The 49,690-nt window shown below is 57.8% G+C and carries 47 protein-coding genes and 1 riboswitch; of the genes, 16 read left to right on the top strand and 31 right to left on the bottom strand.

Annotated elements, in window-relative coordinates; all coding sequences use genetic code 11:
• Positions 1 to 180: 180 nt before the first annotated feature.
• From H9C73_RS13690 to H9C73_RS13700, 3 genes are all read right to left on the bottom strand, one after another.
• Positions 181 to 624 carry a universal stress protein gene (locus H9C73_RS13690; RefSeq protein WP_209288465.1) on the bottom strand — a complete coding sequence of 148 codons (444 nt, stop codon included), beginning with the start codon at positions 622 to 624 and terminating at the stop codon, positions 181 to 183.
• A gap of 9 nt (positions 625 to 633) precedes the next feature.
• Positions 634 to 3,225: a TRAP transporter permease gene (locus H9C73_RS13695; RefSeq protein WP_209288466.1), complete on the bottom strand. Its 2,592-nt coding sequence runs from the start codon at positions 3,223 to 3,225 to the stop codon at positions 634 to 636.
• 65 nt (positions 3,226 to 3,290) lie between these two features.
• A complete protein-coding gene (locus tag H9C73_RS13700) occupies positions 3,291 to 4,271 on the bottom strand; it encodes a TAXI family TRAP transporter solute-binding subunit (RefSeq protein ID WP_209288467.1) in 981 nt (326 codons plus the stop codon).
• A gap of 218 nt (positions 4,272 to 4,489) precedes the next feature.
• Here H9C73_RS13700 and pfkA point away from each other — a divergent pair, with 218 nt between their 5' ends.
• Entirely contained in the window at positions 4,490 to 5,494 is a 1,005-nt protein-coding gene (gene pfkA / locus H9C73_RS13705; RefSeq protein ID WP_209288468.1) for a 6-phosphofructokinase, read from the top strand.
• Positions 5,495 to 5,591: 97 nt separating this feature from the next.
• Here pfkA and H9C73_RS13710 read toward each other — a convergent pair whose 3' ends face one another.
• The 4 genes from H9C73_RS13710 to H9C73_RS13725 form a co-directional block, all read right to left on the bottom strand.
• Positions 5,592 to 6,233 (bottom strand): MBL fold metallo-hydrolase, encoded by a 642-nt coding sequence (locus H9C73_RS13710; protein ID WP_209288469.1) that lies wholly within the window; start codon positions 6,231 to 6,233, stop codon positions 5,592 to 5,594.
• 54 nt (positions 6,234 to 6,287) lie between these two features.
• Positions 6,288 to 7,916: a methyl-accepting chemotaxis protein gene (locus H9C73_RS13715; RefSeq protein WP_209288470.1), complete on the bottom strand. Its 1,629-nt coding sequence runs from the start codon at positions 7,914 to 7,916 to the stop codon at positions 6,288 to 6,290.
• Positions 7,917 to 8,022: 106 nt separating this feature from the next.
• Positions 8,023 to 8,910, bottom strand: coding sequence for a CHAD domain-containing protein (locus H9C73_RS13720; RefSeq protein ID WP_209288471.1), 888 nt, complete (start codon positions 8,908 to 8,910; stop codon positions 8,023 to 8,025).
• Positions 8,911 to 8,914: 4 nt separating this feature from the next.
• A complete protein-coding gene (locus H9C73_RS13725; RefSeq protein ID WP_209288472.1) occupies positions 8,915 to 9,106 on the bottom strand; it encodes a CPXCG motif-containing cysteine-rich protein in 192 nt (63 codons plus the stop codon).
• Between the two features lie 95 nt (positions 9,107 to 9,201).
• A riboswitch (TPP riboswitch) is annotated at positions 9,202 to 9,297 on the top strand.
• Between the two features lie 57 nt (positions 9,298 to 9,354).
• Here H9C73_RS13725 and thiD point away from each other — a divergent pair.
• The 6 genes from thiD to thiC are packed head-to-tail and all read left to right on the top strand — an operon-like array spanning position 9,355 to position 15,186.
• Complete coding sequence (gene thiD, locus H9C73_RS13730) at positions 9,355 to 10,173, top strand: bifunctional hydroxymethylpyrimidine kinase/phosphomethylpyrimidine kinase (protein ID WP_209288473.1); 819 nt, start codon at positions 9,355 to 9,357, stop codon at positions 10,171 to 10,173.
• 3 nt (positions 10,174 to 10,176) lie between these two features.
• Entirely contained in the window at positions 10,177 to 10,911 is a 735-nt protein-coding gene (locus tag H9C73_RS13735) for an ABC transporter ATP-binding protein (RefSeq protein WP_209288474.1), read from the top strand.
• Entirely contained in the window at positions 10,908 to 11,681 is a 774-nt protein-coding gene (locus H9C73_RS13740) for an ABC transporter permease (RefSeq protein ID WP_407944014.1), read from the top strand. Before H9C73_RS13735 ends, H9C73_RS13740 begins: the two co-directional genes overlap by 4 nt.
• Positions 11,678 to 12,610, top strand: coding sequence for an ABC transporter substrate-binding protein (locus H9C73_RS13745; RefSeq protein ID WP_209288475.1), 933 nt, complete (start codon positions 11,678 to 11,680; stop codon positions 12,608 to 12,610). Before H9C73_RS13740 ends, H9C73_RS13745 begins: the two co-directional genes overlap by 4 nt.
• Positions 12,611 to 12,620: 10 nt before the next feature.
• Positions 12,621 to 13,283 (top strand): thiaminase II, encoded by a 663-nt coding sequence (gene tenA, locus H9C73_RS13750; protein WP_209288476.1) that lies wholly within the window; start codon positions 12,621 to 12,623, stop codon positions 13,281 to 13,283.
• A gap of 28 nt (positions 13,284 to 13,311) precedes the next feature.
• Positions 13,312 to 15,186, top strand: a complete 1,875-nt coding sequence (gene thiC, locus H9C73_RS13755; RefSeq protein ID WP_236014289.1) for a phosphomethylpyrimidine synthase ThiC — start codon at positions 13,312 to 13,314, stop codon at positions 15,184 to 15,186.
• Positions 15,187 to 15,243: 57 nt separating this feature from the next.
• On the opposite strand, the gene H9C73_RS13760 is transcribed toward thiC, so the two are convergent.
• Together H9C73_RS13760 and H9C73_RS13765 are read right to left on the bottom strand one after the other, a co-directional pair.
• Positions 15,244 to 15,945, bottom strand: coding sequence for a class I SAM-dependent methyltransferase (locus tag H9C73_RS13760; protein WP_209288477.1), 702 nt, complete (start codon positions 15,943 to 15,945; stop codon positions 15,244 to 15,246).
• Between the two features lie 60 nt (positions 15,946 to 16,005).
• On the bottom strand, positions 16,006 to 17,085 hold the full coding sequence (locus H9C73_RS13765) for a TRAP transporter substrate-binding protein (protein ID WP_209288478.1): 1,080 nt from the start codon (positions 17,083 to 17,085) through the stop codon (positions 16,006 to 16,008).
• 177 nt (positions 17,086 to 17,262) lie between these two features.
• On the opposite strand from H9C73_RS13765, the gene H9C73_RS13770 reads away from it, so the two are divergent.
• Both H9C73_RS13770 and H9C73_RS13775 read left to right on the top strand, forming a co-directional pair.
• Entirely contained in the window at positions 17,263 to 18,165 is a 903-nt protein-coding gene (locus H9C73_RS13770; protein WP_209288479.1) for an SIS domain-containing protein, read from the top strand.
• Between the two features lie 170 nt (positions 18,166 to 18,335).
• A complete protein-coding gene (locus tag H9C73_RS13775; RefSeq protein ID WP_209288480.1) occupies positions 18,336 to 18,545 on the top strand; it encodes a PA3496 family putative envelope integrity protein in 210 nt (69 codons plus the stop codon).
• Between the two features lie 46 nt (positions 18,546 to 18,591).
• Here H9C73_RS13775 and H9C73_RS13780 read toward each other — a convergent pair whose 3' ends face one another.
• The gene (locus tag H9C73_RS13780; protein WP_209288481.1) at positions 18,592 to 20,082 is read right to left on the bottom strand and encodes an FMN-binding glutamate synthase family protein; all 1,491 of its coding nucleotides are present in this window, start codon (positions 20,080 to 20,082) and stop codon (positions 18,592 to 18,594) included.
• 131 nt (positions 20,083 to 20,213) lie between these two features.
• On the opposite strand from H9C73_RS13780, the gene H9C73_RS13785 reads away from it, so the two are divergent.
• Together H9C73_RS13785 and H9C73_RS13790 are read left to right on the top strand one after the other, a co-directional pair.
• Positions 20,214 to 20,822, top strand: coding sequence for a PGAP1-like alpha/beta domain-containing protein (locus H9C73_RS13785; protein WP_209288482.1), 609 nt, complete (start codon positions 20,214 to 20,216; stop codon positions 20,820 to 20,822).
• 90 nt (positions 20,823 to 20,912) lie between these two features.
• Positions 20,913 to 21,359, top strand: coding sequence for a YbaN family protein (locus H9C73_RS13790; RefSeq protein WP_209288483.1), 447 nt, complete (start codon positions 20,913 to 20,915; stop codon positions 21,357 to 21,359).
• Between the two features lie 27 nt (positions 21,360 to 21,386).
• On the opposite strand, the gene glmS is transcribed toward H9C73_RS13790, so the two are convergent.
• Positions 21,387 to 23,213 carry a glutamine--fructose-6-phosphate transaminase (isomerizing) gene (gene glmS / locus H9C73_RS13795; RefSeq protein ID WP_209288484.1) on the bottom strand — a complete coding sequence of 609 codons (1,827 nt, stop codon included), beginning with the start codon at positions 23,211 to 23,213 and terminating at the stop codon, positions 21,387 to 21,389.
• Between the two features lie 2 nt (positions 23,214 to 23,215).
• The gene (gene glmU / locus H9C73_RS13800) at positions 23,216 to 24,583 is read right to left on the bottom strand and encodes a bifunctional UDP-N-acetylglucosamine diphosphorylase/glucosamine-1-phosphate N-acetyltransferase GlmU (protein ID WP_209288485.1); all 1,368 of its coding nucleotides are present in this window, start codon (positions 24,581 to 24,583) and stop codon (positions 23,216 to 23,218) included.
• A 119-nt stretch (positions 24,584 to 24,702) separates the two neighbouring features.
• On the opposite strand from glmU, the gene H9C73_RS13805 reads away from it, so the two are divergent.
• Positions 24,703 to 25,443, top strand: coding sequence for a TrmB family transcriptional regulator (locus tag H9C73_RS13805; protein WP_209288486.1), 741 nt, complete (start codon positions 24,703 to 24,705; stop codon positions 25,441 to 25,443).
• 70 nt (positions 25,444 to 25,513) lie between these two features.
• On the opposite strand, the gene H9C73_RS13810 is transcribed toward H9C73_RS13805, so the two are convergent.
• The 19 genes from H9C73_RS13810 to rpmH form a co-directional block, all read right to left on the bottom strand.
• Positions 25,514 to 25,936 carry a F0F1 ATP synthase subunit epsilon gene (locus H9C73_RS13810; RefSeq protein WP_209288487.1) on the bottom strand — a complete coding sequence of 141 codons (423 nt, stop codon included), beginning with the start codon at positions 25,934 to 25,936 and terminating at the stop codon, positions 25,514 to 25,516.
• Positions 25,937 to 25,971: 35 nt separating this feature from the next.
• The gene (gene atpD / locus H9C73_RS13815; protein WP_209288488.1) at positions 25,972 to 27,369 is read right to left on the bottom strand and encodes a F0F1 ATP synthase subunit beta; all 1,398 of its coding nucleotides are present in this window, start codon (positions 27,367 to 27,369) and stop codon (positions 25,972 to 25,974) included.
• A 37-nt stretch (positions 27,370 to 27,406) separates the two neighbouring features.
• Complete coding sequence (atpG, locus tag H9C73_RS13820) at positions 27,407 to 28,270, bottom strand: F0F1 ATP synthase subunit gamma (RefSeq protein ID WP_209288489.1); 864 nt, start codon at positions 28,268 to 28,270, stop codon at positions 27,407 to 27,409.
• Positions 28,271 to 28,346: 76 nt separating this feature from the next.
• Entirely contained in the window at positions 28,347 to 29,891 is a 1,545-nt protein-coding gene (atpA, locus tag H9C73_RS13825; RefSeq protein WP_209288490.1) for a F0F1 ATP synthase subunit alpha, read from the bottom strand.
• A gap of 15 nt (positions 29,892 to 29,906) precedes the next feature.
• Positions 29,907 to 30,443 carry a F0F1 ATP synthase subunit delta gene (locus H9C73_RS13830; protein WP_209288491.1) on the bottom strand — a complete coding sequence of 179 codons (537 nt, stop codon included), beginning with the start codon at positions 30,441 to 30,443 and terminating at the stop codon, positions 29,907 to 29,909.
• Between the two features lie 12 nt (positions 30,444 to 30,455).
• Positions 30,456 to 30,926 (bottom strand): F0F1 ATP synthase subunit B, encoded by a 471-nt coding sequence (locus tag H9C73_RS13835; RefSeq protein WP_209288492.1) that lies wholly within the window; start codon positions 30,924 to 30,926, stop codon positions 30,456 to 30,458.
• Between the two features lie 70 nt (positions 30,927 to 30,996).
• Positions 30,997 to 31,224: a F0F1 ATP synthase subunit C gene (gene atpE, locus H9C73_RS13840; RefSeq protein ID WP_010324484.1), complete on the bottom strand. Its 228-nt coding sequence runs from the start codon at positions 31,222 to 31,224 to the stop codon at positions 30,997 to 30,999.
• An 80-nt stretch (positions 31,225 to 31,304) separates the two neighbouring features.
• The gene (gene atpB, locus H9C73_RS13845; RefSeq protein WP_209288493.1) at positions 31,305 to 32,147 is read right to left on the bottom strand and encodes a F0F1 ATP synthase subunit A; all 843 of its coding nucleotides are present in this window, start codon (positions 32,145 to 32,147) and stop codon (positions 31,305 to 31,307) included.
• A gap of 26 nt (positions 32,148 to 32,173) precedes the next feature.
• The gene (locus H9C73_RS13850; RefSeq protein WP_209288494.1) at positions 32,174 to 32,692 is read right to left on the bottom strand and encodes an ATP synthase subunit I; all 519 of its coding nucleotides are present in this window, start codon (positions 32,690 to 32,692) and stop codon (positions 32,174 to 32,176) included.
• Between the two features lie 47 nt (positions 32,693 to 32,739).
• Positions 32,740 to 33,633, bottom strand: coding sequence for a ParB/RepB/Spo0J family partition protein (locus H9C73_RS13855; protein ID WP_209288495.1), 894 nt, complete (start codon positions 33,631 to 33,633; stop codon positions 32,740 to 32,742).
• Entirely contained in the window at positions 33,633 to 34,451 is an 819-nt protein-coding gene (locus H9C73_RS13860; protein ID WP_209288496.1) for a ParA family protein, read from the bottom strand. Before H9C73_RS13860 ends, H9C73_RS13855 begins: the two co-directional genes overlap by 1 nt.
• A 2-nt stretch (positions 34,452 to 34,453) precedes the next feature.
• On the bottom strand, positions 34,454 to 35,077 hold the full coding sequence (rsmG, locus tag H9C73_RS13865) for a 16S rRNA (guanine(527)-N(7))-methyltransferase RsmG (protein ID WP_209288497.1): 624 nt from the start codon (positions 35,075 to 35,077) through the stop codon (positions 34,454 to 34,456).
• Positions 35,077 to 36,984 (bottom strand): tRNA uridine-5-carboxymethylaminomethyl(34) synthesis enzyme MnmG, encoded by a 1,908-nt coding sequence (gene mnmG / locus H9C73_RS13870; RefSeq protein WP_209288498.1) that lies wholly within the window; start codon positions 36,982 to 36,984, stop codon positions 35,077 to 35,079. Before mnmG ends, rsmG begins: the two co-directional genes overlap by 1 nt.
• An 819-nt stretch (positions 36,985 to 37,803) precedes the next feature.
• Positions 37,804 to 38,382, bottom strand: a complete 579-nt coding sequence (locus H9C73_RS13875) for a YceI family protein (protein ID WP_209288499.1) — start codon at positions 38,380 to 38,382, stop codon at positions 37,804 to 37,806.
• 1 nt (position 38,383) lies between these two features.
• The gene (locus H9C73_RS13880; protein ID WP_209288500.1) at positions 38,384 to 38,953 is read right to left on the bottom strand and encodes a cytochrome b; all 570 of its coding nucleotides are present in this window, start codon (positions 38,951 to 38,953) and stop codon (positions 38,384 to 38,386) included.
• Between the two features lie 97 nt (positions 38,954 to 39,050).
• Positions 39,051 to 40,418 (bottom strand): tRNA uridine-5-carboxymethylaminomethyl(34) synthesis GTPase MnmE, encoded by a 1,368-nt coding sequence (mnmE, locus tag H9C73_RS13885; protein ID WP_209288501.1) that lies wholly within the window; start codon positions 40,416 to 40,418, stop codon positions 39,051 to 39,053.
• Between the two features lie 66 nt (positions 40,419 to 40,484).
• On the bottom strand, positions 40,485 to 42,152 hold the full coding sequence (gene yidC / locus H9C73_RS13890; protein ID WP_209288502.1) for a membrane protein insertase YidC: 1,668 nt from the start codon (positions 42,150 to 42,152) through the stop codon (positions 40,485 to 40,487).
• 18 nt (positions 42,153 to 42,170) lie between these two features.
• Positions 42,171 to 42,539 carry a ribonuclease P protein component gene (gene rnpA, locus H9C73_RS13895; RefSeq protein WP_209288503.1) on the bottom strand — a complete coding sequence of 123 codons (369 nt, stop codon included), beginning with the start codon at positions 42,537 to 42,539 and terminating at the stop codon, positions 42,171 to 42,173.
• A 30-nt stretch (positions 42,540 to 42,569) separates the two neighbouring features.
• Entirely contained in the window at positions 42,570 to 42,704 is a 135-nt protein-coding gene (gene rpmH, locus H9C73_RS13900; protein ID WP_209288504.1) for a 50S ribosomal protein L34, read from the bottom strand.
• 440 nt (positions 42,705 to 43,144) lie between these two features.
• On the opposite strand from rpmH, the gene dnaA reads away from it, so the two are divergent.
• From dnaA to gyrB, 4 genes are read left to right on the top strand one after another with little or no spacing between them, the layout of a single operon-like run.
• The gene (gene dnaA, locus H9C73_RS13905; protein ID WP_209288505.1) at positions 43,145 to 44,806 is read left to right on the top strand and encodes a chromosomal replication initiator protein DnaA; all 1,662 of its coding nucleotides are present in this window, start codon (positions 43,145 to 43,147) and stop codon (positions 44,804 to 44,806) included.
• A 29-nt stretch (positions 44,807 to 44,835) separates the two neighbouring features.
• Positions 44,836 to 45,942, top strand: coding sequence for a DNA polymerase III subunit beta (gene dnaN / locus H9C73_RS13910; RefSeq protein ID WP_209288506.1), 1,107 nt, complete (start codon positions 44,836 to 44,838; stop codon positions 45,940 to 45,942).
• 50 nt (positions 45,943 to 45,992) lie between these two features.
• On the top strand, positions 45,993 to 47,102 hold the full coding sequence (gene recF, locus H9C73_RS13915) for a DNA replication/repair protein RecF (RefSeq protein WP_209288507.1): 1,110 nt from the start codon (positions 45,993 to 45,995) through the stop codon (positions 47,100 to 47,102).
• Complete coding sequence (gene gyrB, locus H9C73_RS13920; RefSeq protein WP_209288508.1) at positions 47,099 to 49,519, top strand: DNA topoisomerase (ATP-hydrolyzing) subunit B; 2,421 nt, start codon at positions 47,099 to 47,101, stop codon at positions 49,517 to 49,519. The genes recF and gyrB overlap by 4 nt, the downstream gene beginning before the upstream one ends.
• Positions 49,520 to 49,690: the final 171 nt, after the last annotated feature.

The raw sequence follows: 49,690 nt of genomic DNA on the forward strand, positions 1-49,690 counted from the left end.
CTGCCGTTCGGCAGAACCTGTTGTCTCAAGCGAGGCGCGTATCTTACCGCAACCCCGTTCAGTGTCAACCGTTTTTTGACTGTTTTCATCAGCTTAGCTGATGAAACGTCGCTGCGGTCAGCGCTGAAGTGGGGCGTATTCTACAGCGATCCGGATCGCTGTCAACGCCCTTTTTGAATTTTATTTTTCCGGCAGGTTACGCAACACCATTACGCTGCAATGCGCCCGCTCAACAACCCGGGAGGTGACCGAACCGATGAGCAGGTTTTCCACGCGTGAATGGTTGTGGCTTGGCATGACGATGAGGTCAACCTTCAGCTTTTCAGCCAGCGTTACGATCTCTCGTGCCGCATTGCCTTCTGCAATATGTACCTGACAATGCTCGCGCCCCGGCAATACGTCCTGAATCAGCTCAACCACTTCCTGTTGCAGTGCCCTGAGTGCCTTTTCAACCGCATCGTCCGGAAAGTAAGCCGCTACAACCGGCATACTCAGACCTGGCAGTACTGCCATTACGTGCAGCTCGGATGCTTCGCTTTGCAGGTAATGGCTGGCCTCTTGCAGCGACTGCTTCGCTGTCGCCTTATCCTGCATGTCGACCGGTAACAGTACCTTGTTAAACATTCTAACCTCCTAGGACGCAGCCAGAGCCTGTTGTTTGCGACGGCGCAGCTGCAATGCCGCCAGTCCGGCCAGCAGCAGGATGGCCGGCAGCATCATCCACTGTTTGTCCGGGCGCTCATTCTCAACCTGAATGCCCTGGATTTCCCAGTCAAAGTCCAGCCCCGCTTCCTGAGCCGGGCTCGCAAACCCGACCATATCAACGACGACTTTCTCATCACCGATATTCAGCATCAGGCCGGTATTGGCCAAACGCTCGGCACCGGTATCGCCATCCTCCAGCGGCAGGCGCACCAGTTTGCTGACCATGTCGCCATCAATGGTCATCCCTTCAGCCTTCAGCATCAGGTGTCCACCGGCGGGCACATCAGCCGCCAGCTGTTCGATTTTGGTCGGCGACTCCAGCGTGACCGGCGGATAGATCTCGTCCCACCAGAAGCCTGGACGGAACAGCGTAAAGGCGATCAGCAGCAACAGCGCGGTTTCATACCAGCGGCTCTTGACCAGCCAGTACCCCTGAGTAGCGGCGGCAAAAATCAGCATGGCCACAACAGCTGCCGCAATGGTAACCAGCAGGTGCGGGATACTTTCTATACCGATCAGCAGCAGCTCCGTGTTGAAAATGAACATGAAAGGCAACACGGCGGTACGAATATCATAGGTAAAGCCCTGCACACCGGTGCGTATCGGGTCAGACTTGGCAATTGCCGCAGCAGCAAAGGCCGCAAGCCCTACCGGCGGCGTGTCATCCGCCAGAATGCCAAAATAGAACACGAACAGGTGCACGGCAATCAGGGGCACGATCAAACCCTGCTCTGCCCCCAGAGTTACGATGACCGGAGCCATCAGTGTAGATACCACGATGTAGTTGGCGGTTGTCGGCAGCCCCATGCCCAGCAGCAGGCTGATCATGGCGGTGAACAGCAGCATCAACATGATGTTGCCCGCAGAAATGAACTCCACGAACTCGGTCATCACCAGTCCGATACCGGTCAGCGTTACCGTGCCAACCACGATACCCGCTGCAGCCGTGGCCACGCCGATACCGATCATGTTGCGTGAGCCGGTTACAAACCCGTCCAGCATGTCGGCAAACCCTTCCCGCACGCCTGCAGAAAAGTCACCCTCAGAGCGGAACATCGCTTTCAGCGGCTTGTGGGTCAGCACGATCGCGATCATGAAGACGGTCGCCCAGAACGCGGACAGGCCTGGCGAGAAGCGCTCGACTGTCAGGCACCACACCAGCACGAACACCGGCAGCAGGAAGTAGAGGCCGGATTTTACAGTCGGCCCTGTTTCCGGCAGGGAGACCACTTCAGAGTTAGGGTCATCCATCTGCAGATCGGGATAGGTTGCGGCAAAACGCACCAGCCAGAGATAGGCTGCCATCACGATGGCACCCATGATCCAGTAACTGGCGTTGCCAATATAGGCCTTGGTCCAGCCAAAGCCATAGTAAAGCCCCAGGGAAAGCAGGCAGATGCCCACCACAATGCCCAGCCAGGTCGCCAGCTTCTGAGCCAGCGAGCGAGAGTCCGGGTTACGCGGTAACCCTTCCATGCCGGCCTTCATGGCTTCCAGGTGAACAATGTAGATCAGTGCGATATAGGAGATCAGGGCAGGCAGAATCGCGTGCTGGATCACCTCGATATAGGAAATGCCAACATATTCGACCATCAGGAATGCCGCTGCACCCATGATTGGCGGTGTCAGCTGGCCGTTGGTGGATGCAGCCACTTCAACCGCACCCGCCTTGTAACCCGGAAATCCGACCCGCTTCATCAACGGGATCGTGAAGGTACCGGTCGTCACCACGTTGGCGATGGAGGAACCGGAAATGAGACCGCTCAGGCCTGAGGATACAACGGCTGCCTTCGCAGGGCCGCCTCGCATGTGACCGAGCAGTGAAAAGGAAACCTTGGTGAAATAGTTACCGGCGCCCGCTTTTTCAAGCAATGCACCGAACAGCACGAACAGGAATACAAAACTGGTCGAAACACCCAGTGCCACACCGAACACACCTTCGGTGGTCAACCACTGGTGTGACATGGCCTTGTTCAGGCTGGCACCCTTGTGTGCGATCACATCCGGCATGTAAGGGCCGGCAAAGGTGTAGGTCAGGAATACGGCAGCCACCACCATCAGTGGCGGTCCCAGCGCACGTCGAGTCGCTTCCAGCAACAGAATCATGCCGATGACGGCAACGACAATATCCATGGTGATGGGCGCACCGGCACGTCCTGCCAGTTCCGCTTCAAAAATCACCAGATAGGACGCCGCAAATGCCCCGGCCAGGGCAAACACCCAGTCCTGAAGGGGTATATAGAATCGCGGTGAGCGCTTGAGCGCCGGGTAGGCGGTGTACGCAAGGAAAATGGCAAACGCCAGATGAATCGCGCGCGCCTTGGAATCATTGATCACGCCAAAGTCGAGCAGGAACGGCAACGGCGAGGCATACCAAAGCTGGAACAGTGCCCATGCGAGTGCAACACCCCACAGCAGTTTCCCCGGAAAGCCACGCGGTGAGCGTGAGCCACTATCAGACTGGGCAACCAGCTCCTGAATATCGTCGTTCGATGTCTTGACTTGATCTTCTTGCGACACGGCGAACACCCTTCTTCCATAACGAAACAAAAAGGGGGCTCTCAGCCCCCTTGGCAGTCAGGTGCTTACAGCAGCCCGACTTCCTTGTAGTACTTCTCGGCACCCGGATGCAGAGGAGCAGTCAGAGAATCGCTGACCATCTCTTCTTTCTTCAGGTTTGCGAATGCCGGATGCAGCTTACGGAAAGTATCGAAATTTTCAAATACTGCCTTAACGACGTGATAGACCACATCTTCCGGAACTGCAGCGGAGCTTACGATGGTTGCACCTACACCGAAGGTCACAACATCGTCAGGGTTGCCACGGTACATTCCGCCCGGAATGGTTGCCTTGCGGTAATAGCTGTTCTCGTCAACCAGCATATCAACGGTGGCGTCATTAACCTCGACCACATTGCTGTCACACGAAGTGGTTGCTTCCTTGATCGCACCACTCGGGTGGCCTACGACATAGACCATGGCGTCGATCTTGTTGTCGCAAAGCGCACTGGCCTGCTCGGATGCTTTCAGCTCAGATGCCAGCGCAAAGTCATCGGTTGACCAGCCCTTGGCTTCCATCAGCACTTCCATGGTACCGCGCTGACCGGAACCCGGGTTACCGATGTTGACACGCTTGCCTTTCAGGTCGTTGTAGGTCTTGATGCCGGCATCAGCACGTGCCACAACGGTGAAGGGCTCCGGGTGCATTGAAAAGAGGGCACGCAGATCCTTGTTCGGACCCTGCTCTTCAAACTTGGAGGTGCCATTATAGGCATGGTACTGCCAGTCGGACTGAGCAACACCGATATCCAGTTCACCCGCACGCACGGTGTTCAGGTTGTACACGGAACCACCGGTACTTTCCACGGAGCAGCGGATGCCATGTTCAGAACGGTCCTTGTTGACCAGACGGCAGATCGCGCCACCTGTCGGGTAGTAAACCCCGGTTACACCACCAGTACCGATGGTGATGAAGCTCTCCGCACTTGCGACCGTGGAGGCACCCAGCCCCCCCATTGCGACTGCCGCGGTCATTGCTGCCGAGATCAGTGTTTTCTTCAGTGCCATAATCGAACTCTCCTGTTTCGGATCGGAATGGTTTCTGTCATCGATTTGCCAGAAACCGGCTTCAGAATCTGAGTATTAGTCACCATTGCTCCATCTTCAAGATTTCACAGTGTTTTTTACTGTACGATTTCAGAACGAAACGGTTTACAGGGTATGAGGTCATATCCGTTACAGCCTTTCCGCTATAGTGAAGTGGTACACATGTGACAGGAGTCGAGATGTATACGCTGCCCGAACTGGAGCCCTTGAGAGATTTTGAAGCCATCGCCGTACTCACCAGCGGCGGGGACTCACCCGGCATGAACCCGGCTGTACGTGGTGTCGTTCGCGCGGCCCTGAATCAGGGTATTCAGGTGTTCGGTATTCAGAAAGGCTACAGCGGCCTTTTGGCAGGCGACCTTCGCGTCATGACATCGGCCTCGGTGCGCAACATCGTGCAGCGTGGCGGGACCATTCTCAAGAGTGATCGCTGCGAGGCCTTCAAACAGCCGGAAGCACGCGCTCAAGCCATTCAGATACTGAAAGACAACGGCATTCAGGGGCTGGTTGTGATCGGTGGCGATGGTTCTCTCACCGGAGCCCACTGCCTGGCGGAAGAAAGTGACCTGGCGGTCATCGGACTGCCCGGTACCATCGATAACGATATTTTCGGCACCGAAGACACGATCGGCTTCGATACCGCCGTGAACACGGCACTGGATGCGATCGATAAGATTCGTGATACCGCCTCATCACATGAGCGTCATTTCCTGGTCGAAGTCATGGGACGCAACTCGGGCTTTCTGGCCACCCATGTGGGCATTGCGGCCGGTGCCGAAATGGTGGTGGTGCCAGAGTATGAAGTGCATATCGAACAACTGGGGCAGCAGCTGTCGGAGAGCCGCCGCAGCGGCAAGGGATCAAGCGGCATTATTGTGGTCGCCGAAGGGCGCGACCCGGGGCTGACCTACCGCCTTGCCGAACAACTGAAGCAGCAGGGTGAAGACCCGCGCGTGTGCATTCTGGGGCATATCCAGCGTGGCGGGCAGCCCAGTGGACATGACCGCGTCCTCGCCTCCAGCCTGGGGGCCATGGCGGTCAGCTACATGCTGGCAGGTTACAATGACATCATGGTAGGCGTTGCCGACGGCGCGGTCGTGGATATTCCGCTCGACAGCGTGATCCGCTACCGCAAGGGGTTGGATCCAAAACTGTTCGAGCTGGCTCTGTTGCTGCACAAATAGAGAGGTTGCTACTCCAGCGGAGGCTCTACTCCGCTTCCGCTGGGGTATCAGCCGGGTGTGGGACCGAGCGAACGTGACTCAAACACCCGCAAGGTAGTTAACCGTAGCGGCCAGCAATGAACGGATTGGACAGGCGCTCCTGTCCAAAGCTGGACATGGGGCCATGCCCCGGAATGAAGTCCACCTCATCGCCCAACGGCAACAGCTTTTCCTTAATGGAGCGGATCAGAGTGGCGTGGTCCCCGCGGGGAAAGTCGGTGCGGCCGATGGAGCCCTGAAACAGCACATCCCCGACCAGCGCCAGCGCCGAGGGCGCGTGGTAAAACACCACGTGACCGGGCGTATGACCCGGACAGTGCACCACATCGAGGGTTACGTCACCAAAGCTGACCTGATCCCCGTCTTCGAGCCAACGGTCCGGCGAGAAAATTTCCACATCGGGAAAGCCGAACATCTGGCTTTGCTGGGGCAACCCTTCGATCCAGAAAGCGTCCTCCTGCCCGGGCCCCTCAATCTGAAGCCCCAGATCTCGCGCCAGCACGGCCGTTCCACCTGCGTGGTCAATATGGGCATGGGTCAGAAGGATTTTTTCAACCGTTACACCCTCTTCGCGAATCGCGGCCTTGATGCGGTCAAGGTCGCCACCCGGGTCCACAACGGCACCCTTGCCTGTATGCTCACACCACAGCAGGGTGCAGTTCTGCTGAAACGGCGTAACCGGAATGATTCGATACTTCATGTGACTCCGAATACTCTTGAGTTTGCCTCAGTATATCGGCCTCAGGGCCTGAAATCAGGTCTTGAAGCGGTTGATCTGCTCCTGCAGCGCATGTGACAACTGCTGCAGCTCTTCCCCACTGGATGCCACGGAGTTCGCGGCTGCCACGGTGCTCTCGGAGGCCTGCGTAATGCGCAGCAGGTTGGAGTTCATCTCTTCAGACACCTGGCTCTGTTCCTCTGCAGCCGCCGCCACCTGCACGCCCATGTCACGGATACGGGCCATCTGCTCGACAATGCGCAGCAGCTCGCTGCCCGCATGCTGGGCTGTCTGTACGCTGTCATCCGCACGCTGGCGTGAGCGATCCATTACTTCAACCGCTTTCTGCGCGGCGCTGCGCAGACGGTCGTTCATGCTGCGAATCTCTTCGGTAGAGCCCTGAGTGCGCTGTGCCAGCTGGCGCACTTCATCGGCAACAACCGCGAAACCACGCCCGGACTCACCGGCGCGAGCAGCCTCGATTGCCGCGTTCAATGCCAGCAGGTTGGTTTGTTCGGAAATAGCCTGAATCTCTTCCAGCACCTGACCAATCTGTACCGTATCGCCTTCCAGTGCCTGAATCACCTCGGCCGCCTGCTCTACTTCCTGCGCCAGTGCCTGAATGCGGTGAACCGTGTCGTCCACATCATGGTTGCCTTCATCTGCCTCATGGTCAGCCATTTCAATGGCGGAAGAGGTTTCACCGGCACTGCGGGCCACTTCATGCACACTGGCAGCCATTTCGTTCATGGCTGTCGACAGCAGCTCCGCTTCCTGAGCCTGGGCATCCAGCGCTGCGCTGGTTTCTTCGGCGCTGCGGGCCAGCCCTTCTGCGCTGGAGGAAACCTGAGTGGCGGAGCTGGCAATCTGGTGTACCAGATCCTGGAAGGTGCCCAGCGTTTCGTCGATACGGCGTCCTACCTTGCCCAGCTCATCCTTGCTGTTGAGCTCGGTACGAATGCGCAGATCACCTGCCGCCACCTGCTTCATGACATCGGAGATACGCTCCAGCGGGCCTGTGATGGAGCGGCCAATGGGAATGGCCAAGGCAGCCAGAATCACCAGCGCACCCGCCAGCAGCGCACCCATGTAGATCACATCCTGGCGGAATGCAGAGTTCAGATCGGTCACGTATACCCCGGTGCCGACGACCCAGCCCCAGTCTTCAAACGGTTTGGCCAGCGTGATCTTGGTCTCCGCTTCGCCTGTCACCGGGTGTGGCCAGCGGTAGCGCAGCTCTGCCACATCGGTTCCGGAGCCCAGCAGGGCGGCCATATCGGCAAAAATGGCTTGTCCGTCTGCAGTTGTACGGTTTTTCAGCGACTTGCCCGCCAGTTCGGGGCTGGCTCCATGAGCGACTACACGCGCCTTGCTATCCAGTACGAAGAAGTAGTCGTTGTCGTTGTAGCGCATGGTTTCGAGCATTTTGCGGGCCTCGGCCTGGGCCTTTTCAAGGCTCAGTTCACCCGATTCCACTCGCGCCTGCTCAGCCTCCAAAAGCCCCTCTGTCGCATCCAGCAACGCGTGCAATTGATCTTTTCGTTCCGCCTGCAAGGAGTCGCGCATATCCAGCAGCGAAAGCGATGTAAGAACGACCAGCATAAAGCCGGCAATCAGCACCAGCGTCCAGAGCTTGGCACGGACAGAGAGGTTACGTAAGGACATGGGGGCATACTCCCGCTTATCTGATAGGGTCTGGTAATCGCTACAGATTAGCACAGTAATGGCACAGAGAAAGGCCTTTTAATTCACCGGGATATATTGCGGGATACTAATCTTTTGACCAGGCGCAAAAGACCTTTTTGACGCGCTTTTTGGCGGGTTTGGCATAGATAACGGTCGCCTCGGTCGTGACCTGCCCAAGCAACCGGTTGCGCTCCTGCTGAATGGCGTATTGCAGGGCGTTCAGAGTGTCGAGCGATTCCGGCTGATCCAGCTGCTGCAGAATCCCGTCCAGTACATCCAGGTCATGAATCCGCCCCAGCGCACTGCCCAGTGGCTTGAGACGCTCACTCCAAACGAAGTCGGTACCGGGCACCAGCCACAGATGCTGATACATCCAGACCTTGACCCATTTGCGCCAGCGGTGGAGCGCCTCCTGATCAGCCCGTTGGAGCGCCTTGCGTGACAGCTTCTCCCCCTTTGTTGCCACTTTCAGAAAACCCGTTTTCAGGTGGCATTGACGCAGCCCTTCAAAGTCAGCATCCATCACCTTGCATTCAAGTGCGTATAGCAGCGGCGATACCTCTGCCAGCGGCTGCTCCGGGTGGGCAGCCGGCCGGGTATGGTCGAGCAGTCCTGCATCCAGCTGTTTCTGAAATGCATCCGGCAGATCAACAGGCAGGCTCTGGCAGGTCGTCTGCATCACGGCATGGTCACGCTGACCGGACAGTGCCTTGGCGATCCGGCGGGTCGCATCGTGGAGCATCTGTTTTTCTTTCAACCCCGGCTCTGCCAGGTACCAGAGCGCACGCAGGCGCTTCATATCAACCCGCGTCTGGTGCACGATTTCATCCTGATCGATATCCGGCCGTGCCAGCCCCGACTCCAGGCGTTCACGGGTTTGCTGCAGCAGGTCCAGTGCACTGGATCTGACTTCAGCGCCACTGGTGTCTGCATTCAAGGGACGCTGTTCGCCCTTACACACTCCGGTGGACATACGGCTAACCTCCTTCGCGTTCGACCCTCACTTCCGGTGCTCCCTGGTCCCCGACTTCCACGTGCACGGTCATCGGACTGCAGCAGACCGCACAATCCTCACTGTAATCCTGTTCAGGTTCAGTCACATCAACCGTCAGGCTGATCGGCTCACTGCACCAGGGGCACATCAGCTCAACCACTTCCAAAGGATTCATGGACTATCCTCCATCATCTGGCCCGCCTGCCCTGCTTGGCATTCGGTCTGGTTAAAGCATAGACACTCACGCCTCAAGTGCCTAAACTAGCCCCTGATTCTTGGTCGGGGTGCCCGCTTTGACGGGCTGAGATGAGACCCGCTGAACCTGATCCGGTTGGTACCGGCGTAGGAAATCGAGATGACCGACACTCACACTCCATGCATGCGCGTGGCCGGTGCGGTTTTCTCCCGTACTGGAGCGTTCACATGACACAAACACCTGCCTCTGTCGCACTGACCATTGCCGGCTCCGATACTGGTGGTGGTGCCGGCATTCAAGCTGACCTGAAGGCCTTTTCCGCTCTGGGTGTGTTTGGCACCTCCGTCATCACGGCCCTGACCGCTCAGAACACCCGTGAAGTGCGTGCAATTCACGATGTGCCCGCAGCCTTTATTGCGGACCAGCTCAATACACTGCTGGATGATATTCGGGTGGATGCGGTCAAGATCGGCATGCTCAGCCGCCCCGAAACCATTCGGACTGTCGCCAGCGTGCTGAAACGGCGCGGGCTGGGCAATATCGTGCTCGACCCGGTCATGGTCGCAAAGAGCGGTGACAAGCTGCTGGCGCATGATTCGGTTGATGCACTGCGGCGCGAGCTGCTGCCTCTGGCCAGCCTGATTACGCCCAACCTGCCGGAAGCGGCTGTATTACTGGACACGCACGAGGCCCGAACCCCCGATGAAATGCAGGCGCAGGCAGAGCAGCTGCTGGCACTGGGCCCGCAAGCGGTCCTGATCAAGGGCGGCCACCTGGCGGACTCCGCCAGCGACGAAAGTGCCGACCTGCTGATGACCTCAGACACTCGCCTCTGGCTACCGGCCAGGCGCATCCGGACCGAGAACACACACGGGACCGGCTGCACCCTCTCCTCCGCCATTGCCGCGGGCCTGGCCAAGGGGCTGGATGTTTCAACCGCCGTGCACGAGGCCAAGGCCTACATCACCCGCGCCATTGAGGCGGCAGACCGACTGCAGGTTGGCAGCGGCCATGGCCCTACTCACCATTTTCACGCCTGGTGGTAAGCCTTGGATATTCGCATTGAACAGGCCAGTCTGCGCTGGCAGCATCACTGCGTCTTCAGCAACCTGAACCTGTCACTGCCCGCAGGACACTGGACCAGCATTCTGGGTCAATCCGGTGTCGGGAAAAGCTCGCTGTTACAGCTGCTGTGCGGTATCGCCGATGATGCCGAAATTGAGGGACGTATCGAATGCAGCGATGGACGCCCCCTGCAGGGACGTGTGGCCTGGATGGCACAGCAGGACCTGCTGCTGCCCTGGCTTAGTCTGCTCGATAATGTACTGCTGGGGGCTCGGCTGCGGCAGGGCACGCCGTCCGCAGAGCAGAAAGAGCTGGGCCATTATCTGTTGCAACAGGTGGGTCTGGCAGACCGGGCCCTGTCCCTGCCGGCACAGCTGTCCGGTGGGCAGCGCCAGCGCGTCGCCCTCGCCCGTACCCTGTTTCAGGATCAGCCCCTGATCTGCATGGACGAACCCTTCTCGGCGCTGGATGCGATCACCCGTCTCAGGTTGCAGGATCTGGCCGCGAAACTGCTGTCCGGTCGCACCGTACTGATGATTACTCACGACCCGCTGGAAGCCCTGCGCCTGTCAGATCGTATTCAGGTGTTGCGCGGGACACCGGCCCACCTCACCGACCCTCTGCTGCCCAGCGGGACAGTGCCACGCAGCGTCGACGCCCCCGAAGTGCTCGAATATCAGGGGCGATTGCTCAGGATGCTGGCGGAGGACACTCCATGATGTCGCTGCTGCGCGGAGTCACGCTTGGGCTCGGTCTGCTGCTGTTGTGGCAGCTGATCGTCTGGCTCACTCAGGCGCCCCACTTCATTTTGCCGGGCCCGGTGCGCGTACTGGAAACCCTGATCAACCAGTTCCCGCTGCTGATGAAACACGCCGGCGTGACGCTGGCAGAAATTCTGCTGGGCCTGCTGCTGGGCACCCTGCTGGGGCTGGGCAGCGCACTGTCGCTGGTCACCTGGGGCAGCCTGCGTCGCTGGCTCCTGCCGGTTCTGGTTATAAGCCAGGCGATCCCCGTGTTTGCACTGGCGCCGGTACTGATGCTCTGGCTGGGGTATGGCATGGCGTCCAAGGTCGCCATGGCCACCCTGATCATTTATTTCCCGGTCACCGCCGCCTGCTTTGATGGCCTGCGCCAGACCCCGACCGGCTACCTGCAGCTGGCCCGGACACTCGGCGCCAGCCGTCGTACCCTGTTACTGCAGATTCGCCTGCCTGCGGCGCTACCGGCCTTCGGCTCCGGCCTGCGTGTCGCCGCATCGGTGGCGCCAATCGGCGCGGTCGTGGGTGAATGGGTGGGTTCATCCACCGGCCTTGGCTATCTGATGCTCAACGCCAACGCCCGCATGCAGGTCGACCTGATGTTTGCAGCCCTGCTGGTGCTCGCCGTGATGGCACTGGGGCTCTATTTTTCCGTAAACCTGATCGCACGACGGCTCACCCCCTGGGTGAGCGAATCCACGTCATCCAACTTTCGAGGACATTCCGCATGAAACGACTGACCGCCCTTCTCTGTGGTTGCCTGCTGTCGGCACAGGCACTGGCAGCCGACAAGGTCGAGCTGCTGCTGGACTGGTTTATCAACCCTGACCACGGCCCGCTGATTATCGCCCAGCAAAACGGCTACTTTGCCGAACAGGGCCTTGAGGTCTCACTGGTAGAACCGGCAGATCCCTCCATGCCGCCCAAGCTGGTCGCCGCAGGCAAGGCCGACATGGCCGTCAGCTACCAGCCGCAACTGCATTTGCAGGTCGATCAGGGCCTGCCGCTGGTGCGCGTGGGCACACTGGTCGCAACACCGCTCAACTCGCTGGTGGTACTGGAAGATGGACCGATCAAGTCCATCGCCGACCTCAAGGGCAAGAAAGTGGGCTTCTCCGTCAGTGGCTTTGAAGACGCACTGCTGCGCGCCATGTTGGGCCAGCACGGTCTGACGCTGGAAGACATCGAGCTGATCAACGTCAACTGGTCCCTGTCCCCTTCCGTGATCAGTGGTCAGGCTGATGCCGTGATCGGCGCTTTCCGTAATTTCGAGCTCAACCAGATGGATATCGAAGGTCACCCGGGGCGCGCCTTCTTTGTTGAAGAGGAAGGGGTACCGGCCTATGACGAGCTGATTCTGGTCGTGAATCAGTCCGTGCGTAACGACGATCGCTGGGGGCGCTTCATGACAGCGCTGGAACAGGCGACCCAGTACATCATCAACCACCCTGATGCCGCCTGGGACGCTTTCGTGAGCTACAAGCCGGACGAGTTGGATACCGAACTCAACCGCCGCGCCTGGCGCGATACCCTCACCCGTTTTGCGCTGCGCCCGGCTGCGCTGGATCAGGGCCGCTATGAACGCTTCGGGGCCTTCATGCAGGCACAGGGCCTGACCGAGTCCAACCCGGCCGTCGACACCTACGCCATCAGCCCTTGAGGTGCACAGCATGTCACTCTATCAACACCTCAAACAGCAGTGCGCACAGGACTGGGCGGCCTATATCGAACATGACTTCGTACGGCAGCTCGGAAAGGGAACATTGCCAAAGGAATGTTTCCAGCATTACCTGAAGCAGGACTACCTCTTCCTGCTTCAGTTCAGCCGTGCCTGGGGCCTGGCCGTCTACAAGAGCGAAGATCTGAGCAGCATGCGCTATGCCCAGGCCGGCCTCAACGCCATGCTGGATACCGAGATCGGCCTGCACATCGATTACTGCCGGGAGTGGGGGATCAGCGAACCGCAGCTGCAGGCGCTGCCGGAAGCCGCGGCGACGGTCGCCTACACCCGCTACGTGCTGGATGCCGGCCTGGCCGGTGACCTACTGGATCTGCACGTGGCCCTGGCCCCCTGCATTCTGGGCTACGCGGAAATCGCCCAATGGCTGGCCCGGCAGCCGGAGACAGTGCTGGACGGCAACCCCTACAACGCCTGGATTCAGATGTACCTGAGCGAGGAGTACCAGCAGGCCGCTCAGACCGAGCGGGAGCTGCTCGATTCCTTGGGCAACAACCTGTCAGACGAGCGCATTGCCGCCCTGGAAAAACGTTTCCGTACCGCGACCCGCATGGAAATCAGCTTCTGGCAGATGGGTCTGGACCTGGCCGACTGACAACGATAATAACCTCTCTGGAGTGATGATGAGCACCGAGCAACTGAGCAATACCGCCAAAGTGGACAAGGATTCCGTCCAGCCCTTCCCGAAATCCCGCAAGGTCTATGTTGAGGGCAGCCGTCCCGACATTCGCGTCCCCATGCGTGAAATCACGCTGGACGATACCCCAACGGATATGGGCGGCGAAAAAAATGATCCGCTGTACGTATACGACACCTCCGGCCCCTATACCGATCCGGCTGTCGAGATTGATGTGCGCAAGGGGCTGGCACCGCTGCGCGAGCAGTGGATTCTGGAACGCGATGACACGGAACAGCTCGATGGCTTGAGCTCCGAATACGGCCGTGCCCGCGCCGCCGACCTGCGCCTGGATGAGCTGCGCTTTGAGCTGACCCGCAAGCCACGTCGTGCCAAACCGGGCAAGAACGTGACCCAGCTGCACTACGCCCGTCAGGGCATCATCACGCCGGAGATGGAATACATCGCCATCCGCGAGAACATGAAGCTGGCCAAGGCCAAAGCCGAAGGCAACATCGTCGCCGAGCAGCACTCAGGGCATAATTTCGGGGCCTACCTGCCGGAGGAGATCACGCCGGAGTTCGTGCGTGATGAAGTGGCGGCCGGTCGCGCCATCATTCCATGCAATATCAACCACCCGGAACTGGAACCGATGATCATCGGGCGCAACTTCCTGGTGAAGATCAACGGCAATATCGGCAACTCCGCGGTGACCTCTTCCATCGAGGAAGAAGTGGAGAAGATGACCTGGGGTACCCGCTGGGGCGCCGACACCATCATGGACCTGTCCACCGGCAAGAACATTCACGAGACCCGTGAATGGATCCTGCGTAACTCACCGGTCCCCATCGGCACGGTGCCCATCTATCAGGCGCTGGAGAAGGTCAACGGCATCGCCGAGGACCTGAACTGGGAGGTGTTCCGCGATACCCTGATCGAACAGGCGGAACAGGGCGTGGACTACTTCACTATCCACGCGGGCGTGCTGCTGAGCTACGTGCCGCTGACCGCCAAGCGCATGACCGGCATCGTCTCTCGTGGCGGTTCCATCATGGCGAAATGGTGTCTGGCGCACCATGAGGAGAACTTCCTCTACACCCACTTCGAAGAGATCTGCGAAATCTGCAAGGCCTATGACGTGGCCTTCTCCCTCGGTGACGGCCTGCGTCCGGGCTCCGTGTACGACGCCAACGATGCGGCCCAGTTCGCCGAGCTGGAGACACTGGGCGAGCTGACCAGGATCGCCTGGCAGCACGACGTGCAGGTGATGATCGAAGGCCCCGGTCACGTGCCGATGCACATGATCAAGGAGAACATGGACAAGCAGCTCAAGGAGTGTGACGAAGCCCCCTTCTACACTCTGGGCCCATTGACCACCGATATCGCTCCGGGCTACGACCACATCACCTCCGGTATCGGTGCAGCGATGATTGGCTGGTACGGCTGTGCCATGCTCTGCTACGTGACGCCGAAAGAGCACTTGGGCCTGCCCAACAAGGACGACGTCAAGACCGGCATCATCACCTACAAGATCGCCGCTCACGCCGCCGACCTGGCGAAGGGCCATCCGGGTGCGCAGATCCGCGACAACGCCATGTCCAAGGCGCGCTTCGAGTTCCGCTGGGAAGACCAGTTCAATATCGGCCTCGACCCGGACACGGCACGTGCCTATCACGACGAAACCCTGCCGAAGGAGTCCGCCAAGGTGGCACACTTCTGCTCCATGTGCGGACCCAAGTTCTGCTCCATGAAGATCTCGCAGGAAGTACGTGATCTGGACGAAAGCCAGGTGGCAGCGATCAATGCTCAAGCGGAACAGGGGATGAAAGAGAAATCGGCAGAGTTCAAGGACAGCGGCGCCGAGCTCTATCACAAGGTGTAATAGCACCGCATAAAGGGCTGGTGAGGTCGCATGCAGGCGGCCCCACCTGCACTTGGCCTACGCGGGCTTGCGCGCCGCAATCTGTACCGCGCGGCCGCTGCGGATCTCCTGGTCAGCCAGAATCTCATAGCCGGTCATGGCCAACAGCGCCAGCAGATCGGAGTCGTGGTAGCGATTGTGCTCGAAATAGTCTTCGAATAATGCCGCTATCGCCCTGGCGTCCAGAGGCTCATCCAGGCGATCCCGGCCAAACTTGTGGGTCAGAAAACTGCCCAGAGGCTGGCGCACCATATCGATCAGAATCAGCACACCGCCCGGCTTGAGCCAGACATGCAGCTTCTGTAACAGCAGCAGCGGCTGATGCAGTTCGTGGAACAGCCGGTTGGCCAGTGCCACATCGATTGAACCTGCTGCAAAAAGGTCGGCAGGCGGATCGTTCAGATCGGCTACGCGGATGCTGAAGTCATATTCATCATCGCAGGCGTGCTCCAGCATATAGGGTGCCGCCTCGATTCCGGTCAGAGTCAGGTCCGAACGCGCCTCGGCCAGATCACGCAGGAACAGCCCCGGGCCGCAACCCAGGTCCACCACCTGGCCACCCGGACGTATGGCCGGTTCGGCATGCTTCTGCCAGAACGTCCTGAAGCGCTCATCATGATTGCGGGCATGCCCTTCCAGCGTTCGCTGCGCCGCCTGATGTCCATCTCCGCCATGATGACGGGTCAGATACTCCCGCAGCGCCTTGAGTGAATCCGCCATCTTCCCCTCCCCTTATACAAAAAAGGCCGGAACGTGTCCGGCCTTCTCTTGCGTGCCTGATCAGCTCAGGCTACGCGCGTTCACATAGGCCTGATCGGATACGGCGGTCCACTTCTGGACCTGATCGCGGAAGGCAACGAAAGAGTCATACACCTTCTTGGTGATTTCATCCTTCTCGGCTTCCTCGGCCACCACCTGATCGGAGATTTCACGCAGCTTCTTCATGACATCGTCCGGGAAGTTGCGCAGCTCGACACCGTGCTCGTTCACCAGCTGATCCAGCGCCTGGTTGTTCTTGGTCATGAACTCGGCCAGCATATCCTGGTTGGCCACGCGCAGCGCATTACGCACGATCACCTGCAGGTCTTCCGGCAGTGCCATGAACGCTTCCTTGTTGATGAAGCACTCCAGCGTAGTGCCCGGCTCGTGCCAACCCGGATAGTAATAGTACTTGGCCGCCTTGTGCAGACCAAAGGCCATGTCGTTGTACGGGCCGACCCACTCGGTAGCGTCAATGGCGCCAGACTGCAGCGACGGGAAAATCTCGCCGCCCGGCAGCAGTACCGGGGTACCGCCTGCACGCTTGAGCACTTCACCGCCCAGCCCCGGGATACGCATCTTCAGACCCTTGAGGTCTTCAACGCCATTGATCTCCTTGTTGAACCAGCCACCCATCTGTACGCCGGTGTTACCCGCTGCACCCGGTACCAGACCAAACTTGTCGTACACCTCTTCCCACAGCTCCATGCCGCCGCCCTGATAGAGCCAGGCGTTCATTTCCTGAGCGGTCAGACCGAAGGGCACTGCGGCAAAGAACTGTGCTGCCGTGCTCTTGCCCTTCCAGTAGTAGGACGCGCCATGCCCCATTTCGGCGGTACCACGCGATACGGCATCAAAGATCTCCAGTGCACCCACCAGCTCACCGGCACCGTACACTTTGACCTCAATACGGCCATTGGACATCTTGTTGATCATCTCGGCCAGGTTATTGGCACCGGTGCCCAGGCCCGGGAAGTTCTTCGGCCAGGTGGTGACCATTTTCCACTTGAACTCAGGTGCCGCCATCGCCTTGGTGGACATCAGGGCACCCGCGGCCACGGTTGCCGCGCCCGCACCTCGAATAAATTGTCTGCGCTTCACGTTGGAATTCCTTATTCATTGTAGTTGTTGTGTGAAAACCCATTGAAATTAGCACGCTCCCCCGCACCCTGCAATTAGGCCGGAAGTCGCACGAAGGCTGATACATACAGTCATGGGCGGGTGTTCCATTCATTGTTATACTGCCGTTAAAACAATGAATAAGCGGAACCCGCGGAGATGAACTCCTTTAACCTGCTCAAATCCATTGCAGAAGCACGTCCCAGTCTGCGCAAGTCGGAACAGAAGGTTGCCGACTATGTGCTGGCCAACCCCAATGACGTCATCCACATGCGCATCGTCGACCTGGCATCAGAAGCCCAGGTCAGTGAACCCACGGTGGTCCGTTTTTGCCGCGCACTGGACTATGACGGCTTTCAGGACTTCAAACTGACTCTGGCCCAGGGGCTTGCCAGCAATGCGAGCTTTGAGCAGTTTTCGCTGGATTCCAAGGACACCGTCATCGAGTTCAAGCAGAAAATCTTTGATTCGATGATCGGCAACCTGATTAATATCCGTGACCAGATCGAGCCAGGTACCCTGGAAGAAGCGATTGATGCGCTGGCCAAGGCCAACCGGGTGGAGTTTTACGGTTTCGGTGCATCCGCGCCGGTATGTGCCGACGCACAACACAAGTTTTACCGACTGATGGTGTCGGCCGCCGCCTATTCGGACCCCCATATGCAGACCATCTCGGCTCTGACGCTGGGCGAAGGGGATGTGGTTGTCGCCATCTCCCAGACCGGCCGTACCAAGGACCTGCTGCACACCATCAAGCTGGTGCGTGACAAGGGTGCCACGGTCATCACGCTGTGCCCGGGCGGCACCCCGTTGGCGGACCTGGCGACGATCCCCATCCATGTGGATGTGGAAGAGGACAAGGACCTGAGTACGCTCATGTCTTCTCGGGTAGTGCACCTGGTCATTATCGATGTGCTCGCCGTAGGCGTTGCCATGAAACTGGGACCGGCACTGGTCGACCACCTCAAGACCATCAAGCGCAGCCTGCGCAGTCTGCGCCAGAACGACAAGCGCATCCCGCCACTGAGACGCCCTCATACCGGTGACAGCAGCGGCGAGTGAACCTCGCCGTCATGCCACTGACACACTCCCCTTTTAGTCTTGTATTGCCCGCTGAGTGTTTGAAATTTCACCAGCAATGCGGTAAATAAAAATCTCCATGTGTGTTTGCTGTCATCGGACAGACACATTCAGTCTCCCGATAATGGCAACCCTGAGATCGGAGCGAGGCTATGCTGATACGGAAAGAGCAAGACCTGGATCCCGTCCAGACTGAGGTGTTCGACATCATGGTGGGCTACGATGTTGAGCAGAAAAACCGTCGCAAGCAGCGTGCGACACGTCGACTACTGGAGGCTCGGCGTGCCATCGAGCGTCATCGTGAGGAAAAGGAGCTGATGACCTGGCTTGATGAAGAATCCTGGTTTGAAGAAAACGAGTAGCATCTGAAGCCCGTTCCCTCCAGAACGGGCTTTTTGCTTTCCGGACCTAGGTGTTCGGATACAGAATATTGAGCGGTACCGCCCCGCCGCCATCAATCACGACGGCTGCATGCTCACGTCGCAGCTGTCGGGGCTCGGTCACCCCACAGGAATGGGCGATCAGCTCCACTTCGTGCACCAGATTCTGGTGGAAATTGGCCACCCGCTCCGCTTTCACTTCCGGCACCAGTCCCTGCTGCAACTTGGGATCATGGGTGGTGATGCCGGTCGGACAGGTATTCTTGTTGCACTGCAGCGCCTGAATACAGCCCAGCGCAAACATGAAGCCGCGGGCACTGACCACAAAATCGGCCCCAAGGCAGATCGCCGCCGCCACATCGGTCGGGTTAATCAGCTTACCGGATGCGATCACCCGTACCCGGTTGCGCAGGTTGTGCTGCTGCAGCTTGTTCACCAGCAGTGGCAGGCTTTCCCGCAGCGGCAGCCCCACACTGTCCATCAACGGCATGGGCGCCGCCCCTGTGCCACCGTCCGAGCTGTCCAGGGTGATGAAGTCCGGTGCCGCCTCGCTGCCGCGCTTTTTGACGGCTTCACAGAAACTGTCGAGCCAGTCGGTCGAGCCCAGCACCAGCTTGAACCCCACGGGTTTTCCCGTCACCTCACGCACATGGGCCACAAAGTCCAGCAGTTGCTCAATGTTGGAGATCTCCGGGTGTCGGTTGGGGCTGATCGAAGCCTGACCTTCGGGGATACCACGCGCCTGAGCGATCTCGGCCGTCACCTTGTCGCCGGGCAGAATGCCCCCTTTGCCGGGCTTGGCCCCCTGGCTCAGCTTGATCTCGAACATGCGCACCTGCTCAATGGCCGCCACCTCGGCCAGCTTGCCGTCATCCAGCCGCCCTTCCGCATCACGGACACCGTACTTGGCGGTCCCGATCTGGAACACGATGTCACAGCCACCTTCCAGGTGATACTTGGACAAGGCCCCTTCACCGGTATTCATCCAGCAGCCGGCCCGCGCCGCCCCCATGGACAGGGCTCGGACCGCCGGGGCAGACAAGGCACCGAAACTCATGCCGGAGATATTGAGAAACGACGGTGCTTCATAGGGGGTACGGCAGTAGGGACCGATCCGCATCGGCTGGGTACCGGCGGCGTCCTCGCTCAGGGTCGGAAAGGGACAGTTCAGGAAGTAGTAGGTGCCGGGCTTGCGCAGATCACGTGTGGACCCGAAAGCCACGGTGTTATCGATATTCTTGGCCGCGCGGTAGACCCAGGAACGCTGCGCCCGGTTGAACGGCATCTCCTCGCGATCCATGGCAAAGAAATACTGGCGGAAGAACTCGCCCAGGCTCTCGAAAATATAACGAAAGCGCCCCAGCAGGGGATAGTTGCGCCGAATGGTGTGTGCCGTCTGGCGTTTATCGACCTGGTACATCACCACTCCTGCCACCAGTGCGGCGACGATCAGCAGCAACACGATGACGCCTATCAGCGCGATAAAATCGATGGCCAGCATGAATATCGTTTCGTTCATCTCTATCCCTGTCTGCGTTATTGAGCTGTCTCTATCCTAACCTGCAACCGCGCTGACAACCATGGCTCGGGGGCTTCCGCGCAGGCGCATTAGCGCGTACGCTGAAAGCAGCGAAACAGCGGAGAACGCCCATGGTGAACCAGGTTGTTGTACTGCATGGCCTCTACATGTCGGGGCTGGTCATGCACCCGCTGTGCCGGCGCCTGCAGAAGCAGGGATATGCCACCCTGAACCTGAGCTACAACACCCTGTCACCCGAAATGGACCAGATCTGTGACAGAATCGACCGCTTTATCGGCAATGAGCCCACGGCGTTCGTGTGCCACTCCATGGGTGGGCTGATCGCCCGACACTACCTGGAGCGCGGGTCCAGGCCCAGTCATCAGGTGGACCCTGTCATTACTCTGGGAACGCCCCACAAGGGCAGTGTACTGGCGCGGGAGATACACGGCTCCCGCCTCAAGGGCATGCTGAAGAACAGTGTGGAATACCTGCTGACCGACAACCGACACTGGCCGTTCAGGGCACGCCTCTACAGCATTGCCGGTGATTTGCCGGTTGGGCTGATGCCGCTGCTCAAGCCGGATACCCGCTCAGATGGCACCGTCCTCATCGACGAAACCTGTGTCACCGGCATGACCGAGCACCGTGTCTTCCCGCTCAGTCATACCAGCCTGATCTACTCACGCCGAGTGATGCAGTACATTCTGGACGTGCTCGCCCGACCTGCCGACGATTGACCCACACTATCAACCTCCCCGGCGGTTTCAATTGTTACTCCGCCACTGGCTGAACCATTATCTATACTGAGAGCGTCAGGGAGGAAACCTATGCCACCGATCAACCGCACAGAGATCAGACGATCTTCCTCGCACCTGCGCTGGGGCTGGCTGCTGCTGGCCTGGGCCTGCATTGTGCTGGCGCTGATCGGGGCACTGGTGCCCGGCCTCCCCACCACGGTATTTGTGTTGATCGCGGGTTGGGCTGCCTCGCGCTGCTCGCCCCGCCTGCATCAATGGCTGCGCTCTCACAGCCTGCTGGGCCCCTGCCTGCGCAACTGGGAACAGGGCGGGCACATCGACAGACGTACCAAATGGACCGCCAGCGCCGGCATGCTCTTCGCTCTGATCCTGATTCTTTTCAGCGTTCAGCATCCGCTCTGGTTGAGTGCCTGCCTTGCCTTGATCGCCATCGGGGCCCTGGCAGTCTGGTCGCGCCCGGAGCCCGCGACCGTGTCAGCCAACCGGCACAAAAAACCCCGTCGCAACGGGGTTTAAGTTCTGCCATCATCTCAGCACCGAGCGTTATTCTACCGTCACGCTCTTGGCCAGGTTGCGAGGCTGGTCCACATCGGTCCCCTTCAGTACGGCCACATGGTAGGACAACAATTGCAGCGGCAATGTAAAGGCGATGGGGTCCAGTATGGACGGCTGTGCCGGCAGATGAATCACCTGCATGCCGGGTTCCGACTGAACGCTCTCCTCACAGCCTGCGAAGACAAACAGCTCGCCGCCGCGTGCCTTCACCTCCTGCAGGTTGGCCTTGAGCTTGTCCAGCATGCCGTTGCGCGGTGCCACGGCGACCACCGGCATCTCCTTGTCGACCAGAGCCAGCGGACCATGCTTGAGCTCGCCTGCGGGGTAGGCTTCGGCATGAATATAGGAGATCTCCTTGAGCTTGAGCGCCCCCTCCATCGCCACCGGGTACAGCACATTGCGCCCCAGAAACAGGGCGTGATGCTTTTCGGCAAAGTGGGCCGACATCTGCTCGATGGGACCATCCAGCGCCAACAGCTGCTGCAGCAAGCCCGGCAACTGCTCCAGTGCCGCGACCAGCTCGGTTTCCGTTTCGTCACTCAGCCCGTGACGCCGCCCCAGCGCAAGGGTGGTCAGCATCAGGGCAACCAGCTGCGAGGTAAACGCCTTGGTGGATGCCACGCCGATCTCGGGGCCGGCATTGGTCATCAGGCAGAGGTCGGATTCGCGTACCAGCGAACTGCCGGGGACGTTGCAGATGGCCAGCGTTGCCAGCACTCGATCCTTCACCTCGCGCAGTGCCGCGAGCGTATCGGCCGTTTCACCGGACTGTGACAGCGTCAGCAGCAGTGTGCCTTCGGGCAGCACCACCGGGCGATAGCGAAACTCGCTGGCCACTTCCACCATGCAGGGGATGCCAACCAGTTCTTCAATCCAGTACTTGGCAACCATGCCGGCATGGTAACTGGTGCCGCAGGCCACGATCTGAACCTGTTTGACCTGATCAAAAATGGCACCGGCCTCACTGCCGAACGCCTGCTCCAGCAGCCGACCAGAGGCTGTACGCCCCTCCAGTACCGCCTGCATCACGCGTGGCTGTTCGTAAATTTCCTTCAGCATGAAATGGCGGAACTCGCCTTTCTCGGCACTGCCCAGCCCATGCTCGAAGGTGCTCACGGCACGCTCAACGGCGTTGCCCTTCGCATCCCAGACCTGAATGCTGTCACGTGACAGTGCGGCGATATCGCCGTCTTCCAGGAACATGAACCGGTCGGTGACCGGCAACAGGGCCAGCTGATCAGAGGCGATGAAGTTTTCACCGATCCCTACGCCGATCACCAGCGGACTGCCCTTGCGTGCCGTCAGCAGCTGATCCGGCTGGTCCGCATGCATGACCCCCAGTGCAAAGGCGCCTTCCAGGCAAGCCAGTGTTGCCCGCAGCGCGTCCCTGAGTGACATCCCCTTGCCCAGCTCACGGTCGATCAGGTGCGCGACCACCTCGGTATCCGTTTCGGATGTAAAGGTGTAGCCCTGCTGCTGCAACTCGCGCTTGAGGGGCTCAAAGTTCTCGATAATACCGTTGTGCACTACCGCCAGCCGTTCACCGGACATGTGCGGATGCGCATTCTGCTCCGAGGGCTTGCCGTGGGTCGCCCAACGCGTATGCGCAATGCCGAGCTGTCCGGGCAAAGGCTGCTGCTCACAGGCCTCAGCCAGTGCCTGTACCTTGCCGATACGGCGCAGCCGGTTGATGCAGCCCTGATCCAGCACCGCCATGCCGGCCGAATCGTAACCACGATATTCCAGTCGACGCAGGCCTTCCAGCAGGATACCGGCCACAGGGCGTGCCGCGATGGCACCTACAATTCCACACATGATCAGGATCCTTTTTTCTGCGGACGCTTCCAGTTATCCAGATTGATCTGCTTGCCACGGGCCACGGCCAGCTGATCGGCTGCTACCGTCTTGGTCACTGTAGAGCCCGCGCCTACGGTGGCACCAGCGCCGATTTCAACCGGCGCTACCAGCGAACTGTTGGAACCGATAAAGGCACCATCGCCGATCCGGGTCAGGGACTTGTTGACGCCATCATAGTTGCAGGTGATGGTACCCGCGCCCACGTTCACCTCACGGCCGATCTCGGCATCGCCGATATAGGTCAGGTGGTTCACCTTGGAGCCCTCGCCGATCACGGCCTTCTTGGTCTCGACAAAGTTGCCGACCTTGCTGCCGGCGGCCATCTCGGTACCCGGGCGCAGGCGTGCAAAGGGCCCGATCTGGGCATTTTCTGCCACCACGGCACCTTCGATAATGGAGTTGGCTTCTATGCGGGTCCCGGCACCGATGCGCGCATTGCGAATAATACAGTTGGCACCGACTTCGACCCCCTCGCCCAGAATGACGTCACCTTCGAAAATCGTATTGATATCGATCAGCACGTCCTGCGCCACCTGGAGGTTACCGCGGATATCCACCCGTGCCGGATCAGCCAGGGTCACGCCGGCTGTCATCAGCGCGTCTGCCTTCTGACGCTGATACCAGCGCTCCAGATGAGCCAGTTGCTGACGGTTGTTGACGCCCTGCACCTCCTGCTCGGCTTCAGGCTGAATGGCACGCACCCGCATGCCCTCCTCGGCCGCCATGGCAATCACGTCGGTCAAATAGTACTCGCCCTGAGCGTTGTCGGCAGACAGGCGTGGCAGCCACTCATGCAATGCCGATGAGGGCACCGCCAGAATGCCGGTGTTGACCTCTCGGGTCAGCTTTTCCTGTTCGGTTGCATCCTTGTGCTCCACAATGGCCACCACGTCGCCGACGGCATTGCGGATGATGCGCCCGTATCCGGTCGGATCTTCCAGTGTGACCGTGAGCAGGCCCAGGTCGCCCTGGGACGCGATCTGTACCAGTTGCTTCAGCGTCTCGGTACGGGTCAGGGGTACATCACCATAGAGCACCAGCACTACCGAGTCCTGGCCGATCTGGGGCAAGGCCTGAGCAACGGCATGACCCGTACCCAGTTGCTCGTGCTGCCAGACAAAACTGATCCCCTGCCCGGCCATGGCCTGTTCGACCTGTTCACCACCATGGCCAATCACCACGTGCAACACCTCAGGCACCATGGCATTGGCATGATCCACGACATGCTGCAGCATGGGCTTGCCGGCCAGTCGGTGCATCACCTTGGGCTGGCTCGACTTCATACGGCTGCCCTGTCCGGCAGCCAGAATCACTACATCCGTTTTCATATCACGTTATATCCCGAGGCGTCGCAACCGCCTGTCACAACCATTACATATTCAGTGGCAAAAACTTTAGCGTATACTGACAGGCGATCAATACCTTTTGTCACAATAAAATTGACAATATGTCTCAGAAAATCTTCGACCAGCTTGGCTTGAGTGAGCGGGATATCAGTGTTTACAAGGCATTGCTGGCACTTGGTCCCAGCTCGATCCGAACCGTCGCTGAACGGGCCGGTGTCAATCGAGGCAGTACCTACGAGTGCCTGAAAAGCCTTCAGCAGCGCGGTATCGTCACCTATCTGCCCAAGGGCAAGCGGCGCTACTTTTCGGCACGGGAACCTGACGCCCTGCTGCAACTGGCCGATGCACGCCGCGAGCAGCTCGACTCCGCCATTGAGCAGCTCAAAAGCAGCGTCATTCCTGAACTGCACCACCTGAAGCCGGATTTCAGCGTTGCCAACGTGGAGTTCTATGAAGGGGATGCGGGGATTGAGCAGGTATTGCGCGATATTCTCAACCGGGTGGGTGAGCAGGAAGACCCGGTCTATTCGGTGTTTTCGTCCAAACCGATCCGTCCGTTGCTGTATCGGCCCTTTCCGAACTTCACCGCGCAGCGCGTGGCACGCAAGATCCAGGTACGGGTTATCGCAATCGGGGATGGTGGCGAAAGCGCAGACTACTCCGAGCGCAAATGGATCCGTACCGAGGGGCCCGTCGATGCGGCCTATATCGCGATCTATCCGCCCCGCTGTGCCATCATCTCGCTGGCTTCTGACAACTATCCCACCGCGGTGGTGATTGACTCACGGGAAGTGGCGGCGGCCCAGCAGATCGTATTCAACACCCTTTGGGGCCTGCTGTAACCGGCAGCTGAGTGACAGGCACAAAAAAAGCAGCCATACGGCTGCTTTTTCGTTGTCGGCAAAAACCGGTTTACTTGGTTTTGCGACGAATCTGCTGCAGGGTGCGCAGCTGAGCCGCGGCTTCGGCCAGCTGAGCCGCAGCACGGGAGTATTCGAACTCGCCGGTCTTGTCGGCCATTGCATGCTCAGCATGCTTCTGGGCTTCAAGCGCTGCGGCTTCACTCAGATCACCCGCGTGCAGTGCAGTATCAGCAAGCACTGTCACCTTGTGCGGCTGGACTTCGATGAAGCCACCCGAGACGTAAAATACATCTTCCTCACCGCCCTGCTTGCGCAGCTCGACAGGGCCTGGTTTCAGTTCCGTCAGAAGCGGAGCGTGACCCGGGTAGATACCCAGGTCACCCAGGCTACCTGTCACAGAGACGAATTCGATAAGGCCAGAGAAGATCTCTTCTTCAGCACTTACGATGTCACAATGAACAGTCATAGCCATCTTGATTACCTCTTAAAAGGTTCCGCGCGGAACGATTACAGGCCTTTTGCTTTCTCGACGGCTTCGTCGATAGTGCCGACCATGTAGAACGCCTGCTCCGGCAGGTGATCGTACTCACCGTCCAGAATGCCCTTGAAGCCACGGATGGTTTCTTTCAGGGACACGTATTTGCCCGGTGCACCGGTAAATACTTCCGCTACGAAGAACGGCTGAGACAGGAAGCGCTGGATCTTACGCGCACGGGATACAGTCTGCTTGTCTTCTTCAGACAGCTCGTCCATACCCAGGATCGCGATGATGTCCTTCAGCTCCTTGTAGCGCTGCAGGGTAGACTGAACGCCACGCGCGATGTCGTAGTGCTCCTGACCGATGATCAGCGGATCCAGCTGACGAGAGGTGGAATCCAGCGGATCGATCGCCGGGTAGATACCCAGCTCCGCGATCTGACGAGACAGTACAACGGTCGCGTCAAGGTGGGAGAAGGTGGTCGCCGGAGACGGGTCAGTCAAGTCATCCGCCGGTACGTATACCGCCTGGATAGACGTGATGGAACCTACCTTGGTAGAGGTGATACGTTCCTGCAGAACGCCCATCTCTTCCGCCAGTGTCGGCTGGTAACCTACCGCTGACGGCATACGACCCAGCAGAGCCGATACCTCAGTACCCGCCAGGGTGTAACGGTAGATGTTGTCGACGAACAGCAGTACGTCACGGCCTTCATCACGGAATTTTTCCGCCATGGTCAGACCGGTCAGGGCTACACGCAGACGGTTGCCGGGCGGCTCGTTCATCTGACCGTAGACCATCGCTACTTTGGACTTGTCGAACTGCTCAACGTTTACAACGCCAGCTTCCTGCATCTCGTGGTAGAAGTCGTTACCTTCACGGGTACGCTCACCTACACCTGCGAATACAGACAGACCGGAGTGCTGAGTCGCGATGTTGTTGATCAGTTCCATCATGTTAACGGTTTTACCTACACCGGCACCACCGAACAGACCGATCTTGCCACCCTTGGCGAACGGGCATACCAGGTCGATAACCTTGATGCCGGTTTCCAGCAGCTCGTTGGTTGCTGCCTGGTCCGCGTAAGACGGCGCCTTGCGGTGGATCGGGTAACGTTCTTCTTCACCGATCGGACCACATTCGTCGATCGGGTTACCCAGAACGTCCATGATACGACCCAGGGTGGCAGTACCCACCGGTACAGAAACCGGTGCGCCAGTGTTGGTCGTTTCCAGACCACGGCTCAGACCTTCCGTCTGACCCATGGCGATTGCACGTACGACACCGTCGCCCAGCTGCTGCTGAACTTCCAGTGTCAGGCCGGTTTTTTCGACGTTCAGTGCGTCGTAAACCTTCGGCACGTTGTCACGCGGGAATTCCACGTCAACAACCGCACCGATAATCTGAACAATACGTCCGCTACTCATGTTCGGATCCTCTTAACTTTTAAACCTGTTCACTGCATCAAACAGCAGCAGCACCACCGACGATCTCGGAGATTTCCTGAGTAATCGCCGCCTGACGAGCCTTGTTGTAGACCAGTTGCAGCTCATCAATCAGGTTGCCGGCGTTATCGGTTGCGTTCTTCATCGCCAGCATACGTGCTGCCTGTTCACAGGCATTGTTCTCAACCACGGCCTGATAGACCAGGGACTCGATGTAACGCGTCAGCAGGCCGTTCAACAGCTCTTTCGCGTCGGGTTCGTACAGATAGTCCCAATGATGGTTGAGCTTCTCATCATCATCTTCCGCCTTCAGCGGCAGCAGCTGCTCGACGACCGGCTTCTGGGTCATGGTGTTCACGAAATCGTTGGATACGATGAACAATTGATCCAGTTTGCCTTCGTCGAATGAATCCAGCATCACCTTGACCGAACCGATCAGCTGTTCCAGTTCCGGCTGATCGCCGAGACCGCCTTTCGCTGCTACGACGTTGCCGCCGAAGTTACGGAAGAAGGTGATTGCCTTGGAGCCCAGCGCACAGATATCGACTTCGATATTCTGGTCGTGGAACTCTTTCATTTTGCTTACAGCTGCCTTGAACGCGTTCACGTTCAGACCGCCACAGAGGCCACGGTCGGATGCCACGATAATGAAGCCGACACGCTTGACCTCACGCTCCTGCATATAGAGGTGCTTGTATTCAGGGTTGGCTTTCGCCAGGTGCTGAATCACACCACGGATGCTTTGGGCGTACGGACGGGAAGACTGCATGCGATCCTGCGCCTTACGCATCTTCGACGCAGCGACCATTTCCATGGCGCTGGTGATTTTGCGTGTGCTGCCGATACTCGCAATTTGCGTCTTGATCTCTTTTCCGACTGCCATAGTTCCGCCTATTAAACTTGACTCAGTATCCGGCTGCCCGATGCATCATCGGACAGCCGCCAGCTCTGACGAGCACTTACCAAGTTTGGGTAGACTTGAACTTCTCGATGCCAGCCTTGAACTGAGCCGCGATTTCATCGTTGTAATCGCCTTTCTCGTTCACTTTCGCCATCAGATCAGCGTGTTCGCTGTTGAAGTAGGCGATCAGGGCTGCTTCAAATGCACCGATCTTGTTCAGCTCGACACCCTTCAGGAAACCTTCGTTGGCAGCGTACAGGCTCAGACCCATCTCGGCGACGGACATCGGAGAGTACTGTTTCTGCTTCATCAGCTCGGTAACGGCCTGGCCGTGTTCCAGCTGTTCACGAGTAGCATCATCCAGGTCAGAAGCGAACTGGGCGAAGGCCGCCAGCTCACGGTACTGCGCCAGTGCCAGACGCACACCACCACCCAGCTTCTTGATGATCTTGGTCTGAGCAGAACCACCCACTCGGGATACGGACAGACCTGCGTTGATCGCAGGACGTACACCGGAGTTGAACAGGTCCGCTTCCAGGAAGATCTGGCCGTCGGTGATGGAGATTACGTTGGTCGGTACGAACGCGGATACGTCGCCACCCTGGGTTTCGATGATCGGCAGGGCGGTCAGAGAACCGGTCTGGCCTTTCACTTCGCCATTGGTGAACTGTTCGACGTAGTCGGCATTAACACGGGACGCACGTTCCAGCAGACGGGAGTGCAGGTAGAATACGTCACCCGGGTAAGCTTCACGGCCCGGCGGACGACGCAGCAGCAGAGAGATCTGACGATATGCCCAAGCCTGCTTGGTCAGGTCGTCAAATACGATCAGTGCGTCTTCACCGCGGTCGCGGAAGTATTCACCCATTGCACAGCCGGCGTACGGTGCCAGGTACTGCATGGCAGCCGGATCGGCAGCGCCTGCAGCCACGACGATGGTGTGATCCATCGCACCGTGTTCTTCCAGCTTGCGTACCACGTTGGCGATAGTGGACTGCTTCTGTCCGATCGCAACGTAGATACACTTGATGCCGGTACCTTTCTGGTTGATGATCGCGTCGATCGCAATGGCGGTTTTACCGATCTGGCGGTCACCGATGATCAGCTCACGCTGACCACGACCTACCGGTACCATTGAGTCGATCGCTTTCAGACCGGTCTGAACCGGCTCATCAACGGACTGACGTGCGATAACGCCCGGCGCAACCTTTTCAACTGCGTCGGTGATTTTCGCTTCGATCGGTCCCTTACCGTCGATCGGGTTACCCAGCGCGTCAACGACGCGACCGAGCAGTTCCGGACCCACCGGTACTTCCAGGATTCGACCAGTACAACGGGCAGTCATGCCCTCTACCAGACCCTGGTAGTCACCCAGTACTACGGCGCCTACAGAGTCGCGTTCCAGGTTCAGCGCCATACCGTAGACGCCACCCGGGAATTCAATCATCTCGCCGTACATGACGTCGGCAAGACCGTGGATCAGGATAATACCATCGGAAACGCTGACGATGGTGCCCTCGTTACGGGCTTCAGAAGACACGTCGAGCTTTTCGATGCGCTTCTTGAGAATCTCGCTGATCTCAGAAGGATTCAGTTGCTGCATTGTTATTCCTCACACTCAGGAATTCATCGCTTCGGCCAGTTTCGCCAGTCGTGCACGAACGGAACCGTCGATCACAAGGTCATCAGAGCGAACGACCACACCCCCGATGATGGATTTATCCACCTGAGATGTCAGTTTCACTTCACGACCCAGCTTGCTGCTGAGGGCTTGCGCCAGTTTTTCCTGCTGCGCGTCATCCATGGCAAATGCGGTTGTCAGGTCAACATCGACCTTCTTCTCCAGATTTGCTTTCAGGATTTCGAACTGTGCAGCGATTTCCGGCAGCAGGGCCAGACGGCGGTTTTCGGCCAGCAGGCAAATAAAGTTCTTACCCGCTTCATCGATCTGCTTGGAGCAGATATCGATAACCAGTTCCGCTTTCTGTTCTACCGACAGCGCCGGGTTGCTCAGCACTCGTGCCAGCTCGCTGTCCTGAGCCGCCTGGGCGGCCAGGGACAGCAGGCTGGACCACTGATCGAGGTTGCCCTTCTCGCGCGCATACTCGAATGCGGCTTTGGTGTAGGGCCGAGCGACTGTATTGAGTTCAGCCATCGTAAACCTCGCTTAAAGCTCAGCGGCCAGTTTCTCAACCAGCTTAGCGTGCGCTTTTTCGTCAACAGAGGCTTCCAGAATCTTTTCGGCACCGGCAATTGCCAGCGCACCAACCTGTGCACGGAGAGCTTCCTTCGCACGGTTGATTTCCTGCTCGATTTCAGCTTCGGCAGAGGCTTTCACGCGATTTGCTTCCTCGCGTGCCTGCTCCTTGGCTTCTTCGACGATCTGGTTAGCCCGCTTGTTGGCCTGTTCAATGATGGCGGCTGCCTCTTCCTTGCTGGCACGCATGTCGTCAGCGGCTTTTTCCTGAGCCAGCTTCAGATCACGTTCAGCACGGTCGGCCGCATCAAGCCCTTCGGCAATCTTCTTCTTACGCTCAGCCAGCGCACCGGTAATCGGCGGCCAGACGTATTTCATACAAAATACGACGAAGAGGAAGAATGCAATGGCCTGACCAATGATGGTGAGATTGATATTCACGCCATTACCTCTCGCGGTTGTCTGTTCAAGTAGTTGCCCACAGGGGGCAGAACGCTATTCAAACTACTTATTAGCCAGCAACAGCGAACAGGACGTACAGACCCAGACCCACACCGATCATCGGGATCGCGTCGACCAGACCCATGACGATGAAGAACTGGGTACGCAGCAGCGGTACCAGCTCAGGCTGACGAGCAGCACCTTCCAGGAATTTGCCACCCAGGATACCGATGCCGATAGCAGCACCGATTGCACCCAGACCCAGCATCAGAGCAGCAGCGATATACAGCAGTTCCATTTTCTTCTCCAACAGTTTTTCAAGGTTAAGTTTAAGTTTTCAAGTTTTACAAAAGTAAATCGTTAGCTATCCGATCGCACTCAGTGATCATCGTGAGCCATGGCCAGGTAGACGATTGTCAGGACCATGAAGATGAACGCCTGCAGCGTGATGACCAGAATGTGGAAGATCGCCCAGGGCACGGACAGTACCCACTGCGCCCAGAACGGCAGCAGTGCGATCAGGATAAAGATCATTTCACCGGCATACATGTTACCGAACAGTCGCAGAGCCAGGGATACCGGCTTGGCCAGCAAGCCCACGACTTCCAGGAACAGGTTGAACGGTGCGAAAATTTTCGGCAGCGGCTGGAAGGACAGCTCCTTGATGAAGCCACCAATGCCCTTCTGCTTGATACTGTAGTAGACGATCAGAGCAAACACACTCAGAGCCATGCCGCCGGTCGCGTTTACGTCAGTGGTCGGTACGATCTTCATGTAGTGCACGCCCATCTCGTTAAAGATGTAGGGCACCCAGTCGATCGGCACCAGGTCCATCAGGTTCATCAGGAACACCCACACGAAGATGGTGAGCGACAGCGGCGCAATCACCGGGTTCTTGTGGTGGAAGATCCCCTTCACGTTGTCGTCAACGAACTCGATGATGGTTTCAACGAAGTTCTGACCGCCACCCGGTACGCCAGATGTCACGGACTTGGCGACCTTGCGGAAGAGCCACATGAACAGCAGCCCCAAACCGATTGACCAAAGCAGAGTGTCCACATTCACGGCCCAGAAGCCGAACTCGTGCGGCAGCGCCAGCTCACCGTTTGCCGGATCGGTGTTCACGAAACGCCAGCTGTCGGTCTTTTCGTGGTAGCCGAACGTAAGGTTCGTCAAATGGTGCGATATGTACTCTGAGGATGTAACTGTTCCACTTGCCATTCTCAGTTTCTCTCATTCAAAGTTTTTCAGGAACCGGTCTTGAACAGCTTCACCTGCAGCATCCAGCCGGATAATTGCAGCAGAATGAAGGTGCCAAATAGGGAAAATGGGCTCAGAGGTCGAACCAGCAGGAAGGTAGCACTGAAAAGTGCGACCGCCAGCATCATTTTCCCTATTTCGCTCGCGTACATACTGACCAGTACGGTGCGTGCACTGTTGGCATGACGATTACCCAACGCGCGCCAGGTAAAATACAGATTCGGTATCAGGTAGAGGCCGCCCCCCAACAGGGCCGAATAGGCTTCGACCCGGCCAAGCAGCAAACAGGCCGCAGATACGAGCAGTATCAACGCGGCCTGTAACAAAAAGATGCGCATGAACCCGCGAAAGCTGCGCTGCCCGTGTCGGCTGCGCGCTGCCGGGGCCTGTTCCGCCTCATCTTTTCTCAATTCCGATCCTGTTTTCCGCCTGAACAGTGCCCAAATTGCGGCCCGATTATAGGCATTCCCCCCCATATTCTCAACTGAAACCGCACGCTTTTGCACTAAGGTCTTAACGAAATTCGCCTTTGTGTGCGCTCTGTTGATCGGGGTCAGCCAAGCAGCTCCAGGATCGCTTCCAGCTCTTCGTGGGATTTGAAATCAATGGCAATTCGCCCCTTGCCGCGGGCATTGGCCTTGATCGTGACCGGTGCGGAAAAGCGCTGGGACAGCTCACCGGCACGCTGTTGCAGACGCGGGTCCGGCTCAGGCTCGGCCTTGCGCGCCGGCTGCTCCTCCTGCTGCTGATAGCGCTTGACCAGTTGCTCCGTTTCACGCACAGAAAGCCCCTTGGACACGACCTCATCCGCTGCCTTGATCTGCATCAGCCCTTCCAGCGCCAGCAGCGCACGGGCATGCCCCATCTCCAGGTCACCGTACTCCAGCATGCGCTTGACCTCGTCACTCAGGCTCATCAGGCGCAGGAGGTTGGCGATGGTGGAGCGGGATTTGCCGACCGCATCTGCGACCTGCTGCTGGGTCAGTTCAAACTCGGTCTGGAGGCGATGCAGCGCCAGCGCCTCTTCCATCGGGTTCAGGTTTTCGCGCTGAATGTTCTCGATCAGCGCCATGGCGATGGCCGCCTCGTCAGGCACATCACGAATCACAACCGGGATGCGGCTGAGGCCGGCCATCTCGGCGGCCCGCCAGCGGCGCTCACCGGCAATGATTTCGTAACGCCCTTCCGTTTCCAGCGGACGCACGACGATCGGTTGCATCACGCCCTGGGACTTGATGGAGCTGGCCAGATCTTCCAGTGCCTGGGGCTCCAGATCCCGGCGTGGCTGATAACGCCCACGCTGCAGGCTATCCAGCGCCAGTTCCTGCAGGCCTGACTGAGACTCATCAGGGGCCGAGCCCTGTTCGGCTACCGCCTGACTGCCTGCCGATACATCTGACAGCAGCGCATCCAGTCCACGCCCAAGACCACGTTTCTTTGCAACCATTACTCAGCTTCCTGTTCCGTCATAACCGCTTGTTCTGTGTTATTTGTCGCTTCCTGTTCGGTCCGGCGAATCAATTCTCCCGCCAGTGCCAGGTAGGCCAGCGCACCGCGCGAGTGCTTGTCATACTGCAGGGCCGGCAAACCGTGACTGGGGGCTTCAGCCAGGCGCACGTTGCGCGGTATCACGGTGCGATAAACGCGATCACCAAAGTACTCCACCAGATGTGATGACACGTCTTTGGTCAGGCTCATGCGCGGGTCGAACATGGTGCGCAGAATGCCTTCGATCTTGAGCGCGGGGTTCAGGCGCTGATTGATCTTGTTGATGGTGCCCACAAGGGCACTGATCCCCTCCAGGGCATAGTATTCACACTGCATCGGTATAATCACGCCGGATGAAGCGGACAGCGCATTCACGGTCAGCAGGTTCAGTGAGGGCGGGTTATCGATCAGGATGTAGTCATAGTCATCCATCACCGGCATGAGTGCCATTTTCAGGCGAAACTCTCGTCTGGGCAGCTGCAGCAGCTCAACTTCGGCCGCCGTCAGATCACCGTTGGCACCTGCGACATGATATCCACACTCGGTATCGGTAATGATGCAGGCCCTGGCATCGGCCTGGTCCGTCAGCAGCTCGTAAACCGAGTGTTCCAGCTGATGCTTGTCTATGCCGCTGCCCATGGTGGCATTGCCCTGAGGGTCCAGGTCGATCATCAACACACGCTTGTGGGTCGCAGCCAGGGACGCGGCCAGATTGACACAGGTGGTCGTTTTACCCACGCCCCCTTTCTGGTTGGTAATGGTGATGATTTTCGCCACGCTCATACTCTCCCTAGAACCAGCAGATGCCGCTCCCCGTCAGTGACCGGCAACTCCAGCCGGTGGCTTTCGAGCAATTTGAAGCCGGGAGGTATCTGCTCGATTTCCGAATCAGGATACAGCCCTTTCATGGCAAGAAAAACTCCTTCCCGGGTGCAGAGGTGACCGCTCAGGGTCAGCATGTCTGCCAGGGAGGCAAAGGCCCGCGATGCCACCATGTCAAAGGCCGGTTCCTGCACTGATTCAACGCGCCCGTTGATCACGGACAGGTTTTCCAGGCCAAGCTCGGCCTTCACCTGAACCTGAAACCGGGTCTTCTTGCCGTTGCTGTCCAGAGTCGTCACCGCCAGATCGGGACGGCAGATGGCCAACGGAATGCCGGGCAACCCCGGACCGCTGCCCACATCCAGCAAACGGCCCTCGCCGATCCAGGGCAGAATACTGAGGCTGTCGATCAGGTGACGGTTGATCATGGCTGCAGGGTCTCGCACTGCCGTCAGATTATATGCCTTGTTCCACTTCACCAGCAGACCGTGGTAGGCCAGAAGCATATCCGTCTGTTCGGGAGTCAGTTCAATCTGCAAGGGCTTGAGGCCTTGCAGCAGTAGCTGCCGATAATCCTGCATCAATGTGCCGCCTGTTGTGTCTGGCCACTCGCGGTGGATTTCATGTGTCGTTTTTTCAGATACACCAGCAGCAACGATATCGCGGCCGGTGTCATCCCCTGAATACGGGACGCCTGTGCCAGGGTAGCCGGTCGCTGTTCGCTCAACTTGGCTTTCAACTCGTTGGAAAGGCCGCTGACCTGCTGGTAATCGAAGTCATCCGGCAGCGCCGTATTTTCCTGACGTCGCATCTGCTCGATTTCATCACGCTGACGATCAATATAGCCGGAATACTTGAGCTGAATTTCAACCTGCTCGGCCGCCTGAGCATCCTGCACCGGCTCACCCTTGAGTTCTGCCACGTCGGCATAGCCAAGCTCCGGGCGCTTGATCAGGTCTGCCAGGTTGTATTCGCGTCCCAGGGGCGTTTTCAGCTTTTCATTCAGCGCTTCGGCTTCTGGCGTCGACGGGTGTACCCAGGTGCTGCGCAAACGCTGTAATTCCTGCTCCATCGCTTCGCGTTTGGCCTCAAAGCGCGCCCAGCGCTGGTCGCCGACCAGCCCCAAATCACGGCCCTTCTCGGTTAATCGCAGGTCCGCGTTATCCTCGCGCAGAATCAGCCGGTATTCCGCCCGGCTGGTGAACATGCGATAGGGCTCGGAGGTGCCGTGCGTAATCAGGTCATCCACCATCACTCCGATATAGGCATCATCACGGCGCGGATACCAGCTCTCACGCTCAAGTGCTTGGGCTGCGGCGTTATAGCCGGCCAACAACCCCTGTGCGCCGGCTTCCTCATAACCGGTGGTGCCGTTGATCTGACCCGCGAAAAACAGGCCGGGCACATGGCGTGTTTCCAGCGTGTGTTTCAGATCCTGCGGATTGAAGAAATCATACTCAATGGCATAGCCCGGACGCGTGATATGAGCGTGTTCAAAACCGCGGATCGAGCGAACCAGTTCCATCTGAACATCAAATGGCAGACTGGTGGAGATACCGTTGGGGTACAGCTCATGGGTTGTCAGCCCCTCGGGCTCCACAAACACCTGATGGCGATCCTTGTCCGCAAAGCGGTTGATCTTGTCTTCAATGGACGGACAGTAACGCGGCCCGATGCCTTCAATCACCCCGGTATACATGGGTGAACGGTCAAGACCACTGCGAATGATCTCGTGCGTGCGAGTGTTGGTGTGGGTGATGAAACAGTTCACCTGCTGGGGATGTTCATCTGCCGATCCCATGAATGACATGACGGGGGTCGGGCTATCGCCCGGCTGAGGTTCCATCACGCTGAAGTCGACACTGCGTGCGTCTATGCGCGGGGGTGTCCCTGTTTTCAGTCGGTCAACCCGAAACGGCATTTCGCGCAGCCGCTCAGCCAGGCGGATTGACGGTGGATCACCGGCGCGACCACCCGAATGGTGATCCAGTCCGATGTGAATCACGCCACCGAGGAAGGTTCCCGCCGTGAGTACTACGGAACGGGCATGAAAGCGAATACCGGTTTGGCTTACGACACCCGCAACGCGCTCGCCTTCCATGATCAGGTCATCAGCGGCCTGCTGAAAAATATGCAGATTGGGCTGGTTTTCCAGAATGCTGCGAATGGCAGCCTTGTAAAGCACGCGATCAGCTTGGGCACGAGTGGCACGCACGGCAGGTCCCTTGCGAGCGTTCAATACCCGGAACTGGATACCGCCTCGATCGGTTGCACGTGCCATGGCACCGTCCAGGGCGTCAATTTCCTTCACCAGATGGCTTTTGCCAATACCGCCGATGGCAGGATTACAGGACATCTGTCCCAGTGTTTCGATGTTATGGGTCAGGAGCAGGGTTTTTGCGCCTGTGCGAGCAGCAGCCAATGCCGCTTCTGTCCCGGCATGTCCGCCACCAATCACGATCACATCATAGCGGTCAGGGTAATCCACTGAAGGCCTCACAAGATTGCAGGTTATCGCTGGCCGTCTGGCCGAAGAAAAGGCTGACAAGTATAGCGTTCTGTGAAGCGTTAAGAAATGGTCAAAAAATGTTCAGCCTGTTTGACCGGCCTGTCTTTCTTCTCTTAAGAAAAAGAAAAGATATATATAAGAAAAGATTACTGTGATTGTTTATGTTTAGGGGCGCTCTTTTCTCGGGATATCCATTTAAAGGCTAATAGTTTCATGCAGTTACACGAAGTACATCCCTGTCATCCAAATACCGGGAGTCTGGTTGGGGCCTGAGGACAGCCTGTGTGTGAAATGGCTGTTTATTCACAGGCAAAGTTTGTCCCGCTGTTGCGCACAGTTATTCACCGGTGGATATCACAGCGAACCCCCAACCCGATGTGGATGAATTGTTCCGGGGAAAAGTCCATCGGTATCCTGTTGGTAATCTGGGCGTAACCGAGTTGTGGGTCAAATAGGATCCACGAAAACTGTGAGTACGCATGTGAACAAACCTGTGAATGGCTTGTATAACTCTGCCTGAAGTTGAAGAGGCAGTTTGTGGATTAAGTTTGTTGAAATGCACGGCAAACCCTATAAGCCCTTTATTTTCAATGTCTTATTAGGTTGCCGTATGTGATCAAGTATGTGGAGAACGAGTTTAACCCACACCGATTCAATGGCTTGAATCCGTTGTTGTATGTCATACATACAGTTTTCAGTGGGAAAAAAATTTTGTGTGGATGAAAAAAATAAGGAAGGGAGGTGTGTATAAGTGGCGGCCGAGGGGAACGGCCGCACCAGGGAGGCAGTAAAGGGGCGTTACTGACGGATACCCTCAACGCTGAGGATCAGGGTGACTGCTTCAGCATCAGGCCCAAGCTGTGCGTTGATACCGAAGTCTGCCAGGCGAATCTTGGTGGTGCCTTCAAAGCCGGCACGGTATCCACCCCAGGGGTCTTCACCTTCACCCAGCAGGGCGGCGTCGATCACGACTTCTTTGGTCACACCGTGCAGGGTCAGATCACCGGTTACCTTCAGACGACCGTTATCCAGTGCTTCCACCCGGGTAGATGTGAAGCCTGCTTCCGGGTAGGTGTTCACGTCCAGGAAATCGCCGCTGCGCAGGTGCTTGTCACGCTCGGCGTGGTTGGTATCAACACTTGCCGGATCGATGCTGACACGCACTGCACTGTCTTGCGGCTGGTCGGCATCCCAGCTGAAGGTACCGCTGAAGTCATTGAAGCGACCGTACAGCCAGCTGTAGCCAAGGTGGCTGATTTTGAAGTTGATGAACGCATGCTGGCCCTGGCTGTCGATCTGGTAATCAGCCGCCTGGGCGTTCACGCCAGACAGAGCCAGGGATGCGCCAAGGGTAAGACTTGCCAGTACTTTTTTCATATCAGTGTTCCTCCGTTTGAATCGGGGTCGGTTTAAGCATTCGGATCAGGGTAGTGTCGCGGTCCAACAAGTGGTGCTTGAGTGCGCCTGCGGCATGCAGGGCCGCGAGTCCAAGCAGGATCATGGCAGCCCAGAAGTGAATCCAGCCGGACAGGTCGGCCTGGTTGTCCAGTCCACTGATCAGCGCAGGCACTTCAAACAGGCCGAAGAAGCTGATGCCATCCCCTTTTGCGGTTGAGATCAGGTATCCGCTCAGCAGTATGACGGCCAGAAGTCCGTAGAGGAGTCCATGGGTCAGGCTGGCGAGCCGTTTTTCCCAGGGCTGATGACCCACGGGCGCCTGTGGTGTTGGCTGGCGCCAGCGCCAGAACAGGCGGAAAGCCAGCAGCACCAACAACAGCAGGCCAATGCTCTTGTGCCAGAAAGGGGCTGTTTTGTACCAGGGACTGTAATAGTTCAGGTCCACCATCCACAGGCCAACAATGGCCAGTCCGATGATGGCAATGGCCATCAACCAGTGCAGCAGAATGGCGATCCAGCCATAGGATGAGGTGTGGTTGTTGAGTTGCATATGACTCCTCCATCAGATGCCGCTATTTTGGCAGCCCGTCTGGAGGAGATGAATGCAGGCATTTGGCAGAAATTGATCGAAAAAACTGATCCTTTGGCTATTTTCCGATGCAGAATGAGCTGAAGATACGTCCCAGCAGGTCATCGGAGGTAAATTCACCGGTGATTTCATTCAGCACCTGCTGGGCCTGACGCAGATCTTCGGCCAGCAATTCTCCGGCGCCATGCAGCTGCAGTTGCTCGGCGCCGGTCTCCAGCAGTTCGCGCGCACGTTCCAGTGCATCAATATGGCGGCGGCGGGCCATGAAACCGCCTTCAGTGGTGCTGCTGAAGCCCATTACCTCTTTGAGATGCTGGCGTAGCAGGTCCACACCTTCTCCATCGCGCGCGCTCAGGGAAAGAAGTGTGTACTCACCCTGCTGTGAAAGCCCGATTGGTTCGCCGGTCAGGTCGGCCTTGTTGCGGATCAGCGTGACATGGCTGAAATCATCCAGATGACTGGCCAGTTCAGGCCAGAGCTGTGCCGGATCGGTGGTGGCAGACCGCGAGCTGTCGACCATCATCAGAATACGGTCTGCCTTGCGGATCTCTTCCCAGGCGCGATCAATGCCGATCCGTTCAACCGCATCAGGTGCGTCCCGCAGACCGGCCGTATCGATGATATGCAGTGGCATGCCATCGATATGAATATGTTCGCGCAGCACATCCCGGGTGGTGCCTTCGATATCGGTGACGATGGCGGTTTCACGCCCGGCAAGGGCATTGAGCAGGCTCGACTTGCCGGCATTGGGGCGCCCCGCAATTACCACATTCATGCCTTCTCGCAGCAGGCTGCCCTGTCGGGCTTCCTGCCGTACCTCTTTCAGTTGCGACAGAATGGTTTCCAGATCGGCCTGAACCTTGCCGTCAGCCAGAAAGTCGATCTCTTCTTCCGGGAAGTCGATAGCGGCTTCGACGTAGATACGCAACTGGATCAGTGCTTCTACCAGCGCATGTACTCGCTCGGAGAAGGCGCCCTGCAGTGAGCGCAGAGCGCAGCGGGCGGCCTGTTCGGAGGAGCTGTCGATCAGGTCTGCGATGGCCTCGGCCTGAGCCAGATCGAGCTTGTCATTGAGGAACGCGCGCTCGGAGAACTCGCCCGGGCGTGCCAGTCGTGCACCCAGTGTGATGCAGCGTTGCAGCAGCAGGTCGATAATAACTGGACCACCATGGCCCTGCAGTTCGACCACGTCTTCGCCGGTAAAGGAGTGGGGATTGGGGAAATAGAGCGCGATGCCCTGATCAAGCTCCTGGCCACCCTCGCCCAGAAACGGCGTGTAGTGCGCGTGACGGGGTTTGGGAGTGAAGCCGAGCAGCTGTTCGGCAATGCTCAGGGCCTGCGGACCGGACAACCGGATAATGCCAACGCCGCCGCGTCCCGGTGGTGTTGCCTGTGCTGCGATAGTGTCCTGAGTCTGCCCCAACATGCCTGTCTCCCCATACAATGAAAAAGGCTCCCGAAGGAGCCTTGTATTCTACTCTGGTCAGACGCCCTAGTCTTTGGCGGCGCTGCCTTCGATCTGCTTGTTGATCACATACTGCTGGGCGATCGACAGGATGTTGTTGACCAGCCAGTACAGTACCAGACCTGCCGGGAACCAGAGGAAGAAGAAGGTGAAGATAATCGGCAGCATCTTCATCATCTTCGCCTGCATGGGGTCAGGCGGTGTCGGGTTCAGCATCTGCTGGATGAACATGGTGATGCCCATCAGGATCGGCAGAATGAAGTACGGATCCATCTGCGACAGGTCCTGAATGTAGCCGAAGAAGGGCGCGTGGCGCAGCTCGACCGACTCCATCAGTACCCAGTACAGGGCGATGAAGACCGGCATCTGGACCAGGATCGGCAGACAGCCACCCAGCGGATTGATCTTCTCCTTCTGGTACAGCTTCATCATCTCCTGAGACATCTTCTGACGGTCGTCGCCGTACAGCTCTTTCAGGCGCGTCATCTCAGGTGCGAACTTGCGCATCTTGGCCATGGACTTGAACGCCTTTGCGTTCAGGTGGAACAGGGCCGCCTTGACCAGGATGGTGATGCCGATGATGGCCAGACCCCAATTGCCGACAACGGTGTGGATCCACTTCAGCAGCATGTAGAGCGGAGACGCGATCCACCAGAGCCAGCCGTAGTCGATGGTCAGCTCCAGGTTGGGCGCAATCTGCTCCAGCTGGTCGATATCCTTGGGACCGGCATAGAAGGTTGCCGATACGGACTGGCTTTCACCGGCGGCTACATTGAAGCTCGGTGACAGGAAGCCAACCAGATACTGGTCATTCACCTTGCGTGACTGGTAGGTGTACTCGGCACCCGGCTCGGGTACCCAGGCGCTCAGGAAGTAATGCTGGACCATGGCAACCCAGCCATCCGGGCTGGTGGCCTTGAAGCGCTCTTCATCCATGTCGCCGAAATCAACTTTCTGATAGTTGTTTTCAGCGGTAGAGAACACGGCACCCAGATAGGACTGCATGCCCATGGAGGTCTGCTGGGAAGGATCACCAGTGCCATCACGCTTGATCTGGCCAAAGAGAACAGCGCTGAAGGGCTCAGTTCCTGCGTTATTGACCAGGAATTCCACGTCCACATCGTACTCGCCCCGCGCGAAGGTGAAGCGCTTGGTAACGGTCACACCCTTATCGGTGGTGAGGGTCAGGTCAACCTGCAGACTGTCACCTTCCAGCTCGTATTCGCTCTTGGCACTGCTGTAAACCGGTCGACCTTCACTGGCAGCATCGGGGCCATCCTGACCAACCAGGCCGCTCTGTGCCACGTAGGTACGGTTGGCATTCTGTTCCAGCAGGACAAATGACTGGTTGGAATTGAGGGCCGACTCATGCTGCGGCAGAGCAGCGTGAATAATGTCACCGCCCTTGGGATCGATCAGGAGCTCCAGCACATCGGTGCGCACCTTGATCAGGTTGCCGTTGCTGGCCTCGACTTTGGAATCAGCGGTTACCGGCACATCAGCGCTGGTTGCGGCATCACCTGCCTGGGGCAGCTCGGATGCGGCCTGACCATTACTGTCGTAGGCGGAAACGGTTGCAGCCTGTTCCTGTTGCGGCTGTTGCTGGGCGGGGCCGTAATCTTCATTCCACTGCAGCACCATCAGGTAGGAGACCAGTGCCAGAGCGGCGATCAATATGACTCGCTGTACATCCATGGTGGTAGAACCATCAGTTTATTGTGTGAGCTTTCGGGCTTTTTTGCTGGCACGCGACCAACAGCGCCTGATCATGTCATGCACATCCGGATTGTCGAGATCATCAAGTCCCTTGCGGGCCAGAATAATCATGTCCAGTGCCGGAAGTTGATGCTGGTGCAGGCGAAAGGATTCGCGAATGATACGCCGAACACGGTTGCGTTGCACCGCCCGACGGACATTTTTCTTGGATATGACGAAACCGATCCGGGGATGTCCCAGATCATTAGGGCGGGCCAGGATCAGCAGGTGCCGGTCCGGTACTTTGACGTCAGCACGGTCGAATACGCGCTTGAAATCCCCGCCGGTTAACAGACGTAGCCGGCGGGGATATCGGAAATCGGTCATTCAGTCATGCGACCTTATGCAGAGTCTGAATTATGCAGACAGACGCTTACGACCTTTGGCGCGACGGCGGCTCAGAACCTGACGACCATTTTTGGTAGCCATGCGGGCACGGAAGCCGTGATTACGTTTGCGTTTCAGAACGCTGGGTTGGAATGTTCTTTTCATTGCCTCAGTCCTACTTACACTGATGTACGTGAGGTGGCTGATATCCACGGGTAAAAAATCAAGACGCGAAATTCTAAGGAATCGCTGGTTGTCTTGCAAACACTTTTTGTATGAATAGTGCACATTTCCGGTTGTGCTGACGAAAAGGTGAGTATCAGCCTGCGGGGGCACTCATTTTTAATAATTCTGTTGATAAACACAATTACATTTTTATTTTCAATTTGTTGGTCTGTTATTAACCCTGAGAAAAAGCTGTCATCAACTGTTTTTTCGGGATGATACGAGGTGTTTTAGGGTGAATTTTAATCAGCTGTTTCGGTTGTTCACTTCGGCGTGAAAAAAACATCAAGTATTGTGGATAACCGGCGCTGCAGCAGGTAGAATAGCGGAATTACGTTGTTTAACCCGAAGACGGATGAAAGTGCTTGGGAGCATGATGGATGTCGGTTGACCTTTGGGAACAGTGCCTGAATGCGCTGCAACAGGAGTTCCCGTCCCAGCAATTCAATACCTGGATCAGGCCGCTGAGAGCTGACGCCTGCTCGGAATCCGAGTTGGTGCTGGTAGCGCCCAATCGCTTTGTGCGTGACTGGGTCGCTGACAAGTTTCTCGCCCGCATCCAACAGGCGGTTTCCGAAGCGACAGGCAGCATGAGTACCGAAGTGAGACTGGATGTCTCAGGCCCCGGTGCTGCAGCGCCTCGTGCCCGTACTCAGGTTGCGCGAACGCGCTCGACACGTTCTGCAGCAGAACCCCAGGTGCGCCCTTCACCGTCGCCGATGGCACCTGCCGCTACCCCTGCGCATGACAACATTCCGTCCATGCGCCCTGCTGCTCAGCCACAGATGTCAGCGCCTCAGGCTGCTGCTCCAAATGGCATTTCGCCCGAGTCTTTGGGTACACCGGAACAATCGGTATCCCAGCCTTCAACGCCAGCCGTGTCGGAACAGGCTCAGTTGGAGCCGGCCCAGGATGACCTGACCCCGCAGATGGGGTTCTTCGATCAGTTCGAGACTGCGCCCGAGCACCCCGTAGGTGCTCCCGGTGGGCGTCGGGTTGAGGTGGAAGGCGGTGTGCGTCACCAGTCCAACCTGAACCCCATGTTCACCTTCGAGTCCTTTGTACAGGGCAAGTCGAACCAGTTGGCGCTGGCTGCGGCACAGCAGGTAGCCGACAACCCGGGCGGTTCCTATAACCCTCTGTTTATATATGGTGGTGTTGGTCTGGGTAAAACGCACTTGATGCATGCGGTGGGAACCGAGATGCTCAAGCGCAACCCCAACGCGCGTATCGTGTATCTGCATTCCGAGCGTTTTGTGGCTGACATGGTCAAGGCGCTGCAGTTGAACGCGATTAACGACTTCAAGCGCTATTACCGCTCGGTTGATGCACTGTTGATCGACGATATCCAGTTCTTTGCAGGTAAGGAGCGCTCTCAGGAGGAGTTCTTCCATACCTTCAATGCCCTGCTCGAAGGTGGTCAGCAGATGATTCTGACCAGTGATCGTTATCCGAAAGAGATCAGTGGTGTCGAAGAACGTTTGAAGTCCCGTTTCGGCTGGGGGCTGACGGTGGCGATCGAGCCGCCTGAGCTGGAAACCCGAGTTGCCATACTGATGAAGAAGGCGCAGGAGGCGCAGGTGAATCTGCCCGATGATGCGGCCTTCTTCCTGGCACAGAAGATTCGTTCCAATGTGCGTGAACTGGAGGGCGCGCTCAAGCGTGTCATTGCCAACGCGCATTTCACAGGTAATGCGATCAATACACCCTTTATCAAGGAATCCCTGAAGGACCTGCTGGCGCTTCAGGATAAACAGGTTAGTATTGATAATATTCAAAGGGTTGTAGCGGACTACTACAAGATCAAGGTAGCTGATCTGCTCTCCAAGCGGCGCAGCCGTTCCGTGGCCCGGCCGCGCCAGATGGCGATGAGCCTGGCGAAAGAGCTCACCAACCACAGTTTGCCGGAAATCGGTAATGCCTTTGGTGGTCGCGATCATACGACGGTGCTTCATGCCTGTCGCAAGATCAAAGAGCTCCGGGAAACCGATACCGATATTGCAGAAGATTACAAAAACCTGCTGCGTCATCTGACGGCGTAGTAAAAGGACCTGACAGGGTAGCCCGAATCATGAGACTTGTTATATCTCGCGAAGCGCTCATTAAACCACTGCAGCTGGTAGCTGGTGTTGTGGAACGCCGTCAGACACTGCCGGTGCTGTCCAACATTTTGTTGGTGGCCGAAGGTGATCAGCTGGCGTTGACCGGTACCGATCTTGAAGTCGAGCTGGTGGGGCGTGTACAACTGGACGAGCCTGTTGCCGAGCCCGGTTCGGTGACGGTCCCGGCGCGCAAACTGATGGACATCTGTAAGTCCCTGGCGGATGACGCTCGCATTGAGCTGGAGCTGTCCGGCCAGAAAATGATGATTAAATCCGGGCGCAGCCGTTTCAGCCTGTCCACCCTGCCCGCGCAGGAATTTCCCAACGTGGAAGACAGCCCTGAGACCTTTGAGCTTCAGCTGCCGCAGTCGTCTCTGCGTCGTCTGATTGAGCAGACCGGTTTCTCCATGGCCCAGCAGGACGTGCGTTACTATCTGAATGGCATGTTGCTGGAAGTGGCAGACAGCGAGCTGCGAACCGTTGCCACCGATGGTCACCGTCTGGCCACGGCGGTCAGCACGGTTCAGACCGACGCCGGTTCCCAGCAGCAGATCATTGTACCGCGTAAGGGTATTCTGGAGCTGGCCCGCCTGCTTCAGGGCGGGGATGAGCTTGTGCGTTTGGTCATTGGTGCCAACCACATCCGTGCCAACGTGGGAGATTTTACCTTCACCTCCAAGCTGGTCGACGGCAAGTTCCCGGATTACCAGCGCGTGATTCCACGCAACGGTGACAAGGAGCTGCTCGGTGATCGTCAGGAGTTGCGTCAGGTGTTCAGCCGTATTGCGATTCTGTCCAATGAGAAGTACCGCGGCGTGCGCCTTACCCTGAATGACGGCTATCTGCAGGTGATGGCCAACAACCCGGAGCAGGAAGAAGCGGAAGAGACCGTCGCCGTTGACTACCAGGGTGGCCCCCTGGAGATCGGTTTCAACGTCAATTACCTGCTGGATGTGCTGTCCATCCTGAACTCTGATGTGGTGCGCTTTACCCTGCTGGACTCCAACAGCAGCGCTCTGATTCAGGGCTATGATGAGCCCGATGCACTCTATGTCGTCATGCCGATGCGCATGTGATGGCATTCAGGGGGCCTCGTCCGAGGCTCCCTGCCCACCTCTTTCCTTTCATGCCGCTTAAGCAGCTTAAAATCGAGCATATCCGTAACCTTGAGCAGGTGAACCTGTCGCCCCTCAGTCGTATCAACATCCTCTACGGGGATAACGGCAGTGGCAAGACCAGTGTGCTTGAGGCCATCCACTTTCTGGGGCTGACTCGCTCCTTTCGCAGTGGACAGTTTCGTCACCTGGTTCAGGAAGGCTGCGACCGCTCGCTGGTATTTGCCCAGGCAGACCCGCTGGCCAATGGCCAAAGCAAACCGCTGGGGGTCGAGCGTCATCTGGAGGGTGATGTCAGGGCGCGTTATGCCGGGGCTTCTCTTGGTCCGGCGGACCTGGCCGAACTCTTGCCGATCCAGGTTATCAACAGTGATACCTTTGACCTGCTCGATGGCAGCCCGGGCACCCGGCGGCAGTTTCTGGACTGGGGAGCCTTTCATGCGGATGCCACGTTTATCCAGTACTGGCGGGGCTTCAAGCGCGCACTCAAGCAGCGCAACTCACTGCTGAAATGTGGTAAAATTGACCCTCGCATCAGACGGGTCTGGGATGCGGAGTTTGTGCATTATGCCGAGCAGATGACCAGCTTGCGCCAAGCCTATATCGACCAGCTCAGGCCTGAGTTTGAAGCCGTTTTAAGCGCATTGCTGCAGGGTGTTGAGGTTCGTCTGTTGTTCAGTCCCGGCTGGGATCAGTCCAAGGGGCTGGAGCCGTTATTGGAAGCCGGCTTCGAGCGAGACCTGCGTCAGGGGTTTACCAGCCTCGGCCCGCAGCGAGCTGACTTGCGCTTTAAGGTTGGAACGCTCAATGCAGCAGACCGCCTTTCCCGTGGCCAGAAAAAACTTGTCGTCAGCGCGTTCAGGCTGGCGCAGGGTGCATTGTTCCATCGATTGAGCAATCGCGCCTGTATATATCTGATTGATGACCTGCCATCGGAACTTGATGAGCGTCATTGTCGGCAATTTTGTGAATTCCTGCAGGCGAGCGCCAATCAGTGCTTCATAACCTGCGTGGATCCGGGATACCTCAGCCGTATCTGGGATCCGGAGACGGATGTGGCACTGTTCAGGGTGGAATCCGGTACGTTAACGCACATGGGTGCGCCAGGAGATCAAATATGAGTGGTGAAAACCAGAATTACGACTCGTCCAGTATCAAGGTACTGAAGGGGCTGGATGCCGTCAGGAAACGTCCGGGCATGTATATCGGTGATACCGATGATGGCAGCGGCCTGCATCACATGGTGTTCGAGCTGGTCGATAACGGTATCGATGAGGCACTGGCCGGACACTGTTCCGAGATCGGTGTCATCATTCACCCTGACGAGAGTATCACTGTATCGGATAACGGTCGTGGTATTCCCACCGATATTCATGAAGAAGAAGGTGTTTCAGCGGCCGAAGTGATCATGACCGTCCTGCATGCAGGCGGCAAGTTTGATGACAACACCTACAAGGTTTCCGGTGGCCTTCATGGCGTGGGTGTATCGGTTGTAAACGCCCTGTCTGCCGATCTGAAACTGACGATTCGCCGTGCCGGTAAAGTGCATGAGCAGATTTATCACCACGGTGTACCGGAAGCGCCGCTCAAGGTTGTCGGTGAAACAGACCAGACCGGCACCATCGTGCGTTTCAAACCGTCTGAGGAAACCTTCAGCAATATTCAGTTCCAGTACGACATCCTGGCCAAACGACTGCGTGAACTGTCGTTCCTGAATTCCGGTGTACGGATTCGCTTGAAGGATGAGCGCTCTGGGCGTGAAGAGGTGTTCGAATACGAAGGCGGCCTGGCGGCGTTCGTTGAGTTCCTCAACAACAACAAGTCACCCGTGAACAAGATCTTTCACTTCAATGCCATGCACGAAAACGGCGTGGGTGTTGAGGTGGCCCTGCAGTGGAATGACAGCTTCCAGGAAAGCCTTCACTGTTTTGCCAACAACATCCCTCAGCGTGACGGTGGTACCCATCTGTCCGGTTTCCGAACCGCGCTCACCCGCTGCCTCAATAGCTATATTGAATCCGAGCAGCTGAACAAGACGGGCAAGGTCAGCACCAGTGGTGATGACAGCCGTGAAGGCCTGACCGCTATCATTTCAGTCAAGGTACCTGATCCCAAGTTCTCGTCGCAGACCAAGGACAAGCTGGTATCGTCTGAGGTCAAAACTGCCGTGGAGCAGCTCATGGGGCAGTTCCTCAATGAGTACCTGCTGGAGAATCCGCAGGACGCCAAGGCGGTTGTACAGAAGATGATTGATGCGGCTCGTGCGCGTGAAGCGGCTCGCAAGGCGCGTGAAATGACACGCCGCAAAGGGGCGCTGGACGTGGCAGGTCTGCCCGGCAAGCTGGCTGACTGTCAGGAAAAGGATCCGGCACTGTCTGAACTCTACCTGGTGGAGGGTGATTCTGCGGGCGGCTCCGCCAAGCAGGGACGCGACCGTCGGACCCAGGCGATTCTGCCGCTCAAGGGCAAGATTCTGAACGTGGAGAAGGCCCGCTTTGACAAGATGCTCACCTCCGCTGAGGTTGGCACCCTGATTACAGCACTGGGGTGTGGCATTGGACGCGAGGAGTTCAATCCGGAAAAACTGCGTTACCATCGTATTATTATCATGACCGACGCTGATGTGGATGGCTCGCATATCCGCACCCTGCTGCTGACGTTCTTCTTCCGTCAGATGCCGGAGCTGATTGAACGCGGTCATATCTATATTGCGCAGCCTCCCCTGTACAAGATCAAGAAGGGTAAGCAGGAGCAGTACCTCAAGGATGACGAGGCATTGGACAACCACCTGCTGCAAGGCGCTCTGGACGGTACGAGCCTGTACCCCGGTGAGGACTCACCAGCAATCTCCGGGCCTGCACTTGAATCGCTGATTACACGATACCGTCAGGTTGAACGTATCTGTGATCGCCTGAGCCGTGTATATCCTCATGAGGTGCTCAAGCGTCTGCTGTACCTGCCGACCCTTACGCTCGACGCTCTGGCGGACAAGGATCAGGTTCAGGCCTGGTCAAATCAGTTGTGTGATGCCCTCGTCAATTACGTCGATGGTGGCGACCGCTACTCCTGTACTCTCCGTGAGGACCGTGAGCACAGCCTTTATCTGCCGGTTATCAAGCTGGTACAGCACGGGGTTGATACTGACTATGTGCTGGATGTCGAGCTCTTCCGCTCACGTGATTATGCGGCCATCGTTGATCTGGGTACTGAGCTTCAGTCCCTGCTGGAAGACGGCGCCTACCTTCAGCGTGGCGAACGACGCTTCGGGCTGACAGAGCTGGGTCAGGGTATTCTCTGGTTGCTTGAGCAGTCACGTCGTGGCAACTCAATTCAGCGCTACAAGGGTCTGGGTGAGATGAACCCTGATCAGCTTTGGGAAACCACCATGGACCCGGATGCCCGTCGCATGCTCCAGGTGTCCATTGATGATGCCATTGCTGCGGACCAGCTCTTCACGACTCTGATGGGTGACGAAGTTGAACCGCGTCGTAATTTTATTGAGTCCAACGCCTTGAATGTATCCAACCTGGATATCTAATCTTTAGCCGGACGTAAGGCTTTAAAAACCGCTCCACTGTGAGCGGTTTTTTTTGTGCCTGCACTTCGTCTGTATCAGGCTATTATGTGCACCCTGCACCCTGCACCCTGCACCCTGCACCCTGCACCCTGCACCCTGCACCCTGCACCCTGCACCCTGCACCCTGCACCC

This window comes from Marinobacterium alkalitolerans (assembly GCF_017776525.1).
Lineage (GTDB): Bacteria > Pseudomonadota > Gammaproteobacteria > Pseudomonadales > Balneatricaceae > Marinobacterium > Marinobacterium alkalitolerans.

Coding starts and splice junctions, on each gene's coding strand:
- H9C73_RS13690 (WP_209288465.1), bottom strand. CDS start 624: ATGTTTAACAAGGTACTGTTACCGGTCGACATGCAGGATAAGGCGACA.
- H9C73_RS13700 (WP_209288467.1), bottom strand. CDS start 4,271: ATGGCACTGAAGAAAACACTGATCTCGGCAGCAATGACCGCGGCAGTC.
- pfkA (WP_209288468.1), top strand. CDS start 4,490: ATGTATACGCTGCCCGAACTGGAGCCCTTGAGAGATTTTGAAGCCATC.
- H9C73_RS13710 (WP_209288469.1), bottom strand. CDS start 6,233: ATGAAGTATCGAATCATTCCGGTTACGCCGTTTCAGCAGAACTGCACC.
- H9C73_RS13715 (WP_209288470.1), bottom strand. CDS start 7,916: ATGTCCTTACGTAACCTCTCTGTCCGTGCCAAGCTCTGGACGCTGGTG.
- H9C73_RS13720 (WP_209288471.1), bottom strand. CDS start 8,910: ATGTCCACCGGAGTGTGTAAGGGCGAACAGCGTCCCTTGAATGCAGAC.
- H9C73_RS13725 (WP_209288472.1), bottom strand. CDS start 9,106: ATGAATCCTTTGGAAGTGGTTGAGCTGATGTGCCCCTGGTGCAGTGAG.
- thiD (WP_209288473.1), top strand. CDS start 9,355: ATGACACAAACACCTGCCTCTGTCGCACTGACCATTGCCGGCTCCGAT.
- H9C73_RS13740 (WP_407944014.1), top strand. CDS start 10,908: ATGATGTCGCTGCTGCGCGGAGTCACGCTTGGGCTCGGTCTGCTGCTG.
- H9C73_RS13745 (WP_209288475.1), top strand. CDS start 11,678: ATGAAACGACTGACCGCCCTTCTCTGTGGTTGCCTGCTGTCGGCACAG.
- tenA (WP_209288476.1), top strand. CDS start 12,621: ATGTCACTCTATCAACACCTCAAACAGCAGTGCGCACAGGACTGGGCG.
- thiC (WP_236014289.1), top strand. CDS start 13,312: ATGAGCACCGAGCAACTGAGCAATACCGCCAAAGTGGACAAGGATTCC.
- H9C73_RS13760 (WP_209288477.1), bottom strand. CDS start 15,945: ATGGCGGATTCACTCAAGGCGCTGCGGGAGTATCTGACCCGTCATCAT.
- H9C73_RS13770 (WP_209288479.1), top strand. CDS start 17,263: ATGAACTCCTTTAACCTGCTCAAATCCATTGCAGAAGCACGTCCCAGT.
- H9C73_RS13775 (WP_209288480.1), top strand. CDS start 18,336: ATGCTGATACGGAAAGAGCAAGACCTGGATCCCGTCCAGACTGAGGTG.
- H9C73_RS13780 (WP_209288481.1), bottom strand. CDS start 20,082: ATGAACGAAACGATATTCATGCTGGCCATCGATTTTATCGCGCTGATA.
- H9C73_RS13785 (WP_209288482.1), top strand. CDS start 20,214: ATGGTGAACCAGGTTGTTGTACTGCATGGCCTCTACATGTCGGGGCTG.
- H9C73_RS13790 (WP_209288483.1), top strand. CDS start 20,913: ATGCCACCGATCAACCGCACAGAGATCAGACGATCTTCCTCGCACCTG.
- glmS (WP_209288484.1), bottom strand. CDS start 23,213: ATGTGTGGAATTGTAGGTGCCATCGCGGCACGCCCTGTGGCCGGTATC.
- glmU (WP_209288485.1), bottom strand. CDS start 24,583: ATGAAAACGGATGTAGTGATTCTGGCTGCCGGACAGGGCAGCCGTATG.
- H9C73_RS13805 (WP_209288486.1), top strand. CDS start 24,703: ATGTCTCAGAAAATCTTCGACCAGCTTGGCTTGAGTGAGCGGGATATC.
- H9C73_RS13810 (WP_209288487.1), bottom strand. CDS start 25,936: ATGGCTATGACTGTTCATTGTGACATCGTAAGTGCTGAAGAAGAGATC.
- atpD (WP_209288488.1), bottom strand. CDS start 27,369: ATGAGTAGCGGACGTATTGTTCAGATTATCGGTGCGGTTGTTGACGTG.
- atpG (WP_209288489.1), bottom strand. CDS start 28,270: ATGGCAGTCGGAAAAGAGATCAAGACGCAAATTGCGAGTATCGGCAGC.
- atpA (WP_209288490.1), bottom strand. CDS start 29,891: ATGCAGCAACTGAATCCTTCTGAGATCAGCGAGATTCTCAAGAAGCGC.
- H9C73_RS13830 (WP_209288491.1), bottom strand. CDS start 30,443: ATGGCTGAACTCAATACAGTCGCTCGGCCCTACACCAAAGCCGCATTC.
- atpE (WP_010324484.1), bottom strand. CDS start 31,224: ATGGAACTGCTGTATATCGCTGCTGCTCTGATGCTGGGTCTGGGTGCA.
- atpB (WP_209288493.1), bottom strand. CDS start 32,147: ATGGCAAGTGGAACAGTTACATCCTCAGAGTACATATCGCACCATTTG.
- H9C73_RS13855 (WP_209288495.1), bottom strand. CDS start 33,633: ATGGTTGCAAAGAAACGTGGTCTTGGGCGTGGACTGGATGCGCTGCTG.
- rsmG (WP_209288497.1), bottom strand. CDS start 35,077: ATGCAGGATTATCGGCAGCTACTGCTGCAAGGCCTCAAGCCCTTGCAG.
- H9C73_RS13875 (WP_209288499.1), bottom strand. CDS start 38,382: ATGAAAAAAGTACTGGCAAGTCTTACCCTTGGCGCATCCCTGGCTCTG.
- H9C73_RS13880 (WP_209288500.1), bottom strand. CDS start 38,953: ATGCAACTCAACAACCACACCTCATCCTATGGCTGGATCGCCATTCTG.
- mnmE (WP_209288501.1), bottom strand. CDS start 40,418: ATGTTGGGGCAGACTCAGGACACTATCGCAGCACAGGCAACACCACCG.
- yidC (WP_209288502.1), bottom strand. CDS start 42,152: ATGGATGTACAGCGAGTCATATTGATCGCCGCTCTGGCACTGGTCTCC.
- rnpA (WP_209288503.1), bottom strand. CDS start 42,539: ATGACCGATTTCCGATATCCCCGCCGGCTACGTCTGTTAACCGGCGGG.
- rpmH (WP_209288504.1), bottom strand. CDS start 42,704: ATGAAAAGAACATTCCAACCCAGCGTTCTGAAACGCAAACGTAATCAC.
- dnaA (WP_209288505.1), top strand. CDS start 43,145: ATGTCGGTTGACCTTTGGGAACAGTGCCTGAATGCGCTGCAACAGGAG.
- dnaN (WP_209288506.1), top strand. CDS start 44,836: ATGAGACTTGTTATATCTCGCGAAGCGCTCATTAAACCACTGCAGCTG.
- recF (WP_209288507.1), top strand. CDS start 45,993: ATGCCGCTTAAGCAGCTTAAAATCGAGCATATCCGTAACCTTGAGCAG.
- gyrB (WP_209288508.1), top strand. CDS start 47,099: ATGAGTGGTGAAAACCAGAATTACGACTCGTCCAGTATCAAGGTACTG.